This window comes from Paracoccus sanguinis (assembly GCF_900106665.1).
GTDB lineage: Bacteria > Pseudomonadota > Alphaproteobacteria > Rhodobacterales > Rhodobacteraceae > Paracoccus > Paracoccus panacisoli.
In genome coordinates, this window is the sequence record NZ_FNNA01000008.1 from 1 (window position 1) to 54815 (window position 54815).

At 67.2% G+C, this 54815-nt stretch carries 57 protein-coding genes, 1 tRNA gene, 1 pseudogene and 1 other annotated feature; of the genes and pseudogenes, 19 read left to right on the forward strand and 40 right to left on the reverse strand.

The genetic code is table 11. The features are described from left to right. The 6 genes and pseudogenes from BLW17_RS15635 to BLW17_RS15655 form a co-directional block, all read right to left on the reverse strand. Positions 1-266: pseudogene (locus BLW17_RS15635) on the reverse strand (phage tail tape measure protein); the annotation flags it as partial. Next, positions 247-387 carry a DUF7697 family protein gene (locus BLW17_RS18730; RefSeq protein WP_023851451.1) on the reverse strand — a complete coding sequence of 47 codons (141 nt, stop codon included), beginning with the start codon at positions 385-387 and terminating at the stop codon, positions 247-249. The gene BLW17_RS18730 and the pseudogene BLW17_RS15635, both read right to left, overlap by 20 nt. Positions 388-485: 98 nt before the next feature. After that, the gene (locus tag BLW17_RS15640; protein WP_036731864.1) at positions 486-923 is read right to left on the reverse strand and encodes a hypothetical protein; all 438 of its coding nucleotides are present in this window, start codon (positions 921-923) and stop codon (positions 486-488) included. Beyond that, on the reverse strand, positions 923-1861 hold the full coding sequence (locus BLW17_RS15645) for a phage tail tube protein (protein ID WP_036731866.1): 939 nt from the start codon (positions 1859-1861) through the stop codon (positions 923-925). Before BLW17_RS15645 ends, BLW17_RS15640 begins: the two co-directional genes overlap by 1 nt. Positions 1862-1885: 24 nt before the next feature. Beyond that, positions 1886-2305, reverse strand: coding sequence for a hypothetical protein (locus tag BLW17_RS15650; protein WP_036731868.1), 420 nt, complete (start codon positions 2303-2305; stop codon positions 1886-1888). Positions 2306-2396: 91 nt separating this feature from the next. Next, positions 2397-2759 carry an ArsR/SmtB family transcription factor gene (locus BLW17_RS15655; RefSeq protein WP_036731870.1) on the reverse strand — a complete coding sequence of 121 codons (363 nt, stop codon included), beginning with the start codon at positions 2757-2759 and terminating at the stop codon, positions 2397-2399. Between the two features lie 47 nt (positions 2760-2806). Between BLW17_RS15655 and BLW17_RS15660 the strand changes: the two genes are divergently transcribed. Next, a complete protein-coding gene (locus BLW17_RS15660; protein WP_013654509.1) occupies positions 2807-3676 on the forward strand; it encodes a cation efflux transmembrane domain-containing protein in 870 nt (289 codons plus the stop codon). Positions 3677-3804: 128 nt separating this feature from the next. Here the strand turns inward: BLW17_RS15660 and BLW17_RS15665 are convergent, their stop codons facing one another. The 9 genes from BLW17_RS15665 to BLW17_RS15705 are packed head-to-tail and all read right to left on the reverse strand — an operon-like array spanning position 3805 to position 11450. Beyond that, positions 3805-4434 (reverse strand): DUF6441 family protein, encoded by a 630-nt coding sequence (locus BLW17_RS15665; protein ID WP_036731875.1) that lies wholly within the window; start codon positions 4432-4434, stop codon positions 3805-3807. Continuing rightward, entirely contained in the window at positions 4431-4742 is a 312-nt protein-coding gene (locus BLW17_RS15670) for a head-tail joining protein (RefSeq protein ID WP_036731877.1), read from the reverse strand. The genes BLW17_RS15665 and BLW17_RS15670 overlap by 4 nt, the downstream gene beginning before the upstream one ends. After that, a complete protein-coding gene (locus BLW17_RS15675; RefSeq protein WP_036731880.1) occupies positions 4742-5755 on the reverse strand; it encodes a major capsid protein in 1014 nt (337 codons plus the stop codon). The genes BLW17_RS15670 and BLW17_RS15675 overlap by 1 nt, the downstream gene beginning before the upstream one ends. A 25-nt stretch (positions 5756-5780) precedes the next feature. Beyond that, positions 5781-6146 carry a head decoration protein gene (locus BLW17_RS15680; RefSeq protein ID WP_036731882.1) on the reverse strand — a complete coding sequence of 122 codons (366 nt, stop codon included), beginning with the start codon at positions 6144-6146 and terminating at the stop codon, positions 5781-5783. 4 nt (positions 6147-6150) lie between these two features. Beyond that, positions 6151-7176 carry a head maturation protease, ClpP-related gene (locus BLW17_RS15685; protein ID WP_052176247.1) on the reverse strand — a complete coding sequence of 342 codons (1026 nt, stop codon included), beginning with the start codon at positions 7174-7176 and terminating at the stop codon, positions 6151-6153. 4 nt (positions 7177-7180) lie between these two features. After that, entirely contained in the window at positions 7181-8701 is a 1521-nt protein-coding gene (locus BLW17_RS15690; RefSeq protein WP_074827009.1) for a phage portal protein, read from the reverse strand. Between the two features lie 3 nt (positions 8702-8704). After that, positions 8705-8920 carry a phage head-tail joining protein gene (locus tag BLW17_RS15695; RefSeq protein ID WP_036731884.1) on the reverse strand — a complete coding sequence of 72 codons (216 nt, stop codon included), beginning with the start codon at positions 8918-8920 and terminating at the stop codon, positions 8705-8707. Positions 8921-8923: 3 nt separating this feature from the next. Then, positions 8924-10918, reverse strand: coding sequence for a phage terminase large subunit family protein (locus BLW17_RS15700; protein ID WP_139306048.1), 1995 nt, complete (start codon positions 10916-10918; stop codon positions 8924-8926). Continuing rightward, a complete protein-coding gene (locus BLW17_RS15705) occupies positions 10866-11450 on the reverse strand; it encodes a hypothetical protein (RefSeq protein WP_036731886.1) in 585 nt (194 codons plus the stop codon). Before BLW17_RS15705 ends, BLW17_RS15700 begins: the two co-directional genes overlap by 53 nt. A 111-nt stretch (positions 11451-11561) precedes the next feature. On the opposite strand from BLW17_RS15705, the gene BLW17_RS15710 reads away from it, so the two are divergent. Continuing rightward, a complete protein-coding gene (locus tag BLW17_RS15710) occupies positions 11562-11834 on the forward strand; it encodes a hypothetical protein (RefSeq protein WP_007426709.1) in 273 nt (90 codons plus the stop codon). Between the two features lie 95 nt (positions 11835-11929). Beyond that, positions 11930-12514 carry a DUF3489 domain-containing protein gene (locus tag BLW17_RS15715; RefSeq protein ID WP_036731891.1) on the forward strand — a complete coding sequence of 195 codons (585 nt, stop codon included), beginning with the start codon at positions 11930-11932 and terminating at the stop codon, positions 12512-12514. Here BLW17_RS15715 and BLW17_RS15720 read toward each other — a convergent pair. From BLW17_RS15720 to BLW17_RS15745, 6 genes are all read right to left on the reverse strand, one after another. After that, positions 12496-12816, reverse strand: a complete 321-nt coding sequence (locus BLW17_RS15720) for a DUF7220 family protein (RefSeq protein WP_425287090.1) — start codon at positions 12814-12816, stop codon at positions 12496-12498. The two genes, BLW17_RS15715 and BLW17_RS15720, sit on opposite strands and share 19 nt — an antisense overlap. Positions 12817-12825: 9 nt before the next feature. After that, positions 12826-13734, reverse strand: a complete 909-nt coding sequence (locus tag BLW17_RS15725) for a DNA cytosine methyltransferase (RefSeq protein WP_074827012.1) — start codon at positions 13732-13734, stop codon at positions 12826-12828. Between the two features lie 4 nt (positions 13735-13738). Further along, on the reverse strand, positions 13739-15076 hold the full coding sequence (locus tag BLW17_RS15730; RefSeq protein WP_036731896.1) for a site-specific DNA-methyltransferase: 1338 nt from the start codon (positions 15074-15076) through the stop codon (positions 13739-13741). 425 nt (positions 15077-15501) lie between these two features. Continuing rightward, positions 15502-15954 carry a DUF6362 family protein gene (locus BLW17_RS15735; RefSeq protein WP_036731898.1) on the reverse strand — a complete coding sequence of 151 codons (453 nt, stop codon included), beginning with the start codon at positions 15952-15954 and terminating at the stop codon, positions 15502-15504. Continuing rightward, positions 15947-16096: a hypothetical protein gene (locus tag BLW17_RS15740; protein WP_414811498.1), complete on the reverse strand. Its 150-nt coding sequence runs from the start codon at positions 16094-16096 to the stop codon at positions 15947-15949. Before BLW17_RS15740 ends, BLW17_RS15735 begins: the two co-directional genes overlap by 8 nt. Before the next feature lie 47 nt (positions 16097-16143). Beyond that, entirely contained in the window at positions 16144-16665 is a 522-nt protein-coding gene (locus tag BLW17_RS15745; RefSeq protein ID WP_036731902.1) for a crossover junction endodeoxyribonuclease RuvC, read from the reverse strand. A 771-nt stretch (positions 16666-17436) separates the two neighbouring features. On the opposite strand from BLW17_RS15745, the gene BLW17_RS15750 reads away from it, so the two are divergent. The 3 genes from BLW17_RS15750 (at position 17437) to BLW17_RS15760 (ending at position 21911) form a co-directional block, all read left to right on the forward strand. Next, the gene (locus BLW17_RS15750) at positions 17437-18048 is read left to right on the forward strand and encodes a hypothetical protein (RefSeq protein ID WP_231572733.1); all 612 of its coding nucleotides are present in this window, start codon (positions 17437-17439) and stop codon (positions 18046-18048) included. Between the two features lie 11 nt (positions 18049-18059). After that, positions 18060-19976, forward strand: a complete 1917-nt coding sequence (locus BLW17_RS15755) for a coiled-coil domain-containing protein (protein ID WP_197055253.1) — start codon at positions 18060-18062, stop codon at positions 19974-19976. A 126-nt stretch (positions 19977-20102) separates the two neighbouring features. Next, positions 20103-21911 carry a hypothetical protein gene (locus BLW17_RS15760; RefSeq protein ID WP_139306049.1) on the forward strand — a complete coding sequence of 603 codons (1809 nt, stop codon included), beginning with the start codon at positions 20103-20105 and terminating at the stop codon, positions 21909-21911. 102 nt (positions 21912-22013) lie between these two features. Here BLW17_RS15760 and BLW17_RS15765 read toward each other — a convergent pair. From BLW17_RS15765 to BLW17_RS15835, 14 genes are all read right to left on the reverse strand, one after another. Next, positions 22014-23242 (reverse strand): IS3 family transposase gene (locus BLW17_RS15765; RefSeq protein WP_139306050.1). Its coding sequence is split into 2 segments (ribosomal slippage): positions 22014-22954 and positions 22954-23242, totalling 1230 coding nucleotides; the frame shifts between segments, so codons are not numbered across the junction. After that, positions 22845-22961 (reverse strand) — a sequence feature (AL1L pseudoknot). (Overlaps the previous gene by 117 nt.) Before the next feature lie 210 nt (positions 23243-23452). Further along, on the reverse strand, positions 23453-26044 hold the full coding sequence (locus BLW17_RS15775; protein WP_036731909.1) for a VapE domain-containing protein: 2592 nt from the start codon (positions 26042-26044) through the stop codon (positions 23453-23455). Positions 26045-26052: 8 nt separating this feature from the next. Beyond that, a complete protein-coding gene (locus tag BLW17_RS15780; protein WP_036731911.1) occupies positions 26053-27372 on the reverse strand; it encodes an ATP-dependent DNA helicase in 1320 nt (439 codons plus the stop codon). Then, entirely contained in the window at positions 27369-28118 is a 750-nt protein-coding gene (locus tag BLW17_RS15785; protein ID WP_036731913.1) for a hypothetical protein, read from the reverse strand. Before BLW17_RS15785 ends, BLW17_RS15780 begins: the two co-directional genes overlap by 4 nt. Further along, the gene (locus BLW17_RS18735) at positions 28115-28912 is read right to left on the reverse strand and encodes a hypothetical protein (protein ID WP_036731915.1); all 798 of its coding nucleotides are present in this window, start codon (positions 28910-28912) and stop codon (positions 28115-28117) included. Before BLW17_RS18735 ends, BLW17_RS15785 begins: the two co-directional genes overlap by 4 nt. Beyond that, positions 28909-29124: a hypothetical protein gene (locus BLW17_RS15795; protein ID WP_036731917.1), complete on the reverse strand. Its 216-nt coding sequence runs from the start codon at positions 29122-29124 to the stop codon at positions 28909-28911. Before BLW17_RS15795 ends, BLW17_RS18735 begins: the two co-directional genes overlap by 4 nt. A gap of 10 nt (positions 29125-29134) precedes the next feature. After that, positions 29135-29362: a DUF6511 domain-containing protein gene (locus tag BLW17_RS17490; protein WP_036731919.1), complete on the reverse strand. Its 228-nt coding sequence runs from the start codon at positions 29360-29362 to the stop codon at positions 29135-29137. Positions 29363-29502: 140 nt separating this feature from the next. Next, positions 29503-29733: a hypothetical protein gene (locus tag BLW17_RS15805; protein ID WP_036731921.1), complete on the reverse strand. Its 231-nt coding sequence runs from the start codon at positions 29731-29733 to the stop codon at positions 29503-29505. 79 nt (positions 29734-29812) lie between these two features. Continuing rightward, on the reverse strand, positions 29813-30589 hold the full coding sequence (locus BLW17_RS15810; RefSeq protein WP_036731923.1) for a hypothetical protein: 777 nt from the start codon (positions 30587-30589) through the stop codon (positions 29813-29815). A 22-nt stretch (positions 30590-30611) separates the two neighbouring features. After that, positions 30612-31469 carry an ATP-binding protein gene (locus BLW17_RS15815; RefSeq protein ID WP_036731924.1) on the reverse strand — a complete coding sequence of 286 codons (858 nt, stop codon included), beginning with the start codon at positions 31467-31469 and terminating at the stop codon, positions 30612-30614. Between the two features lie 104 nt (positions 31470-31573). Then, positions 31574-32056, reverse strand: coding sequence for a hypothetical protein (locus BLW17_RS15820; protein WP_036731926.1), 483 nt, complete (start codon positions 32054-32056; stop codon positions 31574-31576). A gap of 35 nt (positions 32057-32091) precedes the next feature. Continuing rightward, a complete protein-coding gene (locus BLW17_RS15825; protein ID WP_231572734.1) occupies positions 32092-32439 on the reverse strand; it encodes a hypothetical protein in 348 nt (115 codons plus the stop codon). After that, positions 32439-32705, reverse strand: coding sequence for a helix-turn-helix transcriptional regulator (locus BLW17_RS15830; protein ID WP_052176252.1), 267 nt, complete (start codon positions 32703-32705; stop codon positions 32439-32441). Before BLW17_RS15830 ends, BLW17_RS15825 begins: the two co-directional genes overlap by 1 nt. A 202-nt stretch (positions 32706-32907) precedes the next feature. Then, positions 32908-33591: a hypothetical protein gene (locus tag BLW17_RS15835; protein WP_036731929.1), complete on the reverse strand. Its 684-nt coding sequence runs from the start codon at positions 33589-33591 to the stop codon at positions 32908-32910. Between the two features lie 116 nt (positions 33592-33707). Here BLW17_RS15835 and BLW17_RS15840 point away from each other — a divergent pair, with 116 nt between their 5' ends. The 9 genes from BLW17_RS15840 to BLW17_RS15885 all read left to right on the forward strand — a co-directional run bounded on the left by BLW17_RS15840 (position 33708) and on the right by BLW17_RS15885 (position 45069). After that, a complete protein-coding gene (locus tag BLW17_RS15840; protein WP_036731931.1) occupies positions 33708-34385 on the forward strand; it encodes a LexA family transcriptional regulator in 678 nt (225 codons plus the stop codon). Between the two features lie 20 nt (positions 34386-34405). Beyond that, complete coding sequence (locus tag BLW17_RS15845) at positions 34406-35734, forward strand: AbiJ-related protein (RefSeq protein ID WP_139306051.1); 1329 nt, start codon at positions 34406-34408, stop codon at positions 35732-35734. Between the two features lie 314 nt (positions 35735-36048). Next, positions 36049-36501, forward strand: coding sequence for a DUF2924 domain-containing protein (locus BLW17_RS15855; RefSeq protein WP_036731934.1), 453 nt, complete (start codon positions 36049-36051; stop codon positions 36499-36501). Then, positions 36498-37808 (forward strand): recombinase family protein, encoded by a 1311-nt coding sequence (locus BLW17_RS15860; RefSeq protein ID WP_036731936.1) that lies wholly within the window; start codon positions 36498-36500, stop codon positions 37806-37808. The genes BLW17_RS15855 and BLW17_RS15860 overlap by 4 nt, the downstream gene beginning before the upstream one ends. Continuing rightward, positions 37805-38194: a bacteriophage-like protein gene (locus BLW17_RS15865; RefSeq protein WP_036731937.1), complete on the forward strand. Its 390-nt coding sequence runs from the start codon at positions 37805-37807 to the stop codon at positions 38192-38194. Before BLW17_RS15860 ends, BLW17_RS15865 begins: the two co-directional genes overlap by 4 nt. A 90-nt stretch (positions 38195-38284) precedes the next feature. Next, positions 38285-41035 carry a type I restriction endonuclease subunit R gene (locus BLW17_RS15870; protein WP_036731939.1) on the forward strand — a complete coding sequence of 917 codons (2751 nt, stop codon included), beginning with the start codon at positions 38285-38287 and terminating at the stop codon, positions 41033-41035. Then, complete coding sequence (locus BLW17_RS15875; protein ID WP_074827017.1) at positions 41032-42609, forward strand: restriction endonuclease subunit S; 1578 nt, start codon at positions 41032-41034, stop codon at positions 42607-42609. The genes BLW17_RS15870 and BLW17_RS15875 overlap by 4 nt, the downstream gene beginning before the upstream one ends. Further along, on the forward strand, positions 42602-43600 hold the full coding sequence (locus tag BLW17_RS15880; RefSeq protein WP_036731940.1) for a DUF4917 family protein: 999 nt from the start codon (positions 42602-42604) through the stop codon (positions 43598-43600). Before BLW17_RS15875 ends, BLW17_RS15880 begins: the two co-directional genes overlap by 8 nt. Next, positions 43597-45069, forward strand: coding sequence for a class I SAM-dependent DNA methyltransferase (locus tag BLW17_RS15885; RefSeq protein WP_036731942.1), 1473 nt, complete (start codon positions 43597-43599; stop codon positions 45067-45069). The genes BLW17_RS15880 and BLW17_RS15885 overlap by 4 nt, the downstream gene beginning before the upstream one ends. Before the next feature lie 296 nt (positions 45070-45365). On the opposite strand, the gene BLW17_RS15890 is transcribed toward BLW17_RS15885, so the two are convergent. Together BLW17_RS15890 and BLW17_RS15895 are read right to left on the reverse strand one after the other, a co-directional pair. After that, positions 45366-45455: transfer RNA gene (locus BLW17_RS15890), tRNA-Ser, on the reverse strand. 62 nt (positions 45456-45517) lie between these two features. After that, positions 45518-46663: an aminotransferase class V-fold PLP-dependent enzyme gene (locus BLW17_RS15895; RefSeq protein WP_074827019.1), complete on the reverse strand. Its 1146-nt coding sequence runs from the start codon at positions 46661-46663 to the stop codon at positions 45518-45520. Positions 46664-46829: 166 nt separating this feature from the next. Here BLW17_RS15895 and BLW17_RS15900 point away from each other — a divergent pair, with 166 nt between their 5' ends. The 4 genes from BLW17_RS15900 to BLW17_RS15915 all read left to right on the forward strand — a co-directional run bounded on the left by BLW17_RS15900 (position 46830) and on the right by BLW17_RS15915 (position 50325). Next, positions 46830-47567, forward strand: a complete 738-nt coding sequence (locus BLW17_RS15900) for a type 1 glutamine amidotransferase (RefSeq protein ID WP_052176631.1) — start codon at positions 46830-46832, stop codon at positions 47565-47567. Next, the gene (locus tag BLW17_RS15905; protein WP_036736368.1) at positions 47567-48187 is read left to right on the forward strand and encodes an FMN-binding negative transcriptional regulator; all 621 of its coding nucleotides are present in this window, start codon (positions 47567-47569) and stop codon (positions 48185-48187) included. Before BLW17_RS15900 ends, BLW17_RS15905 begins: the two co-directional genes overlap by 1 nt. 37 nt (positions 48188-48224) lie before the next feature. Further along, positions 48225-49580 (forward strand): glutamine synthetase family protein, encoded by a 1356-nt coding sequence (locus BLW17_RS15910; protein WP_036736370.1) that lies wholly within the window; start codon positions 48225-48227, stop codon positions 49578-49580. Positions 49581-49662: 82 nt separating this feature from the next. Then, positions 49663-50325: an SDR family NAD(P)-dependent oxidoreductase gene (locus BLW17_RS15915; RefSeq protein WP_394320942.1), complete on the forward strand. Its 663-nt coding sequence runs from the start codon at positions 49663-49665 to the stop codon at positions 50323-50325. Between the two features lie 103 nt (positions 50326-50428). Here the strand turns inward: BLW17_RS15915 and BLW17_RS15920 are convergent, their stop codons facing one another. The 3 genes from BLW17_RS15920 to BLW17_RS15930 all read right to left on the reverse strand — a co-directional run bounded on the left by BLW17_RS15920 (position 50429) and on the right by BLW17_RS15930 (position 54545). Further along, complete coding sequence (locus BLW17_RS15920; protein WP_036736374.1) at positions 50429-51925, reverse strand: carboxypeptidase M32; 1497 nt, start codon at positions 51923-51925, stop codon at positions 50429-50431. Beyond that, complete coding sequence (ctaA, locus tag BLW17_RS15925; RefSeq protein WP_036736377.1) at positions 51922-53067, reverse strand: heme A synthase; 1146 nt, start codon at positions 53065-53067, stop codon at positions 51922-51924. The genes BLW17_RS15920 and ctaA overlap by 4 nt, the downstream gene beginning before the upstream one ends. A gap of 710 nt (positions 53068-53777) precedes the next feature. After that, on the reverse strand, positions 53778-54545 hold the full coding sequence (locus BLW17_RS15930) for an RNA methyltransferase (RefSeq protein ID WP_036736999.1): 768 nt from the start codon (positions 54543-54545) through the stop codon (positions 53778-53780). Positions 54546-54815 lie beyond the last annotated feature (270 nt).

Consider the following 54815-nt stretch of genomic DNA (forward strand, 5'->3'; position numbering starts at 1 on the left):
GACTGCGCAAGCTTGGCCTGCGCGTCGACCGTCTGCAGCCCGGACCGGATCATCGCCACGCCAGCGGCAGCGGCCGCTGCCACGGCGGCGGCGGCAGCCACAGCGACACGGCGGGAGAAGGCTGCCAGCCGGGCGTTGGCCGACTCCATCTCGCGGCTCAGCCGTCCGAAGCCGCGCGACCCGGCCTCGCCGACACCTTCCAGTTCGGCGCGCACCTGCCGTCCGCCCACGGCCGCGAGGCGGACGCTAACCCGTTTTTCCGCCATGGGAGTGATCCATCTGTTCGTTGAGCTTGGCCACCATCACCGCTTCGATGACGGGGAGCAGTTCGGCCATGGCGAGCGGCGGCACGCCGAGCGCATCACCGAGCGCCAGCGCCGCCGACATGTCCCATCCGACGACGGCGCCGGGCAGGACGCGCAGCTGGCCGCCGAGACGGCCGACGAGGTCCCAGACCTGCCAGCCCTCGAGGGTGAGCGGCCGGTTCAGCCGCGCCGGGCAGTCCGGGCACGTCGTTTGGCAGGCTTCGCAGTAGCGCTCGCCCCCGCCGAAGGACCATTCGGCGAGGGCGCGGAGGCGTTTTTTTCCTGTTCCAGCAGCAGGCCCTTGGAGACGTAGGTCAGCTGGAAGGCCTCGAAGATCGGCCAGACGTCGAGCAGCGCGTCGATGGCCTCGGGGCTGGGATCGATGGGGTTGCCGTCAGCGTCGCCGATACCCTCCCAGGCGAGAATTGCGCGGCGCGCGAGAGCCTTGGCGAAGGCAACCGCGCGCTCCTCGTCGGACGCCTCCTCGGGCACCGCCTCGACGGCCGGGTCGCTGCGCGTCGCCACCATCAGGGCGGTGGTCAGCGGGCGCAGCTGCACCCGGACGCCGGGCGCGAGGTCATGCCAGCGCGGAGCGTTGGTCAGGTCGAGCGTCAGCATCAGTAGTTCTCCACGTCGTTCACGAGGGTTGCGGTGCACATCCGCCCGACCACGCTGTCGCGGGCGGCCTGCCAGTCGAAGGTCGCCTGCACGCCCTGCGGCCCGGAAATCTCGATGCGTGGGCGCGGCAGGTAGACGGCGTGCACGGTGAAGGTGAAGCTCTCGCCCGAGGGCAGAACATAGGCGAATTCCAACTCGCAGGGATCGCCGTTGATCGCCTGCGTCACCAGCGTGCTGTCGGCGAACCGAACCTCGATGGATCCCGTCAACGCGGCGATGGACGGGTCCGCGCCGTCGATGCGGCCGTCCGAACGGATGGTCTCGATGCGGTCGAGGTTGTTGGCGTAGGTGATGTCGGCCGAGACCACATTGCCGAGGGCAGAGCCGTTCCGAATGATCGACCCGTTGAAATGGCCGAAGCGCTTCAGCTCCAGCGCGGCGGGTGTGCCGGCGCTGGTCATCGTGCCCACCGTCTCTCCTTGCGCCACCAGACGCGCGGTCGCGGTCAGTAGCCCCGAGCGCTGCATCTGCCAGGTGATTTGGTCGAGAACGCAGCCGGAATACATGGCGTAGCGCGGCACCTCGGGCATGCCGGTCTCGATGGAGAGACTCGGCAGCGTCCAGGCGCCCGACTGGAACTCGTGCGTCCAGGGGCCGGTGCCGCTGGTCGTCGGTGCCCCGAAGGCTGCCTTCAGCCAGAAGCCGAAGGCTTCGGCGTCGAGCGGCACCACGACATCGCCGTCCGCCGTCACCGCATCCTTGATCGGTGCCAGCGGATCGCGGCCGTAGCCGAGAAGCTCCGAGTTCAGCAGCGGCTGCTCCGCGCCGAGCGTGGTGCTGGCAAACGGCATCTTCGTGAAGCCGCCTGTCGGCGGCGTGCCATAGGTCGTTTCGAACGCAAGCGCCATCTGCGCCCGCGCCCCTTGGGCTCGTGCCATGGTGTTCTCCTGTTGTAGGTGGGATCAGGCCAGCGGGTCGGCCGTGGAATAGTGCAGCACGACCGGAACCACCGCGGCCTTCAGGCTGGCCGCGCCCTCGACCGGCAGATCGACCGGGCGCGGCGCTTCCGCCTCGACCCAGTCGCAGAGCCCGCCCAACGTGCGGTCGGCTGCGATGGCCGCGCCGACGCTGGCGATCAGCGTGTCGAAGGCGGCGTCACGGTCGGCGCCCTGCACAACGGCCTCGATCTCGGCTCGGTGCTGGTAGTGGTAGCGCAGAGGCGAGAGCGTCACCTCCGGCTCGCCCGGTTCGCCGTCCCGCAGGATCAGGAGCCCGGCGGCGGGCACGCGCTCGGGCAGAACCTCGCCGCGCAGGGTTGTGGCAGGCACCGTCAAAAGACGTGCGTGCAGCGCCGCCAGCGTGGCCTCGCGTGTACTGGGCATGATGTCACCGAAGAAAATCCGAATGGCACAGCACCGGGCGTCGTCGCCCGGTCTTGATCGTAGGCCAACGACGGCGGACGTCCGCCGTCGATCAGACCGTGCCCGCTCCTTTGAAATTCTCGCACGAGTCAACGCCCCGAGCGGTCCCGGCCAGGAGGTCGTCGGCCAGCCTCATCAGTTCGTCCAAGCGCGGATCGCTCAACCGATACCGGACGAACCGACCGTCCGGTTCTCCGACAACCAGCCCGCATTCGCTCAGGCACCGCAGGTGGTTTGAGGCGTTCGACTGCGACAGGCCGGTGGCGCCAACGATCTCCCCAACCGAAAGCGGGCCGTCACGCAGAGCGGCCAAAATCGACATGCGCGAGAAGTCAGCCAAGCCGCGGAAAAGCTTCGCCCGCAACTCGACGACTTGAGCATCAGCCTGCTGAAGGATTCCGGTCTCGCTCGACATATCAGTCTGCAATGATATATAGCCTCGTCTGTCCACGGAAGATCGTAATGAGCGAAACGGCCACAATGAGCAACGCTGAGCACGCGCGCTACAGAGTCACCGGCATGGACTGCCCGTCATGCGCCGCGAAGATCGAGAAGGCGGTGCGGTCGGCCGGGGTCGAGGACGTGAAGGTCTCGACTGCCACGCAGATCATGACGGTGCATGTATCCGACCTGAGTTTGCAGCTGCCCGAAGTGGAGCGTGCGGTGTCGGGCATCGGCTACCGACTGGATCGGCTGGGCGGACCCGAAGCTGATCACGAGGGAGACATCGACGATCTTCCGAAGGACTTGAGCCATATCACCCCGGCCTACCGGCGTGCGCTGTGGATCGTGATCGTGCTGAACGTGGGCTACGGCCTCATCGAGATGGTTGGCGGCTTCATTTCCGGATCGCAGGCCCTGAAAGCCGATGCGCTCGATTTCCTCGGCGATGGCCTGATCACCTTCCTTGGGGTTCTGGCGATCGGCTGGAGCCTGGTCTGGCGAGCCCGTTCCGCTCTGATCCAAGGCTTGTTTCTCGGGGCGCTCGGTCTCGGGGTCCTCGCCAACACGGCCTACCGCGTACTGGTTCAGCAGCAGCCTGAAGCTGAACTGATGGGCCTGTTCGCCGTGATCGCGCTCGTGGTCAACGTGGTTGCCGTTCTGCCGTTGCTGCCCCACCGGGCCGGAGATGCCAACGTTCGGGCCGTCTGGCTGTTCTCGCGCAACGACGCCATCGGCAATGCAGCGGTCGTCGTGGCAGCGGGTCTGGTCGCCTGGACTAACACGGCATGGCCCGACCTCGTTGTAGCGGCAGTGATCGCCGGGCTGTTTCTGCAATCCTCGTGGTCGATCATCCGCGACGCGCGGGCCGATTTGCGGGTGGCCACGTGAGGCCACGCCGGTCACCGGGCTTCGGGCGCCGGATCGTGCAGGCGGCATCAGGACCAGAATACGATCTCTCGGCCGCCGAGATAGACGGGGCCTGTCAGGGCTCCAGATCCTTTTTCCGGCGCGTCCGACTATAGTTTCGCCTCCACCCAATTCGCCACGATCAGTCCCGGCACCGCGTCGTGCGCCCGCTCGGCATCCCTCGCCAGATCAAGCCGCTTCGGCAACTTGACCTGCGGTACCAGCAGGAAGATCGGCGCGGTGACCTTTCCGCGCCCGGTCTTCGAGCGCGACACCACCGCTTGGCCCTTCGTGTTCAACCGGCCCTCCGCCACCAGCAGGCTCGGTCCGGTGCGACGATAGACGAAGCGGAGGCGCAGGCCACGGCGGCGCTCCCATTCGCCGGGCGTGATCCGGCCGCCGCGTAGGGACTTGCCTGCGGCAGGCAGCGGGATCGCCAGCCAGAACCCGTTCTTCGAGCGGATCAGCGGACCGGTGTCATGGGCACCGACGATCACCGGCGCCTTGGACCAGACCAGCGCCGCGGCGTCGAGGCTCTCGCCCGACCTCGGGAAGGTCTGGCTCCGGATCGAGTTGGCGAGCCGGGTGCCAAGGCCCGCGCCGGTGATCTGCAACCGCCACGCGGTCTTCAGCCCGGTCCCGGCCTCGCGCATGGCGGCCGTGACAGCGCGCTCCCCGGCCGTGATCTCCGCCTGCATCATCGCGACGATGTCGGGATCGATGTCGAGATTCAGCTTCATGCAGGTATCAGATACACAGTCCAGGCTAGCCGCTCGCGGTCGCGGACGGGCTCGCCCTGGACCAGGAAGGCGTCGCCGTCGATCTCGAGCCTGTCGCCCGGGCGCGGGTTCGCCACCTCTGCGACCAGCAGATCGATGCGGGTCGTCTCGGACCAGAGCCGGGCATCGCCGAACTCGGTGACGGCGTCAGCACGCCGGGCGACGACGCGCACCAGTACGGGCGCGCCGCCGTCAGCGATGTAGACGGCATCCCTTCCGATGTTCGGATCGGCGAAGAGGGCACTGAGGGCGACCGCGAAGGCGGACATCAGGTCCGCCGCGCGCTGCGCAGCACCTGCGGGCGGGTGCAGATCGGCAGCGGATTGCTCTCGATCTCCAGCCGCACCCACTCGTCGCGATCACGATCGGGGATGGTACGTGCGTAGAGCGGCTGGCCGAGGGTGTTGACCGTCTCGAAGGTGTCGGCGGGCGCGTAATAGATCTCGAACAGCCCCTCGATGCCTTCCGGATAGAAGTACGCCTTGTCGGTCGGCACGCCGAAGCCGACGCCGCCCCTGTAGCGGCGGAAGGTGATGCCGCCGAAGCTGACCTCGTCGGCGACCCGGCCCCGCAGGTCGGCCGCCGCGGCGGTGTTGAGATAGGTCTCGCGCACCTCCTTGTGGGCCACGAGATCGGCGAAGAAGGCCGAGCCGCATTCGGCCCGGACCTGCACGGCGCCGGCCGAGAGCCCGCCCATCGAGTCCTCGACGCTCTCGATCAGCGCCTGGCAGCGCTTGCGGAGCGCCCCCGAGGCCGGGCTTGCGTTGTCGAGGTCAAAGTCGATCTCGGCCGCCGGAGAGATGCCGAACTCGGTGAAGTAGTTCACCACCGTGGCGTGGTCCTTCGGGTCCTTCACCAGCCCCTGGATGCCGTTCAGGAGGTGGTACTCGAAGGTCGTCTCGGCGTCCTGGCGGAGCTTGCGCAGCCGATACGCGACCTCGGTCTGCACCTGCTGGGTGGCGCTCTCCGAGCCGAAGTCGCGGACGGACTGGATCTCGGAGGCCCAGAGCACGTCCTGCTTCTTGAACTGCCGGCAGACGAAGGCGCGCATCTCGCGCCGGTCGGGGACCTGCTGCTCGTAGGCCGAGCCGCGCTCGGAGAACGGGATCAGCGAGAGCGTGCCGTCGCGGCTCTCGATCACGACGGTGCGGGAGCGCACGCCGCGCGGGCTGAAGAGGTTCGAGCCTGACAGCAACGCGGGCTTGTAGGGGATGTTCTCGAGCGCGCGGGTGAGCTCGACGATGGTGAAGGCATCGCCTTCGAAGATGTCCATGGTGGCCATTTGGATGCCTCCTGTCGGGATTGGATCAGCGGACGAGGATGCCCGCGGCGAGGAGCGCCGTGTGGGCGGCCGCGATCTCGCCCTCGCTGGGGGTGCCCGCGAAGAAGAGGTCGTGGCGGTTGACGATGGCGGGTCCGCGAACGACGGCGACGGCGGGCGCATCGCCGGCGCTCGCATCCGCATTGCCCCAGAGCACCGCGACGGCTGTCTCGGTGCCGTCGACGGCGGCCGGGTCGTGGGCGGCGTATTTGCCCGAGGCGGTGATTTGGCCCAGCACCGTGCCGGGCTCGAGCGTGCCCGCGGCGACGGTGATCGTCTCGCGGGTGTAGTCGCGGAAGGCTTCCCAGACGAGGAAGCCGCCGGGGTGCGTGCCTTCGACCAGCGTGGTCATGGTGTCATCCTTTCAGCTTGAAGGTGCGGGCGACGATCTCGCCCCAGGGGCGCGCGGCCGAGGAACGGCCGGGCTGCGGGTGATGGGGCGCGATCTCGGGCTCGGCCTCGGCCTTGGCAGCGAGGAGCGCGGCGCGCACCTCGTCAAGGCTCGCGTCCTCTTCGAGGAAGCGGCCCGCCATCTGCGGCTGGCCCGCGAGGCGGCAGAGGTCGACCACGGCCCGGGCATGCCCGATGGCCTCCGCCCGGATCGCGGCAGGATCGGGCGGCGCGCCGCTGCGCGGTGGCGTCTCGGCAGGCGGCTGAGGAGCGTCGGAGGCGGCGGCCTGCTCGTCGTCGACATCAGACAGTTGATCGCCTTTGGAGGCGTCGTCGGTATCCTCGTCCGCTTCGACTGCGGCGCCGTCGGCCGCGTCGTCGGAGTCCTGATCCGCTTCGACCTGCTCTACCAACACCGGCGGCGCATTGCGGAAGCGCCCGATGTCGAAGTTCGCGGCGATGCGGACGGGCTCGATCAGCCGGTCGGCGAAGCCCTGCGCCACGGCGTCCGACGCGTCGAACCATGTCTCGGCGGCCATGAGCGCGGAGACCTCTTCCGGCGTCCGGCCGGATTTCGCGGCATAGCCGGAGACGAGGCTGCCCTTCACCTTGTCGAGCGCCTCGGCCATGGCGCGCATGTCCTCGGCCGTGCCCATGACGAGGCCGGCGGGGTCGTGGATCATCAGGAAGGCGTTCTCCGGCATGACGATCTCGTCGCCCGCCATCGCGATGTAGGAGGCAGCCGAGGCGGCGATGCCGTCGATCCAGACCGTGACCGGGCCCGCGTGCCGTTTCAGCGCGTTGTGGATAGCGACTGCGTCGAAGACCGACCCGCCGGGGCTGTTGAGCCGCAGATCGACGGGCGTGCCCTCGCGCAGCGCGCCGAGTTCCGCCAGGAACCCCTTCGCCGAGACCCCGTAGGCGCCGATCTCGTCATAGATCGCCACTTCCGCGCCGGTCCCCCGGGCGCGGATCGCATACCAGCTTGCCATGTCGTCACTCCTGTTCGGTGGCCGGATCGGTCGCCGCGGCGCCGTCGTCCGTATCGTTGCCGGCGCCATTGCCGGGCTCGGCCCGCGTTGCAGGCGTCGCGCGGGCGCCCTGCGTCTCGCCGGGGCTCGTGCGGTAGCGCAGGCCGAGACCTGTCGCGCGCGCGGCGTCGGCGGCGTTCTCGCGGTCGACTTCCTCGACGTCGTAGCCGGTGGCCTCGACCACCTTGCGCCGCGAGGTGATGCCCGCCTCCATCGCCAGCACCTGCGCCTGGATGTCCTTCAGCGGATCGACCCAGTCCCAGCGCGGCGGGATCCATTGCACCGGTCGCACCTTCGCGGGAGCGGCATCGAGCGCGCCCGACAGCACCGCAGTTTCGAGCCAGCGCATCCAGACCGCGCGGCAGAGCTGGTGCACGATCACGCCATGCTGCAGCTGGCCGATGCGCCTGCGGAACTCGACGAGTTCGGCGCGCAGGGACGAGTAGTTCGCCTGCCGCACATCCCCGGTGACGAGGTGATACGGCAGCCCCAGCGAGGCTGAGACCGCCAGCAGCGTGCGGTACTGGAACGCCTCGTAGCCGCCGCCGACATCCGCCGGCGACGAGAACTTCACATCCTCGCCCGGCAGCAGCACCTGCATCGTGCCGGGCTCGAGGCTCGCAATGGCGGCGCCGTCGAGATCCGCCTCGGCCTCGCCCATCATGGGCTCTTCGGGCGCGGTCTTGGTGATGAAGCCCGCGAACATCGCCGCGGTCTTCTTCCGGTCGAGTTCGGCGTCGTCGTACTGATCGAGCAGGAACAGCCGCACCATCGCGGGTGCGATATGCGGCAGTCCCCGGATCTGGCCCGCGTCGATGGGCCGGTAGATGTGCAGCACGTCGGCCGCCGGCACGCGCACCGTCTCCGGAATGTCCGCCCCCTGGTCGGTGCTGTCGCCCGGATGGCGGCGGCGGAAGTGGTAGGCCACGCGCCGGCCGATCCCGTCGAACTCGATCCCGCATCGGATGCGGTTGCCGTTTCCCGCCGTCTCCGTCTTCTCGAAGGGCAGCATCTCCGACTGTAGAAGCTGCAGCTGCACCGGGACCAGCAGCCCATCCTCTGCGCGACGGGGACGCAGCCGGACGAAGCATTCGCCCGCGACGAACATCTCGCGCGCGACCATGGCCTGCAGGCCGTAGAAGTCGGTCAACGCGTCCGCATCGGCCTCGTCGGTCCAGGCGAGCCAGAGCCGCTGCACCCTGTCGCGGAGATCCGCGTCCCCGATCAACGAGGACGGCTTGATCCCGTCGCCGACGAGGTTCGCGGCGAAGGCCTCGCAGGCGTTGGTGGCATAGCCGTTCGTGACCACCAATTCGCGAGACCGAGCCAGCAGCCGCGGGCCGCCCGAGGCGACCAGCGCGTTGATGTTCTCGAGCGGCGGGTTCCAGCCGCGCAGCCGCCGCTTCGCCATGGCGCCTTCGAGACGGGCGCGCACGGCAGCGGGACCGCCGGGGGCGCGGCGGCGGAAACGGTCGAAGAGGCCCATGGCTCAGAGCCCCTTTGCTGTCGTCACGCGCAGCTGCCGGACAATCCGACGCCCCTCGGCCGCGGCGATCTCGCGATCCAGCGCCTCGATGGCCCGGTCGATCTCGGCCACGCTCCGATAGTCCACGGTCTTGCCGTCATAGCTCACCCGAGCCACCCCCGAGGACCGCTGCGCGGTCAGCGCGTCGCGGCGGGCGCGGAGCTCTGCGGCCGTGGCCATGGATCACCTCATGTAGCTCGAGCGCACCGTGCGCCGGCGCGGCGTCTTTCGTGTCGGGCCGGACGGCACCGTTGCCGCACCGTCCGTTGGCCCGTCCTGCTTCGCCACACCGAGCTGGGCCTCCAGATCGGCCCACCGCGCCTCCGGCCAGCGATCCGCCCCGAGGATCCACGCGGCCGCGCGGGCATAGACCCGGGTGTCCAGCGCCTCGTTGCGCTCGCGGAGCTTCTGCCATTCGAGCCGCGTGAAGCCACGCTTGCCCTTCACCGTCACCAGCTGCTCGGCGGTCAGCTGCTTGAGCCATTCGCCGTCCGCCCAGTCCGGCAGGTGGATCGTGCCGGGCGGGCACAGAGCGCCCACCGCCTGTTCCTCCCTCGTCGGCCGGTCCTGCCGCAGGAAGCGATAGGTCTCGGCCTTGAAGGTCGAGGTGGCCACGGTCCAGAGCCGGGCCCCGCGCCGGAGCCGCTTGCCGGCGACGGTGGCATCGACATAGGTCGGCCCGGTCACCGGGCTCGTCCGGGTGAACCCCTCGACACCCTTCACCGGCGCAACCTGCGCGAACCCGACCTGGCGCGACCAGGCATAGACCGCGCTGGTCTCGTAGCCCGTGTCGATCGCGAGCCGGGCGAGCGACAGCAGCTGCCCCGAGGCGTGCGTCCAAGTCCGTCCGAGCAGATCCGTCAGCTGCTGCCAGCAGGCCGGATCACCGGGGCCGCCCTCGAGCACAAGGTGATCGACGAGCCAGCTTTCCAGCCCGCGGCCCCAGGCCCAGACGTCGACCTCGATCCGGTCCTTCTGGACGTCGGCGCCCGCGGTCAGGAACAAGCCGCGCTCAGGGACCGTGCCCGGGGACCACGCTTCGCGCCGGTCGGCCAGCCGCTGCCAGTCGGGCGCCTCGCCGGTCTCCATCCAGGTCTCGCCGAGGATGGTGTTCCGGAACGCCCGCATCGCCTCGTCGCTGCCCCGTGCCGCCTCGTGCGCCCGCGCGATCCGCTGCCAGCTGAGCCACCCGACCGGCGAATAGAGCGCCGACAGGTGATAGCCGACGGTCGTCGGATCGGCGGTCGTCACCGTCGCGCGCCACTCGCCGCGCTCGAGCATCCGCGTCTTGTGGTGCTCGGCGATGGGCCGCTCGCAGCCCTCGCAGAGATACTCGGCCGTCTCCGGCCGCCCCTTTTCCCAGCGCAGCCGCTCGAACTTCAGCCACTGCATCGCGTCACAATGCGGGCACGGCACGAAGTAGCGCCGCTGGTCGGACGCCTCGAACTCCCGCTCGATGCGCGACAGCCCCCGGATCGTCGGGGTCGAGACAAGGAACACCTTGCGCCTGTGGGCGAAGGTCAGCGAGCGCGCTTCGGCCAGCGTCACCGGATCGCCTTCCTCGTCGGCCGAGGCCGGATAGGCATCGACCTCGTCGAGGAAGATGTAACGCGCCGGGGTGGACCGCAGCCCCACCGCCGAGTTCGCCCCGGTCATGATCAGGATGCCGCCCGCGAACTCCTTCGAAAGCATCGTGTTGCCCGCGTCGCGGGACCGGGCCGGTTTGACCCGCTCCCGCAGCTCGGGGCTCTCGTCGATCAGCGGGTCGATGCGCTGGCGCGAGTTCCGCTTGGCCAGTTCCACCGTCGGCTGGACCGCGAGCATCGGCCCCGGCGCCTGGTGGATGACGAAGCCGATCCAGTTGTTGCCGGCCTCGGTCGCGCCAACCTGCGCGGCCTTCATGAAAACGATGCGCTGGGTCGGATCGCCGGGCGAGAGCCGGTCCATGATCTCGCGCATGTAGGGCGTGCGCGCGGTCCGGTACTGCCCGGGCTCGGCCGAGGCGCGCGAAGCGAGTTTCCGGTGGCGGTCGGCCCAGCTCGAGACGGTCAGGTCCGGGTCGGGCCGCAGGCCCCGCGACCAGGCACGGATCAGCGCGGCGGACCCGTCGAATCCGACAAGATCGTCATCCAAGCCCGGGTCGGATCTCCGCGAGGCTGTCGAGCTGGGCGCGGACATGGGCCTCCAGAACCTTCTGCATCAGCGCCGCCTCCACCTCGCACGCGTCCCCCAGCGCCGCGGTGAGCTCCGAGGCCATAAGCGCCGCGACGCGCGCCGGCCAGGTCACCCACGCATCGCGTTCGTCGCGCGCGAGCCGGAACATCAGCGTCTCCGCCCGGGCGCGGTCGACCAGTTCCCCCTTCAGCTTCTGCAGCCGGATGCGCCGCTCCTGTGCCTTCAGCACCTCGTTCGCGGTCTTGGCCTGCAGGAAGGTCGTACCGCCGCCGACGGCCGGGGCGGCCAGCCCCTGTTCCCGTAGCGTGTCGCCGACGGCGGCGACGGCGGCCTCGGGCACGGGTTTCAGCTTCGGCGCGGGCGGCTCGCGGGTCTTCGACGGGTCGGTCGTCTCGGCTCGTCGCTTGTCCGAAGCCGCGGCGTCGATGCTGCCATCCTCGTGCAGGACGAGCCGCCCCGCCGTCTTCGCCTTCTGGATCGCGCCGCGCGACAGCCCGACATGGGCGGCATACTGGCGCTCGCTCATGCCCTGCATCGCCAGCCCCGATTATCATTCAAAGTCAGGCGCTTATGTCGTTGATAAGCCTCGCGGACAGAGCGAACGTCCATCCCACGAGGACGATGCAACTCACCCGGAGCCACAACGATGACCACGCGCCTGAACCCGATCACCACCCCGCGCTTTGAGGCCCGCGCCGACAAGGCCCGGCGCAACAAGGAAGCGGCGCTCGCCGCCTTCATCGGCAAGAAGGCCGAGATCGACGAGATGCTCGCCCGCCTGCAGGCGCTCAGCGACGACCATTTCAACTGCCACCCCGACGAGGTGGGCTGGGCCATGGTCGGCACTCTCGAACACTACGCCAGCCTGCTGAAGCGCATCACCGACAGCGCCTTTGGCGAGGGCGAGCACGCCCGCTGACCTCCGGCACTGCCGGAACTCCCGCCGCGCCCCATGCGCGGCTCGGGGTCGTAGAAGGTGCCGCATGACGCGGGCCTCGAACACGGAGACCCCAGATGACCAAGCTTTCCGACACCCAGCTCGTGATCCTCAGCGCCGCCGCGCAGCGCGACGACCGCAACGTCCTGCCGCTTCCCGGCTCGCTCCGCGGCGGCGCCGCCGCCAAGGTGGTCGGCGCGCTCCTGAAGCGCGCGCTGATCGCAGAGAAAGCGACCGACAGCGAGACCAAGGCGGACGCCGCCCTCAACCGCATCTGGCGCAACGACGAGGACGGCCGCGCCATCCTCCTGCACATCACCGATGCAGGCCTCGCCGCCATCGGCGTCGAACCGGAAGGCGGCGCCAGTGCGCCCACGGGCGTCGACGCAGCGCCGAGCGCGGAAGCCCCGCGGGACGCCCCCGCCGAGGGCGAGCCCGCGCCCAAGGCGCGCACACCGCGCACGGGCACCAAGCAGGCGAAACTGATCGAGATGCTTCGCGCCAAGGGCGGCGCGACCATCGACGAAATCGTCGAAGCCACGGGATGGCAGCCTCACACCGTTCGCGGGGCATTCGCCGGGGCGCTGAAGAAGAAACTCGGGCTCGAAGTCACCTCCGAGAAGGTCGAGGGCCGCGGGCGGGTCTATCGCTTGGAGGGCTGATCTCGTCTGATCGCAGGACCGAAATCGCGCCGATAAGGCAGCCGACGACGAACATGGCCGCCGCTCGCATCGAGCGGCGGTCTTGTCGTTCTGACACGGATCGCCTCAAAGAGCCGCCGCAGGACGTAGGATCGCGCGATGCTCACCACCGTGAACACCGCCCCCATCTTCAGGTTCTGCGCGAGCGTCGTGTGCAGCCCGAAGACCGGGAAGATCAGGATCTGCGTCACGACGGCGACCCCGTAGCCCACCCCCACGTTGACGATGGCCTCGACCAGCGACATGGCCCGGCTCTGCTTCATTGCGCCCCCTCATCCATCGGCCAGCAATTGAGCCGCGAGAGTTCGGAGCGCATGCGCCGCGACCAGCGGGACCACTCCGTTGCCACAGAGCCGAAGCCGGTCCACCCGGTGGGCCAGCCCATCAGCGCCTCGACGAAAGCTGGGTTCAAGGTCCGGGGCGTGTCGCAGGAATGCGCGCCAGCCATCGGTGTCACCAGGACCTGGCGGCCAAGCAGGCCGTTCACCGGCGTATTCGTCAAGCTCGTCGCCCCGTCCTTGTGATCCCGCGCCGTCGGCGTCATCCAGAGGCGCATCAACTCCGTCCGATTCCCGCCGCTCGACCGCGTCCCCGAGCAGGCGCGCGGGGTGGGCCACGTGGTCGCGTTCGCGGATGGCGAGGATGAAGAGCCGCTCGCGCCGATGCGGCGCACCGACTTCCGCCGCCGTGAAGAGGCCTGCCGCAAGCCTGTAGCCCATGCCGACCAGTCCTCCGGCGACATCGGGGAAGCCGAGGCGGAGATGATGGGCGACATTCTCGAGGAACACGAAGGGCGGCTCGATCTCGCCGACAATCCGGGCGACATGCGGCCAGAGGTGCCGCGGGTCGTCCGCGCCCCGGCGCTTGCCCGCGACGGAGAACGGCTGGCACGGATAACCCGCAGTGACGATGTCCACCGCGCCGCGCCACGGGCGACCGTCGAATGTTCCAACGTCGTCCCAGACAGGCGCCGGATCCAAGGCCGCGTCTTCCATCCGCGCCACAAGGATGGCCGCGGCGTAGGCGTCCCGCTCGACGTGACCCACAGTGCGATATCCGGGTAGTGCGAGGTGCAGCCCGAGGTCGAGCCCGCCGACGCCGGAGCAGAGCGAGAGGCCGAACAGGCACGCGTCGCCGGCTCCGGCAGGCAGGCCGGAGGAAGGTAGAGCCACGCCATCCACGTCGTCAGGCCGCGTGGGCCCCCTCGGCCGCGGCCGGGGTCTCGCCCAGCCGCTCGGCCTTCACCTCGGCGAAGGTCCGTCCGTCGCCGTCGAGAATGGCCTCCTTGCCGGTCTCGGCCTGCCAGCGTTCGACGGCGACATCGACATAGGCGGGGCTGATCTCCATCGCGAAGACGCGGCGGCCGTTGGCCTCGCCCGCCATGATCTGAGAGCCGGAGCCCGAGAAGGGCTCGTAGCAGAGACCGCCGCGGGCGACGTGCTGGCGCATCGGGATGCCGAAGGCGTCGAGCGGCTTCGGGGTCGGATGGTCGGGCCGCTCGTCCTTCGCGAAGCCGGGCATCTCCCATGTCGAGGGAAGCGTCTGCTCGGCCACCTTCGGCGGCCGATTGGGACGGCGCCAGCCCATGAAGCAGGGCTCGTGCTTCCAGAGATAATGCGAGCGGGTGAGCACCCCGCGATCCTTCACCCAGATGATCTGCTGATGGACGAAGGCGCCCGCTTTATCCCAGCAGGCCTCCAGCATCGCCTGGCGGCGTGAGGCGTGCCAGCAGTACCAGGCGGCGTCCTCGGCGATGGCCTCGGCGACGGCCGCCGAGATGAACCCGTCGTAGAGTTCGGCGCCCTGCGAACTGTCGTCCCAGGTCGTGCCGTAGGACGCCGACCAGTCCTTGTTCCGGGTCGGGTGGTTCGAGCCGTCGTAGTCGACGAGGTACGGCGGGTCGGTTGCGAACAGGATCGCCCGCTCGCCATTCATCAGGCGGCGCACATCGTCGTGGTTCGTGCTGTCGCCACAGAGCAGCCGGTGGTCGCCGAGGATCCAGAGATCGCCCGTGTGCGACGCCGGATTGCGCGGCGGTTCGGGGATGGTCACCGGCGGCACGGAGCCCCCGGCGCCATCCTCTTCTTCACCGCCCCCGTCCGGATCGAGGGCCAGGAGCTTGTCCAGTTCGCCGTCCGAGAAGCCGACCAGCGACAGGTCGTAGTCGTCGGCCAGTAGCTCCTGCAGTTCCGCCGAGAGTAGCGCCTCGTCCCACGTCCCGAGTTCGGTCAGCTTGTTGTCAGCCAGACGATAGGCCCGCCGCTGCGCCTCGGTCAGGTGGCCCAGCACGATCACCGGCGCTTCAGTCAGACCTAGCTGCGTGGCGGCCAGCACGCGGCCGTGGCCCGCGATCAACTCGCCGTCCTCGCCGACGAGGCAGGGCACGGTCCAGCCGAACTCGGCCATGCTGGCGGCGATCTTTGCGACCTGGTCGGGCCCGTGCACCTTCGCGTTCTTCGCGTAGGGTTGGAGGCGCGCAAGCGGCCACATCTCGATCCGCTCGGGGGCGAAGGCGAGGTTCATGCAGGTTCCTGTCGATGATAGGTCGGCATCCGCCTGGCTGGACTCCGGCGCGATGGGGTCCGCCGGCTTCCGGCTGGACTCCGGCATCCGCGGGGAATCCACCACGCGCGGCCGGTCAGATGCTTGAATTCACGAGGGTTTCGTGGCGTCGCGGGTGGACGCTAGATTCCGGTGGCTTCCCAAAAAACCGGCCCTGACGCTGGCGAAATGCCGAGCCAAGCCCGCCAGCATACGTTTCGGCCCGGAAAGGAACCGAAAAACAATGGCTTGGCGGGCTGGACCCCGGCTGGACCCCGGAAGCCAGCCCCGGTGTCCACCGCGGGATCAGCGCCGGTCCGTCCGAGCGCACGACCCCGAGTATATCGCCATGGATACCGTCAGAAGGGCGATCCGTCTCGCCGTCCGGTGTCTCGCCGAAAAGTGTCTCACGCGCCCGTCGTGCCTTGACAGGCTCGGTGCGCCGCCTGCGCCACGACGAATTCCATCGACCGCTTCTGCGGCACGCGCCTCCCGTTCAACCGCCAGACGATGACCGCGATCCCGTATTGCCAGCGCCGGTTCGCAGTGGCGCGGCTGATGCCGAGTTCCCAGCAAATCGGCTTCCACGGCTTTCGGTTCGCCCGGAGCCAGAGCAGGCGCGCGTCGGCAGGGTCGAGCCAGCGCAGCCAGAGCAGAGCATCCTCGGCCTGCGTGAGGTCACGCGGCCCAGGCTTGGGTCGTCGCATCCGAGGCTCCTGGCCCACTTGGTCCGCGAAGCTGTGGAAGTACTCGGGCCAGGCGTTGAAGTAGCCCTGCGGCTTCACCTCGGGCAGCGATCGGAACACGTCGGCGGCGCTCTCGAGCCGATCCTCGACCATGGTGGGCGTCCACTCAGCCATTGGCGGCCTCCCGGTCGCCCGCACGTGGCCCGTAGAGCTTCTCCGCGAGCTGACGCACCAGCTCGCGCTCCGGCCAGGTCAGCCGGTCGTCGTCGACGGAGACGGCGAGCACACCCTCGTCGTGCCAGCCATCGCGCTTCACCTGGTCGGGATCCCTTCGCGTGCCGCCATATCCTTTCGGGTACCACCTCATCCCAGGCCCCCATTCGTCTCGATGGCCCAGTGGAGGATGGCGATGGCGTCGGCCTCGTTGTCGTCGGCGGGTGAGAACCCGAGGGCGCGGGCCGCGGCAATCATCGCCTCCTTGGGAGCGTTGCCCTTGCCAGTGGCGTGCCGCTTGATGGTTCCGACCGGAACGCCCTCGTAAGGAACGCCGCGCAGTTCGGCCCACGATGTGAGCGTCGCCATCAGACCGCCGTAAATGTGGGCCGCGTCGGTCCCGGCGTGCCGGCGGACCTCTTCGAACCAGATCACGGCGATGGGCCCCGACAGCCGGTCGAGTTCGGTCAGCCAGTTGGTGAACCGCAGGTAGCGCATGCCACCGCCGTCGAATCGTCCGGGCCGGAAGCTGACCGTGCCGCTGGTGATCAGTCCGTCATGGCTGCGCATCGCCCAGCCGGTCGTGGTGCCGAGGTCGAGGGCGAGGATGCAGGACCGGCTGATCGCGCCCGGTTCGGGGCGGACGTCCTGCGCGGGGATCGGTGTGTTCATCGTGAAGGCTCACAAGCTGTGGGCCTTCGGCTTCGGTCACCGCAAGATGTAGCATCCGGCGGTCCTCGGCCAAAGCGAAAACGACCAGGGACGACGCGGCCGGCGAAGATCGACGCGCTGCCCGTCCCGGTCCCAACCTCCAAACGCGTGGTCCCAACCTTCGAGGGGGTTGGGACAGCCTTTTATCGTTTCACTCCAATGGCTTGAACGGATGTGGTCCCAACCTCGGTGTCCCCAACGGGGGTCCTTCTCTTTTCGTATAGAAAAACATGTTCCCGACCTTTTCCGTTCTCCCACATGAATGTGTAGCAAAAGGTTGGGACCACAGGGTGAGGTTGGGGACACCTTTGTTTTTGAACGACTTTTCGTGTCCCCGACCCCCTCGGGAGGTTGGGACAGGGTTGGGACCACGGGGGAGGTTGGGACAGAGCGTCGTTCCGAGGACGGTGCGAAAGCTCGAACGCTCAAGCGACGGCTAGGGGCGTAATTCCGTCGTTCGTTGTAGCTGCGACGGATAGGGCTCTACGTTCGGCTGTTGAACGCATGTTTGGTTGCAGGGGCTGGGGACATCGGGGAACAGAGAAGATTGTGGAATCGATTGAGAGCTAAGCAGGCGAATGTCGATCAGAGGGCCGGATCGTATAGCGTCCTCCCGCTGGCGCCTCGTCGGAGATTTCTGTTTTGCAAACAGTAGCTTTGCGATGCATACTCCCGTTTCAGGAGGCAAGTAAGCTGAAGACGTCTGCAGGTTCCAAAGATCGTCAAAGCGCCGTGAGACTTCTCGCATGCATCGTCGCAGGTGGCCGCCCGGCGAACCGCGACGAGTGGGGCGAGGAGGTCATTTCGGTTCTTGAGGGTCAGGCTCGTCTTCAAGCTCTCGACTTCTGGATGCGCTACCCGGACTACCTCGCGAACGAGTTGCTAAACACCTACGAGGCAGGAGGCGCGGGCCATCTTCTCACGACGGCGAGGCGCATCTTCGACGACCGGGAGCCAGACCTGCGGCACCTTCCAATGATCCGCTATCACTTCGGCGCCTACGAGCCCCTCGACAATGCGTTGTCGATCTTGAGGGCCACAGATCTTATCCGGATCGAAAGAACGGGCCAGCCGGGGAAGGTCAAGCAGCACGCCTACCTGCTTACGCGCCACGGTCGCGATGCGCTGGAGACCTTGGCTGCAGAGGCGCCCGAGCTCGCTTGGTACCGCGATCGCGCGCTGCTCGTCGCAGAAGTCGCGGGCGTTCAGGGCGGCAGTAAGCTGAAGGATCGTCAGTACCTCCAAGAGGAATATGCCGATACCGATCTGTCCCAGCCTATACGACCGATCACCGCCCGTGTGTTGGAACGATTGCAGAAACTGGAAGGCGGGTGCGAGCCATGAGCGGGAATTGGTTGGAGACGATAGCCGAGAAGTCGGACCTGCCGCCGCACGAGGCCAGCCAACGGCTCCGCAGGTGGGGGGTCGTTCCGGATCGCGCGGCGCGGCCTGCACCATCGTTCATCATCAAGCGTCTTGCGTTCTCTGGCGAGAAGAAGGGCAAGATACTGGGTCGCATCGATTTCGAATGGGGAGGGCTTGGGCCGGGGGTCTGGGCGGTCACTAGCGAGACCAACCTGCGGGGTAAGTCGACCGTTCTTGAGGTGATGCTCTGGTGTTTGCGGGGAAAGCCAAAGGGTTTGCAGGACGACGTTCGCAGTTGGCTTTCGCGCGTCGTCCTGGAGTTCGGCGTGGAAGCGGAGCGATACCGGGTTGCCTTTGATTTGGTCGATAACATGCCGAATGGCCGCCTTGAGCGGCTTGATCTGGACGGTGCATATCATGAGCTCGACCACTTCACGTCCGACGAGGGCTTCGCCCTGGTGATGGCGCAGTTCATGATGGATGCTCTCGACCTCGAAGTTCTCCGGGCGATGCAGGGACCCACAGGAGAAAAGAAGGAAGTCGAGCACGGATGGCTCGCTCTCTCGAACGTCTTCTACCTAGGCGGTGAGCACATGGTGCTGTTGGGAGGAGATGTGCAGGCGGCCGGCCTGCCGGCGCGGCTCTTCCAAATGTATGTCGGGCTTCCTTGGGCGCACACCAAGGCAATGGTCACAACCGCGAAGAAAGAGCTCGATCAGAGGCGGACGAACGCGGACCGAGCGACGCAACGATCTGAGGCCGAATCCAAGGAGGCCCGCGAGCGCCTCGAGCGGGAAATCGACATCGCGCGTAAGCAGTTGAATGCACTGCCCTCGGAGACGACGACGGCCGAGGCGTTGGCTCAAGCAGGTCATGCGGTCACGTCGGCGACGACCAAAATGGCCGACCTGCAGGCGCGCGCGACCAAGTCCGATGCGGATGCGGAGCAAATCATAGCGGAGGCTCTGGCAGACGAACGCGCCGTCAGAGATCTCCGTGAGTCGATCGTGGCATCGCGGTTCTTCAACGGCCTGAAGCCCAAATGCTGTCCGCGATGCGAGACCGAGGTACCGACAACCCGAGTCAAGGCGGAGGTCACTGACCTGGCCTGTTCGCTCTGTGCTGAAGCTATTACCGAGGATCGTTTGGAAGACGTCAGCGAAGAGCTCGAAGCGGCGGAAGCCCGGGCCAGCGCATCAAAGGCCGCGGCAGATCGCGCGAAGTCGGCCCGATCAGCGGCGCAATCGGCTTTGAAGGCAGCCAAGGAAGCGCTTGGCGCCGCGCAGGCCGAGCTTGCCGAGCTCGCAAAGGGGTCAGACTTTACGGCCAAGCGAAACGCTGAATTGGAGCTGGCCCGCCTCGAGGGTGCGCTGGAGGAACGGAGCACAGCGCCGAAGGAGACCGCGCCGGACCCCGACGCAGAACTGATCGCGGTTGCAGAGAAGGAGACGGCCAAAGCCTACGACGCGGGCCGGACGGACATCATCGACGCTCTGAATGCAGAGATCCTGCCACTCGCGCGCAGGCTCGGCATCGAAGCGCTTGAAAGCGTCACGCTCGATAGCGGCGGCAAGATGAAAGTGGAGAAAGGTGGGACGACCACGTCCTTCACCAAGGTAACGGCCGGGGAACGGCTGAGGCTCCGCCTCGCGACCGCGGTCGCGCTCCTCCGGGTTGGCCGTCGGCTTGGGATTGGGCGTCACCCGGGCCTGCTTATCATCGACTCGCCCAGCAAGGAGGAGGTGACCAAGGTTAACCTCGAAGCCCTTCTCGTCGAGTTGCGGACTATCGCTGAAGAAATCGAAGATATGCAAGTCATCGTCGCAGGCACCGACGCAGACGAGATCGTCCGCGCCCTCGGCGAAGAGCACTGCCGCACCGCGCGTGGTGAAGAGTATGTCTGGTAGGGGCAGATTGCGGGGTCAGGCGTGAATGCGCGAACGACCCTTGAGAGGAGCGTATCCGAAGGCAAGCCCCCTACGGTCAATGAGCTCGGCGGGGTCGGTGCAATCTTGGCTGAGCGAGACGCCATCTTGGCGAGCCCGTTCCTTGATGTCCTGGTCGAGAGTATCGGGAGCGGATCGAAGGACGAACAGACGGCCCTCGCCGAACTCGTAGTGGACGGGTTTCGCATGGCCGATAGGCCTACGGTCTTCCGGGATGCGACTGAAGCGCTTCTGTCGCATCCCGACTTTCGAGCGCTGTCACGCGGCCATCTGGTAAAGGTTCTGATCGACCGGGTCAGCGGACGACGGAATGGAAACGACGCGCTCATCGCGGCCTATGCGTTGGAGGCAATGTTCCGCCTTGGTCTAGAGGATCGCCGAGCACGACTGGAGACTCTCCTGCTTTTTGAAGACCTTGACGCGGAAGACAACGGGCTGTTCCTACAGCACGCCGTCAGGATTGTCGGCGTGGCCTATCATCATTGGGGAGAGCCGGACTTGAGGGAAATCCTGATCCGGCTTCAAGCAAATGGCGAGGCGGCGGACGAGGCGGCGTTCGAACTTGCAATGATCGCCTTTGCGGACGCGCTGAACGCCGACGACATGGCACACGTCGAGTCGATGATGCGCGACGCACGAGCACTGTTTCAGAGCGTCCTGAGGTACGACAGGGAGCGCCTCGACGCGGCCCTGCACGTGGCGGTGATAGATATCGTCTCGTCCTTTGCCGGAGACGACGTCGATGGGCTCGCCGATCGTATCGAAGAGCTCGGCCGGCTCTTGGCCGAGCGGCATGATCAGTTGGGGATCGGCGTTATGCCGAGCTGGCTCGCGCCGCGCATGGGCCGCGAGATTGAATGGTGGGCGCTGCTTCGGCTACTACGCTCAGTCGACAGTGACCTTCGCCGAGAGAGCTGGCTCGACGCCGGCAGGATCATGGAGCAGGTCCTTGCCGTCTACGATGCCGAGCGAACGGTCTCGATTGGCGGTGCCTTGCACACGCTCTTCGCGCCCCGGATTGAGGCAGCATTCATCCGGAGCCAAGGACTCGCGGCTCACCTCCAGGATCTTCTAGAAATTGAGGATTGGACGCCCGAGGAGCGACCGGTCGCGGAGGCTCTGCAAGAGCAAATCACGAAGCGGGCGAAGGATAAATTTCCTTCGCGAATAGACGGGGAGGATGGCGCACTTTCTGAGCTCGGCGCCCTCCTCCAAGACCCTGCACTACTGAGCCAGATCCCCGAGCAGATGGCCCGCAAGCTGGAAGGCATGCTCGCAGATAAGATTCGCGGCAAAAGAAGACGTTTGCGCCGCGATGTTCAGCGCGTTTGCCATTCGATCTCAGCAGGGCTGATCGATGCCGCTGACTATGGCGGCGAGGTTCGCACTGCGTTCGATGAATTGGTCCAGCAGGTCGTCGCCTTCTGCGATGATCGCCAGAACGCCGATCTGTCCCAGATGCCGGAGCGGGGCGCTTATCTAAGGAAAGCCGACGCGATCGAGAACGATCTCCAGCAGGACCTTCGGGAATGGTTGCGTGGCAACATGCCGGGTGTAGGGATCTTCCCGGAGGTGCCGGGCATGGCTGCTGGTCGGTCGGACCTATACATTGATTTCAGCGACACTCAGTTCGTAATCGAGCTGAAGCGGCATCATGGTGTCGTAAGCCAAGATGTCGCCCGCAGGTACCGTGCTCAGGCAGTTGCCTACCAGGCTACTGGGCCAAAGCTCGGGCTACTTGGCATACTCGAACTGGCCGATCGACCGGGGCCGCCCCCAAGTCTAGTCGAGTGCATCTGGAGCGACTCCCATGTGCCCGAGGGGAGTACCCTGATGAGGCACCTCGTCGTGTTCAAGGTTCCGGGCATGCTGAAGCCGCCATCAAAGATGACTTAGCGGCTTGGTCTCGCTCAGTTCGATGGTTGGAGACGCACTGCAACCTGCGCGCATATGGCCACATGAACCGCGCCGGGTTTTCCGGAGGCTGATTGGGATTAGTTACGCGGCCATGTCTTCAGCTTCCAGAGCGGCGTAGAAGTTTGCCTCCGCTTCGGCCGGCGGGATGTTCCCGATCGGCTCGAGCAGGCGGCGGTTGTTGAACCAGTCTACCCATTCGAGGGTGGCATATTCGACAGCCTCGAAGTTGCGCCACGGCCCACGACGGTGGATGACCTCGGCCTTGAACAGGCCATTGATCGTCTCCGCCAAGGCATTGTCGTAGCTATCGCCGACACTGCCGACGGAAGGTTCGATGCCGGCCTCGCCCAGCCTCTCGGTGTATTTGATCGACAGGTATTGCGACCCGCGGTCGGAATGGTGGACGAGCCCCGCGCCCTTGGCTGGGCGGCGATCGTGGACAGCCTGTTCGAGGGCATCGAGAACGAAGCCTGCGTGGGCTGTTTGGCTCGCCCGCCAGCCGACGATCTTGCGGGCATAGGCATCGATGACGAAGGCGACATACACAAACCCCTTCCAGGTGGCGACGTAAGTGAAATCGCTGACCCAGAGCATGTTCGGCGCAGGCGCGCGGAACTGCCGGTTCACCTTGTCCAGCGGGCACGAGGCCTTCTTGTCGGGGATCGTAGTCTTGTGCGGCTTGCCCCGGATGATGCCTTGAATACCCATGTCCTTCATCAGTCTGGCGACTGTGCAACGGGCGACATCGAAGCCTTCCCGATCCAGCTGACGCCAGACCTTACGCACGCCGTAGACGCGCCAGTTCTTTTCGAAGACACGCTCGATCTCGGGCCGCAGCGCTGCGTCGCGCCGGGTGCGATCCGACAATCGGGCCGGATCGGCCCGCTTCGCCAGGTGATCGTAGTAGGTTGATGGGGCGATCGGCATAACCTTGCAGATCGGCTCGACCCCATGCTCACCGCGATGTTCGTCGATGAACCCGACCATCACTTCGACCGGCGGTCGAGCTCCGCCATCGCAAAATACGCACTCGCCTTACGCAGGATCTCGTTTGCCTGGCGCAGTTCCCGGTTCTCCCGCTCCAGCGCCTTCATCTTCTCGGCCATGTCTGCCGGGATACCAGCGCGCTTTCCGCTATCGACCTCGGCCTTCTTGACCCACTCGTTCAGGGTCTGGGGCGCACAGCCGATCTTCGCGGAAATCGACATGACTGCCTGCCAGCGCGATCCATGCTGACCCTCATTGTCGAGAACCAGGCGCACTGCACGCTCGCGCACTTCGGGGGAAAACTTGTTCGTCGTCTTGCTCATGATGCTCCATCCTACTCAGGAGTTGGAGCCTCCGGCAAACCCGGAGCGGTTCAACATGACCTTCACTGAAGCGCGATTATAGAGTGTTCCGGACGATCCGGATCAGAAGATTCTGTAGAGTGCTTCAGGGCGCCAACGGCTCGCTGCTAAGCAGCAACAGAGATGATCCCCACGGTCCGTTTTGGGCCGTTTTGCAGTCTCAACACGAGCCTACCTGACACCCTTCCGATACCGCCACTCCCGTGGCGCCTCGCGCCCGCCCTCGTCGCGCCGTCGGTACCGCTCCCAGCCGTTGGCCTTGAGGTAGGCCGAGACGCGCATCTGGTCTCCGCGGGTCCATCGGGCCGGTTCGAGCCCGATGGCCTCCTCGAGGATTTCGCCGACCGACACATCCTTCAGCGGCTCCGGGCGCGGCACGCTCTCGGTGCGGGAGTTGCCGTAGTCGGGGAAGCCGTCCGAGACGGTGCGGGTCTCGTGGGTCAGCCAGTGCTCGATCAGGTCGTCCCAGGCGTCGGACTGGTAGCGGCGGTCCTGCTCCTCGCGGGCTTCGGCCAGCAGCGCCGGGTCGTCGATCCACCAGATCGCGCCGGCGCGGAAGTGGTGGACGGCTTCGGCCCAGAGCTGGTCCCGGTCCCGGGCGAGCGCCGCAATGTCGATGGTGCCGCAGCGGAGCGGCCAGAAGCGGCGGTTGCCGGTCTCGTCCCGCAGATAGGTGTCAGGGTTCACGGTGCCGGCGAACACGCACTGGCGCGGCACCTCGACGGTGTACCGACCGTAGGGCGGGCGGAAGCGGTCGGTGGTGCGGGTCAGGAACGCCTTGATGCGCGAAACCTCTGCGCGGCCGATGGCGTCGAGTTCGGCGATCTCCACGATCCAGACGCCCTGCATGTGCAGCGCTGCGTCCTTCGAGCCGAGTTCCGGCAGCTCGTCGGTGAACCATTCCTCACCGGCGAGCACCTTGATCGCGGTGGACTTGCGCGCGCCCTGCGGCCCCTCAAGGATCAGCATGTGGTCGGCCTTGACGCCGGGGCGATAGATGCGGGCGACGGCCGAGATCAGCCAGAGCGCGCCGATGGTGTGGTTGAACGCTGTGGGCTCGGCGCCGAGATAGGTGCTCGTCCACGTCTCGATCCGGGGCGTGCCATCCCATGTCAGGGCGTCGAGCCAGTCGCGGACGGGATGAATGCGCAGCTCGCGGGCGACGGCGCCGACAGCGCGGCTGACGACGACCGGGGCCACGTTGATGCCGCGGAGTTGCAGCCATTCGGCGGTGCGGATGTCGTCGGCGTCTTCCCAGGGGCGCGGCAGGGAGGCGGTTCCGGCGTCCCACGGCAGCGGCTGACGCACCACGATCTCCTGTCCGAACTCGTCGAAGGCGAGCACGCCTGCGAAGCCCGGATCGGAGGTCAGGGCGACGATGACGTTGGCCTCGTTGCGCTCGGGTGCGCCCGCGAGGTCGAGCCGGAGACGTCTGAACCAGGCGGGTTTCGGGATCGGCGCGTGCGGGTCGCCGGTGGCGTTCACGCGGCGGCGGAGCTCCGCCAGCTGCTGGGTCAGCACCGACATGCCGATCCCGGTCGCGGACTTGATCCGCGCGACGACTTGCCGCTCGGGCAGCGGGTCGAGCCTTGCAAGCGCGATGCGCCCGAGCAGCGTGGACAGGGCTTCGAACTCGGGCGGGTTGGTCAGCGCCTCGGCCGCGGCGATCAGCGTTGCGGGATCGTCGGCGGACGCAACGACAGGTGTTGCCGTCTCGGGCTGTGCCGGATCCCCGTCCTGCGGCTCCACTGTGGTGTCAGCCGGTCGCGCGTAATCCTCGGCGCCAGCGCCGCGCAGAAGGTCGTCGTTGAAGTCGTCGCCATGCAGCGGCGCAACGATCTCGTTCGGGATGTCCGCCCGGTTCAGGCGGTCCGAGAGCGTCGCGGCCGCCTGGCGGCCAGCGTCTCCGGCATCGGCATAGATTGTGACGCGCCGGGTGCCCTCGGGCCACTGGAACCGCGCCAGACCGTCGGCCGACAGCGCCGCCCAGACCGGTGTGCCGAAGAGCGCGTGCGCGGCGAGCGCCGTCTCGATGCCCTCGGCGATGCCGATGTGTCCGTCCTCCGGCATCGGGAACAGGCGAACCACGGCATCCTTCACGCTGCCGAGCATCTTCTTGCCCGGGGGCGCCTTCGCGCTGCCGTCATCGAGCAGGAAGGTGCGGTGGATGCCCGGCGCGCGCTCCCCGTCCGGCAACCGGAGGATCGCGATCGGGCCGGGCCAGCCGCGGCAGCTGTCGAAGTCCGGAAGATCGGGATGGAACAGAAGGTCGGACGAGCCGGGATCCGACAGGCCGCGGGCGCGCAGATAGGTCTCGCCAGGCGTACCCGCGATCGGCACGGCCCCGCCGACCAGCCGCGCGATCTCGGCCGAGTGGTCGGGGCGTGGGCGCACGGCCGACGCCAGAACAGGCCGCGGCGCAGGATGGTCCATACCTGCCAGCCGCGCCGCCTCGTCGAAGAGCGCGCCATCGCAGAGGCCGGTCGCCTGCGCGATCAGGTCAATGGGACCGGCCCGCTCACCGGTGGCGTAATCGAAGCCCCAACCGGCATAGGGCCCGTCGAGATGGATGGTGCAGGAGCCCTCCTTGCGCGGCTGGCGCCCGGAGAGGTCTGCGCAGCGCAAAGATCGACGGTCCCGCGCAAGCCGGGCCTCGGGAAAGAGCGCCGGCAACCAGTCGGCGGCCGTACTGGCGAGCCGCTCCTTCACCGCCGCCAGATCGTGCCGGGTCTTCGGGACCGCGATGTCGTTGAGATCGATCATCGCGCCCCTCAGGCCAGAAGGACGAGACCGCGCTCGGCCCGGGTGATCGCAGTGTAGAGCCAGCGGCGCCGGTCGATCTCGGTGCGACCGAGTCCGTCGTCCCAGACGATCACGTTCTCCCACTGCGACCCCTGCGCCTTGTGCGCGGTGATCGCCCAGCCAAAGGTCGCCTCGGTCAGCAGGCGCTTCTCCTTGTAGTCGCGGTCGTGGCGCTTGTCGTCGTAGGCGACGTGGTCCTCGAAATGCCCCTTGTAGATCCGCAACCGGCCCGGACGCCCGTCCTCATAGGGCTCGCCGATGTGGCGCCCGTCCTCGTCGTGGACGACGGCGGAGAAGTAGAGACTGCCCTCGTCGACGATGTCCTCGAGCGTCACGAACATCCCGTTGATCAGCCCCAGATCGTTCTGGTTCTTCAGGCAGATGATCTTCTCGGCCGGCCCCGTGGGCAGCCAGGTCCCGCCGAGACCGGCCGCCGCGCGCATGGCGTTGTTGATCTGCAGCCGCGTGGCGTTCAGCCCGCAGATCAGCTGGCCGCCGCGCAGCGCCTGTTCCGGCGTGATGTCGCCCTTGCGGAGCTTGGCGACGTGATCGTCGTAGACGCCGAAGCCGATGGGCCGTCCCTCGCGCGCCATGGTGGCGAGGCGGATGATCGCGCTTTCCGCCGCCTGGCGGTGGATCTCGGTCAGCATCACGTCCGGCTCGTCGCGGGTGAAGGCGCCTTCGCCCCGGATCGGCGGCAGCTGGCCCGGATCGCCGAGCACGAGGATCGGTTTTCCGAAGCTCATCAGGTCGCGCGCCATCTCCTCGCCGACCATCGACACCTCGTCGAGCACGATGAGCTGCGCGTCGGCGGCGTCGCTCTGCGGGTTCAGCGCGAAGCGCGGGTGCTTCATCGCGGAAACACCCTGGCGCATCGCCTCGATCGCGGCATCGGCCGTGGTGCGCGCGAACCCGGTGAGATGGAGCGCGTCGCGCTCGGCCACCGCGATCTTCCGGGTGGCTTCCTCGATCTCCTCCTCGGTCGCCTCGATCACCGTGTAGATCAGGCTGTGGATGGTACGCGCAGGCGTGCCCTTGCGGGTCAGCACCAGCGCGGCCTTGCCGGTGAAGGTGGCGGTGACAACGCCTGGCACGCAGCGGCCGTCCTTCGCGCTGCGGTGGGGCGAGAGACCGAGTTCGTCGAGCGCGAACTTCAGCACGGTGGTCTTGCCGGACCCGGCATAGCCAAACAGGCGGAACACCTGCTGCTGATCGGTTCGGGTCTCGAACCACTCCTTGATCTCGCGGATCGCGGCGGCCTGCGTGGCGGATGGGGTGAACTCGGTCATGGCTGGCGCGCCTCCACTGCGTAATCCTTGACGATCCCGCCGCGGGTCGGATCGCCCACCTCGCACTGGCGCACGAAGACCCGGCGCCCGTCGGCGAGCTGTCGCCAGTGACCGCGACGGATGTGCCAGCGCGGGCTGGCGTGACTGCCGCCCTGCGGCGGCGTCGCCGCGCGCAAGCGCGCCGGATCGATGGCGACCTGGCGCCAGACCCATCCCTGGACCCCGGCGCGCGCGAAAGGCTTGCGCCGCGTCGAGGGCACCTGGCGCTCCCGGAAGTCGGCAGCCTGAGAAAGTATCGCGAGGCCGCGCCAGACGATGGCAGCTGCGGCTTGACCGCACTGCTCCGCCATCTCCACGTCTTCAAGCGCCGGATTGGCGGCGAATTCGGCGACACCGCCGTCGGCAATCCACACATAGGCATGGACGTCCGTCCATCGCCGCGGGGAGCGCCAAAGGGAAAGCCAGAGAGCCTCTATGCCGTCAGGGCGCTGCCTCGCGTACACGATCTGGCTGCGGATCTTTGGTCCACGGTCGCGCAGCTCGAATATCGTATCGGGGTGCGGAAGGCGCTGCGGTCCTGCCGCCAGGCGACGTGCAAGCGCATCGACCTCGTCGGAGTCGAACCGCTCCTGATCGGCAAAGCGCCAGACTGGCGCAAACTCGAACCCGTCGAGCAGATCGGGCATCCAGAACCTGTCGCGATGCGCACGCACGATCCGCTTGAGTTCGTAGGCGTCGGGGATCATGGCCGCTCACCCCAGCACCGTTTCGCCCAGGCGCAGGGGGCGTGCCATTTGCCGGCCGCCATGCCGCCGCGGCAGAGGACTGCGCTGGGCTCGGCAGCGGCCCGCGGCAGCCATTCCCCGGCCTCGGAGGCCCGGACAACGGCGACGGCGCGGTCCGACATCTCCTGCGCGAGATGTGCATCGAAGGGCACGAGTTCAGCGTGCAACTCCATCGTGTCGCGGTTCAGCGCGGTGAAGAGGGCCGGGTGCGGCAGCTCCATGTAGGCCTGATAGAGGGCGATCTGTGCGGCATAGACCGGCCGCGCGAGGCTGACACCGCGCTTGACCACGTCCTTCCAGCTGGCCGCGCCGAGCGCCTTGTTCTCCCAGAGCGCGGGATAGTCCATCGCGACCGGGCCTGAGACGAAGCAGCCGTCGATATGGCCCTTGAAGCGCCCGCCGAGGGCTTCAAAGCCGAACTGACGGCCGTCCGGACGCTCGGTGCGCAGGTCGAACCCGGCGATCCGGAACCAGCCCGCGACGATGTCCTCGGCCCGGTGGCCCGCCTCGAAGATGCGCAGCGTGCGTGGTGCGAACTCCTGGCCTTCGTCCTTGGGCACCGCGAGGAAGTCGTACTGGATCTGGCGCAGGCAGTCGCGGCCGAGACCCGAGGAGCTGACATAGGTGCGCGGACGCTCTGCGCGGTTGCGCGCGGACAGCGCCGTGTCGATGGCCGTGGACACGGCTTCCGCGATGGGCGGGCGCGGCGCGTCGGCGCCGTAGAGGCAGCCCGAGCCATGGTTCAGGTCGATCATCGCTCGCGCTCCCAGAACCCGCCGGCCTGCGCGATGCAGGTCAGCTTGTGGAACTGCGCGTCCGTCAGCCGGGTGCTGTCGCCGAACCGCGCGAGCTTCTCGCGGAGGCTGTCGCAGAACTCGATCTCGAAATCGGTGACGGCGTTCTCGGTGGCAGCCTCGAGCAGGTGCTTCCAGCTGCAGGACGGGGTGTCGTCGTTCAGGTCGATCATCGCCGCGCTCCTAAAATGGGATCGGGTCGTCGAGGACCGTGCCGGTGCGCTCCTTGCGCGCGGCCTGCTCCTGCATGCTGTCGATGTAGCCGGTGACCGCCGCCTCGATCAGGCGGTCGATGTCCTCGGCGCTGCGGTGGAAGAAGGGCTCCATAAGCCCGAGGTCGGTGAGCGCTTCGGCGAAGAGCGTCCGCGCGTCGCGGATCGCACGGGCCTCGCGCGCGGTCTTGTCGATCATGCCGTTATTCCTTTGGGTGATGGAGCTGCCCACGTCCTGACAGCGGCGCGAGCAGAAGCGGTGGTAAGGGTGGCGATCCCAGCGGAGGCCGTGGCAGTAGCCGAAGCCGCGCGCCTCGCGGGCGCAGACGGCGCAGATCGCTACCCGAGCAAGAAGGTCGCGATCGGGTCCTCGGGCGGCCAACCCGCCCTCTGGAGCTTTTCGGACTGGAGCACGATCCAGCGCGAGATCGCGTTGCTGGCCATGGCTTCGAGGTCTCCGAGGCCGAGGCTTGCGATGGGGGCGTGCAGTTTTCCTCGGGCCTCGAGCCATCGTCCGATCTCCAGCGCCGCCTCGCGCGTCACATGCGCCTGCCATTCATCCGGGGTCATCGGCCCGGCAGGATCGCGCCGGGCCTCGGGCGGCGGCGAAGGCCGGGTTGACCTCCGCCGCCGTGCTGCCGACCGCGCCTCACCCATTGAGCCACGCGGGCATGCCGGTCGCCGGCGCTCCGCCCGGCGCGGACGGCGAGGACGCGGGCGGCTGCTGGGCGGGTGGTTGCTGCTGGGCCTGCTGCGGAGCCGGCGCCTGCGCACCCCAGGCCGGGGCCGCGGACGGCGCTTGCGGTTGCGCGCCCCATGCCGGCGTGGGCGCCTGCCAGCCCGGTGCCGGCGCGCTCGCGGCCTTGCGCGGCGGGGCGTTGACGGGCTCCGGGGGAACGGTTTCGCCACGCATGATCGGAGCGTGCTGCGGTTCGTCGGGCAGAACGACGTTCGCGATCCGGTTCTGGTCGCGGTATTGGGGGTTGGACGCGGGCTCCACCATGATCCGGGCGGCGAACACGATGCCGTCGAGATGCTTGAGCCCGGGCAGCACCCGCTTCGCCTTTGCGTCGGGGCTTTCGTCCCTGGGATCGAGCCCGAGAGCGCTGTCGAGCATCGCCCGAAAGGTGGATTTCGAGATCTTCCAGCCGATCGACTGGCCCTTCTCGTCGAGCTTGCCGCCCGCCACGGTGAAGCTTTGCCAGAACTTCCGCCGGGCATGCGGGCCCTCGAGGATGGTGAACTCGCAGTCCAGCATCTTCGCGTCGCTCGACTGCGAGGCCTTCAGAAGCTTCGCGTCCATCGGCGTGGCGCCGTCGACGCCGCCGGGGCGCACGGTCAGGCGGACCTTGGCGAAAGTGCCGTCGGGGATCAGCTCGCCGATGGGGGCCATCTGCGGCTGGGCGTCGTTGAGATCGTAGCTCATGGATCTGTCCTTTGCGTCTGGATCAGGAAGTGGTGGCGGGGTGTGCGGGGGCGCGGCCGTCGATCTTCGCGATCAGCGCGCCGAGATGGGGCGCCTCGGTCACATCGAGCCGGCCGGAGCGGTCCTTGGCGGGAAGGCCCCAGGGGTTGCCGGAGCGACAGACGAGGCGGCGCTCGGCGGAGGTCTCCTCCAGGGTCCATTCGCCCTTGGCGTCGCGGCCGAAGAGCTGCATCGAGACCACCTGATCGACGATGCCCGGCAGCTCGCGCCCGGCCTTCGTGCCCTCCATCTGCGGCTGCCACGTCGTCGCGCCGAACTCGTCGGTCACCTTCTCGAGCACGCCCACGAAGATCACCGTCTTGCCGCGGGCATGCTGGAGGTGCTTCAGCGCCTGGATCACCTCGCGGCCGAGCAGCCCGTAGGCGCCCCGGACATCCGGTTTGCCGGTCCGCTCGGAAAAGGCCTCCGGCTGCTGGCGGGCATAGGCCATGGCCTGCCGCGTCAGGTCGGTGATCGAGTCGACGAAGACGATCCGCTTCCTGGCGAGGAAGTCCTCGACGCCGGTGCCGAGATACTGCTGCTGCAGCCACGCGTGATACTCGGCGCCGTACCAGGACTTCGGATGCTGGGCCGGGTCGTGCCCGCCGATCAGCACGGCGAGGTCGCGGAAATCGGTGAAGCTGCGCACCGGGATCGAGTCCCCGCGCCAGTCCTGCACCGACTTCATGCCGGCCTCGAGATCGAGGCAGACGGTCTCCTCGGCGGGCAGCGTCTTCAGGAGGGTGGTCTTGCCGACGCCGGGCGGGCCGAAGATGGCGAGCGAGGTCTTGTTCTCGGCGGCCGAGAGCCGTTCGTCGGCGGTGATGATGCGGAAGGCCATGGGGTTCTCCGGGAGTTGCGTTCAGGGTGCGCGGCGGCGGGGATGACCGGGTGCCGAAGGGGAACCTGCCCGGCGTTGCCGCGCGGGCGTCCCGCCGCCGCGCGTCACCGGTCTCGAGCCTCGAGCCGGAAGACGGGTTTGCCGGTGGTCTCGCTGCGCGCGTCCGCGAAGCCCTCGCGCATCGCCGCGGGCCAAGCGCCGTAGCGCCGCTCGGACACGCGGTAGGCGATCTCGAGATACTCGGTCGGGTCGTCGCCGGCGGCGCGGATGCGCTCAGCCATGGCTGCGAGCCGGTCCTGATCCCACGTGACCTTTTTCGGCAGGTCCGCGACGATCACGACGCTTTCGTCCTCGACGCGCACGGTGCCGCTGGTCTTGCCCTGTGCAGCCCGCTCGGCCGTGGCGGCGGCCTCGTAACGCTGCGCGATCCCGGCCTCGAGCCTGTCCCGCAGCCGCTTCACGCGGGCGGTCTCGGCGAGCGCCGTCGTCTGCAGATCCAGCAGCAGCTCGGGTGGCAACGCCGCGATGTCGCCGAAGGCGAGACCTTCGAGATCGTCGAAGCGGGGAGCATTGTCGGGGTGCGGCATGGTGGGATCTCCGTTGGAAGGGAATGGCAGGGCCATCACGCGGCGCGCTCTTCGAGGAGCAGCGCCGAAAGCGAGGTGGCGGCGGCCTTGGGTCTGGGGCGCGCGACAGCGATGTAGGCGAAGCGGTCGGGGCCCACGCGCTCCTGCACGAGGTGGACGAGGCCTTTCTCGAAGGCGCCCAGCGCAGCCTGACCGAGATCGGCGAGATGGCGGCGTTCCGGCTCCGGCAATGTCGAAATCACTGGCGTGACGTCGATCCCCAGAAAGCCGCGGTGATACTCGATCCGGGCGCCAGCCTCGGCCTGTGCGATCCAGGCATAGAGTTCGACGTCGGTGAGCTTCGGCATCGCCACGCGGGCGCCGACAGGGATCGCGGCGACCATCAGCATACCCGTGCGGCCCGCGCGGGATCCGCGGTCAGACGGCGGGACGCGTGGCCAGCGCGCGCGACGGCGTCGCTGATCTTCAGGGCGCGCTGCAGCTGGCTCTGCTCGAAGGCTTCGATGTCGGCGAGCCGGTAGAGCACGCGCCCGCCGAGCTTGAGGAAGGCCGGCCCCAGGCCGGTGTAGCGCCAGCGCTCCAGCGTCCGGTGGGAGATCCCCCAGCGCCGGGCCAGCTCCTTCTGGTTCAGGCAATGCCTCTGCAGCATCGGTGTCTCCTCTCGTGTCGTCGTTGAGGAGACAGTGCGAAATTACGGTGTGGGATGTCGTGGGGACTGGCGGGGGATGCAGCGGGGGATCAGACGGCCCTTGCGGGACAAGGTTCTGACCGCGGGTGGGGCACCATCATCCCCCACCATCCCTCACCCATCCCCCTCCCGATCCCACAGGAATAGGGCGGAAGGGGATCGCTCAGTCGAGATTCAGACGGTAGCCGCCGCGCCGGTCGGAGCGGATCAGATGCCGCCAGTCCTTCTGCGACTTGAAGACGTCGGCCATGCGCAGGCTCTTCGAGCCGGCGCGCGACAGGATCGCCTTGCCGTTCTGCCACGGCGCGCCGGCCTGCGCTGCCTCGTGCAGCGCGCGCACGACCTCCGCCTGGATCGGGCCCAGCTTGAACCGGCAGCCGTTGCAGCGAACCTCGAGATAGTCGGCCGAGTGGATGAAGGTGGCCTCCTCCATCGGCTGCCCGCCCGGCGAGAATCCGGTCTCGATCTCGAAACGGTCGCGTTCATCGCGCCTTAGAAGGAGGTCGCCGATCATGACGAGGACGGGCTTCGCATCGCCCCAGGTCGTCGCGTAGTCGGCCTTCGGCGTCCGGAAGCTTTCGAGATGGACTTCGCCACACCGGAAGAGCTGGAACACGTCGCGGGCGTGGAGATCGAGCAGGCCGCTGTGGTAGCTTTGCTCCCACGGCACCCTGTACGGCTCGCCTCTCTCGTCCTCCTCAATGTCGCCGAACTCCATGGGCACGCCGAACACGCGCACCGAAAGTCGGAGCTTGTCGTTCTCCGCGAGGTAGATCAGGTCGGCCTCGGTGATCTGCCAGCGCTCGAGGATCTCGGGGAGCGTGAAGTACGATTTGTCGATATGCATTCACTGCCCTCCGCGCCGATTCCCATGTAAGATGTTTACCTTCTGTTCTTATTCGCTTGACGGACCTCGATCAATCCGATTTTATCCTATTTCATCCACAGTTGGGTGGGGATGACATGACCGAGCACCACACGCTTTCCGACCGCCTCAGGGCCCGGGCCAACCAGCTTGGCATCAGCCCCGCCCATGTCGCCGAGATGGCCGGCGTGAACCGCTCCTTCGTCTACGACATCCTCCGCGGACGCTCGACCCGCCCCGGCATCGACAAGCTGGCAGAGGTCGCGCGCGTCCTGAAGGTCGATCGCGACTGGCTGATCCACGGGATCGGCGATGTCGAAGGCACGCCCCCCTTCATCGAGAACCCGGACGAGGCCTTCGTCTCGATCGCGCATGCGAGCCCCCGCCCGTCGATGGGCGGCGGGGCCGTGGTGGAAGACCATGGCGACACCGCCGGCCGCGCCTACCACTTCCGGCGCTCCTGGATTCGGAACAGCCTGAAGGCCAGCCCGTCGCAGCTCCGCATCATGCATGTCGAAGGCGACAGCATGGCGCCGACGCTGCTCGACGGCGACACGGTCCTCGTCGACATGACCCGCCGCGCCCCGAACCCTCCGGGCATCTTCGTTCTCGACGACGGCATGGGCCTCGTGGCCAAGCGGCTCGAGCACATCGCAAACAGCGAGCCGCCAGCGGTTCGCGTGATCTCCGACAACAAGCACTATCCCGAATATGAAAGAACGGCCGACGAGATCCACATCGTCGGCCGGATCCGATGGTTCGCGCGGGAGATATAGCAGTGGCGGCTGATGAGGAGTTGGATGATCTTCTCGAGCTGGCGGGCTGCTGCTTTCGGGATGCCATGAGGGCCGTCGATATCGAGGCATTCTTCTCCAGACGCGACATCCCCCTTGCAGAAGGGACCAGCAAGAAGACGGTTGCCCAGAATACGCTCGCAAGCCTTCCACGAGCAAAGGCGCTGGATCTGGTCCTCGAGTTTGCGCGGGAACGGCGGGATATTGGCCTGCAGGACAGGGTGTACATCCTACAAGACAAGGACCAGCCGGAAATCTCCGCGATCACTCGCGACCGAGTAGCCGATCACCTTGGTGCGGGGATCCATGGACAAGGCATTCGTCCGGACGTCATCGAGGGGCTCTTTGATCTGAGTTCGCCCGCCGACTACTTCGAGCACCCCACCAAGACCGAGGAACTCAGACAACACGCGACTGGCGAGGCTCCGTTTTGGAACGCTAAGGAGGTCTTCGAATTCATCGGGGCAATAACATGTCCTTCGAGGAGGTTTGCGCAGCTGATCGAGACCGCTCTGGATCCCCGGTTTCGTGATGCCGACGACCAGGCTGCGCTGGCAGCGGACTTGACCCGCATCCTGCAGCTCGATGGTTACGAGGTTGCTCAGACAGGAGAGGTCTCGGGCCTCGCAACATTCTCGGTACGCCCCGTTCGCCGCGGCGTCGACGGGCGGCCGAAGAACCTGATCTTCGCTTCCAACGGACCAAAGCCGAGGCTCGGGTTCTCGGATGCGATCGACAACGAAGTCGTCGTGCTCGAGCATGCCGACAGCTGCCTCATTTACGAGCGCCCCATAGGCAATGGATTGTCATGGCTCGATCTGGCCCGTTGGTGGATGGAGAAAAACGGGATAGCCGACCTCGCCGAAGCGCGCATCAGCCTCGGACGGCGTCTACTTGAGTCGCTTGACGACGGTCCCGAGCGGGCGTTCTTCGGGGCATATTTCAACAATTTTGCTGAGCGACTTGGAGACCGGCTTCCGGCGCTCATCCCGCAGGTCTACCTGCACTATGATCCGGAGATCGCGAGTCGTCTCGCTGACAAACGCGTTCTGTTCCGGCAACGCATGGACTTCCTCATGCTGTTGCCGGGCCGACAGAGGATCGTCCTCGAGATTGACGGCAAGCACCACTATGCGAAAGGCGAGCGCGCCGATCCCGGCCGGTACGCCGAAATGGTTGCGGCTGACCGCAACCTGCGGCTTCGCGGCTACGAGGTGTTTCGGTTCGGGGGCTCGGAATTCTCTCAGCCGAAGGGATCGATGCAGGAATCTGTCGACGAGCTTGTGAAGTCATTCTTCGAGGAGCTGTTCGTCGTCCATCGGCTAGGATAGCACATCCCAAGAACACCGCAGAGTTACGCAGCACTCCCCTAAGCATCTGAAAGTAATTGTTTTCGGGGGATGGGCGGATAGCGTTTCCCCATGCGAAACGCACCGACATACCCGCGGCTGGGCTCGAACCCGCTGTCGCCCGACCAGATGACTCCCGCCGAGCGCCGCGCCGAGCTGTGCGGCCTGCTGGCGCTCGGGCTGGTCCGGTTGCGGCTGCGGGAGCGCAGCGAACCTTCTGACGAGACTGGAGAAATTCGCCTACACTCTCCGGCGAGCGCATGCCGTCATGCAACTCCAACTTACCGGAGACCCGCATGACGACCCACGATCCAATTCCCGCGCGCCTGGCTGCGCTGAAAACCGCCACGACGCCGGAACTGAAGGCGCAGTGGCGCGAGCTGTTCGACAGCGAGCCGCCGCCGTTCAACCGACGCTACCTGGAGAGCCGGCTGGCCTATCGCATCCAGGAGCTCGCCTATGGTGGCCTGAAGCCGGAGACCATTCGGCGGCTGGAGCGATTGGGCGAGGAACTGGATGGTGGCGACCGGAAGAAGAGCCGCGTCCGCGCCGACGCCATGCCCATCGCCGGCACGCGGCTGATCCGCGAGTGGCAGGGTGTCGAGCATGTCGTCACTGTCACCGCGGATGGATTCGAATGGCAGGGCCGGCCCTACAAGTCGTTGTCCGCCATCGCCCGCGCCATCACCAGCACGCGCTGGAATGGCTGGGTCTTCTTTGGGTTGCGCAACCGGAGGGCGCGGACATGACCAAGCCCATAGTCCGGAAACAGCGCTGCGCCATCTACACGCGCAAGTCCTCCGAGGAAGGGCTGGAGCAGGAGTTCAATTCCCTCCACGCCCAGCGGGAGGCGTGCGAGGCGTTCATCGCCAGCCAGCGCTCCGAAGGCTGGGTGCTGGTCCGCGATCAGTATGACGATGGCGGCATCTCCGGCGGTACGCTGGACCGGCCCGGCCTGCAGCGGCTGCTGGAGGACATCGAGGACGGGCTGGTCGACGTGGTCGTGGTCTACAAGATCGACCGCCTGTCGCGCTCGCTCGCCGACTTCGCCAAGCTGGTCGAGGTGTTCGACCGGAACGGCGTGACCTTCGTCTCGGTGACGCAGTCCTTCAACACCACCACGTCGATGGGGCGGCTGACGCTGAACATCCTGCTCTCCTTCGCCCAGTTCGAGCGCGAGGTCACCGCCGAGCGCATCCGCGACAAGGTCGCCGCCAGCCGCAAGAAGGGCATGTGGATGGGTGGCGTGCCGCCCTACGGATACCGGGTCGAGAACCGGAAACTGGTCGTAGACGATGAAGCTGCGGAGCATGTCCGCTGGATCTTCGCGCGCTTCCTCGAGATCGGCTCGGGCACGGAACTGGCGCGAGAGGTGGTGAAGCGCGGCATCCGCACGCCGCGCGGCAACCGGATCGACAAGAAGTACCTGTACCGGATGCTGAACAACCGCGCCTATATCGGCGAGGCGGTGCACAAGGGCGAGAGCTATCCCGGCGAGCACGACGCGATCATCGACCGCGAGACATGGGACCGGGTCCACGCCATCCTGCAGGAGAGCCCGCGCAAGCGCGCGGCACGCACCCGCGCTGAAACACCGGCGCTACTGAAGGGTCTGCTGTTTGGTCCCGATGGCGCAGCCTTCTCGCCGACCCATACCCGCAAGGGCGGCCGACTCTACCGGTACTATGTCAGCCAGACCGTGCTGAAGCACGGCGCCGGATCCTGCCCCGTCGGCCGCGTGCCGGCGGGCGAGGTCGAAGCGGCCGTCATCGATCAGGTGCGCGCCGTATTCCGCCAGCCGGAGATCGTGGCGGGGACATGGAAGGCCGCGCGCGCCCACGCCGACGACATCACCGAGGCCGACGCACGGGCAGCGCTTCAGCAACTCGACCCGCTGTGGGACGAACTCTTCCCCGCCGAGCAGGCGCGCATCGTGGCACTGCTGGTCGCACGCGTCGATGTTGGCACTGACGGGCTCAACGTTCGCCTGCGCGTCGATGGCCTCGGTGACCTCGCGCGCGAGATGCTGGCCGGCGGCATCGGAGAAGCTGCGTGAAACGCGGCGCACCGATCCCGGAAACCGTCACGCTCCACGTCCCGTACCGGGTCGTGAAGCGCGGCGGGAGGAAGGAGATGCAGATGCCTAAAGGCGCGACGCAACCGCGCCGGACCGACAACGCGCTCGTTAAGGCGATGGCCCGTGCGTTCCGATGGAAGCGGATGCTCGAATCCGGGGAGTTCGCCACCATCGCCGAACTGGCCGAGCGCGAGGGCATCGCGCCCTCCTACATGACCCGTGTCCTGCGCCTGACGCTGCTCGCGCCGGACATCGTCGAGGCGATCCTGGACGGGAAGCAGGGGCCGGAGGTGACACTGGCGCGGCTGCTGGAGCCATTTCCGGTGGAGTGGTCGTCTCAAGTCGCCCGCGGCATGCCAGCGTAGGACTACTCCTCTCTACAAACGAGAGGTGTTTGCATTTCTTTTGCGCTAGAAGCATTCTCGCAGAAGATGAGATTTTTCAAGGCTTAGTGCGTGCCACCGGCTGTCAACCAAACCCCCGAGCAGCTCGCCCGGGACCGGATCGATGAACGCCTGCGGGCGTCCGGTTGGCGTGTTCAGGACAAGGACGCGCTCGATTTCAACGCCGGTCTTGGCGTGGCCGTGCGCGAGTACCAGACAGACATCGGACCCGCCGACTACGTCCTCTTCGCTGACAGGCGGGCGGTCGGCGTGGTCGAAGCCAAACCCGACAACTGGGGAGTCCGTCTAACCTCTGTCGAGGAGCAGTCCGAGGGTTACGCGAACGCCAAGCTGAAATGGGTCACCAATGCCGAACCCCTCCCGTTCCTTTACGAGTGTACAGGCCAGGTCACCCGTTTCACCAATGCCCGCGATCCCAACCCGAGGTCGCGTGAGGTATTCACGTTTCACCGGCCCGAAACCCTGAAATCGTGGGGACAGGCGTCAAAGAGCCTACGAGCCGGCATTGCGGAGTTGCCTTCTCTCAACCCGGATGGCCTCCGCGATTGCCAGGTCAAGGCGATCACAAACCTCGAAGCCTCACTCAAGGGCGACAAGCCTCGCGCCCTCGTCCAGATGGCGACCGGGTCGGGTAAGACATTCACTGCGATCACGCAGGTCTACCGCCTGCTCAAACACGCAGGCGCGCGCCGCATCCTGTTCCTCGTCGATACCAAGAACCTCGGCGAGCAGGCAGAACAGGAGTTCATGGCCTTCATCCCGAACGACGACAACCGCAAGTTTACCGAACTCTACAACGTCCAGCGCCTCACTTCGCCTTCCATCGCGAACGACAGCCAGGTCGTCATCTCTACGATCCAGCGCATGTACGCCACGCTCAAGGGTGAGGAACTGAACGAGGGTGCCGAAGACGAAAACCCGGCCGAGCAGAAATGGCGCCGCAAGGAACCTCTGCCGGTCGTCTACAATGCCAAGCTGCCGCCGGAATACTTCGACGTGGTGGTCATCGATGAATGTCACCGCTCCATCTACAATCTCTGGCGCCAGGTCATCGAATACTTCGACGCTTACCTGATCGGGCTCACCGCCACGCCCGACACCCGCACCTATGGCTTCTTCCAGAAGAACGTCGTCAGCGAGTACACCCACGAGAAGGCCGTAGCCGACAAGGTCAACGTCGGCAACGAGATCTACCTCATCGAGACGAAGGTCACCCAGGGCGGCGAGACGCTCAAGGCCGAGCAGCTGATCGAGAAACGCGAACGGGAAACCCGGGCCCGGCGCTGGGAGACACAGGACGAAGACGAAGCCTACGCAGCCACACAGCTCGACCGATCCGTCGTCAACCCCGACCAGATCCGTACCGTCATCCGCACCTTCCACGACAAGTGGCCCGAAATCTTCCCCGGCCGCAAGGAACTGCCCAAAACCCTGATCTTCGCCAAGACCGATAGCCACGCTGACGACATCATCCAGACCGTCCGGCAGGAATTCGGCGAGGGCAACGATTTCTGCCGCAAAATCACCAACGGCGCGAAGAACCCGAAATCTTCGCTCTCCGCCTTCCGCAACGACTACTACCCGCGCATCGCCGTGACCGTGGACATGATCGCCACGGGTACCGACGTGAAACCCCTCGAATGCCTGATCTTCATGCGCGACGTGAAGTCGAAGAACTACTTCGAGCAGATGAAGGGCCGCGGCACCCGCGTCCTGAAACCTGACGATCTGAAAAAGGTCTCTCCCTCCGCGCAGGCCAAGACCCATTACGTCATCGTCGATGCCGTCGGCGTCACCAAATCGCTCAAGACCGCCAGCCAGCCGCTCGACACCAAGCCCTCGATCCCCTTCAAGGACCTCGCCATGGGGCTGATGATGGGCGACCGGTCCGAGGAAACGGTCAGCTCCCTCGCCGCGCGCCTGTCGCGGCTCGACAATAAGCTCGGGGCCGAGGATCAGGAAAAGATCACGACTGAGGCCGGCAAGCCCCTCACCGCCATCGTCCGCGACCTCTTCGACGCTATCGACCCCGACAAGGTGGAGGCAGATGCCAAGGCCGCCGGGAACCCCGAGCCCGACGACATCGCCATGCAGGCCGCGCGCGAGGAACGGATCAAGCACGCCGCCAACGTCTTCACCGGCCCGCTCATCAACCTGATCGACACGATCCGCCGCGACAACGAACAGACCATCGACCATGACAACCTCGACACGCTCCTGCGCGCCGAATGGGCGGGCGATGTGGCCGAGAACGCCAAGCAGATCGCGCAGGAGTTCGAGGCGTACCTGACCGAGAACCGCGATGAGATCGAAGCCCTGTCTATCTACTTCAACACCCCCGCCCGCCGGGCGCAGGTCACCTACGCGATGATCAAGGACGTGCTGAAGAAGCTGACAGAGGATCGCCCGCGCCTCGCTCCGCTCACCGTCTGGCGCGCCTATGCGCATCTCGATGACTACAAGGGCAGCAACCCCGCCAGTGACCTGACCGCACTGGTGGCGCTGATCCGCAGGGTGACCGGGCTCGACGACACGCTGACCCGCCATTCCGAGCGGGTGCGGCGCAACTTCCAGAACTGGGTGCTGAACCGCCACTCGGGCGCAGGCGAGAAGTTCACCGAGGAGCAGATGGACTGGCTGCGCATGATCCGCGACCACCTCGCCACCTCCTTCACCATCGAGCGCGACGATCTGGAAATGGCCCCCTTCGACGGCAAGGGCGGCATGGGGCAGATGTACGCGCTCTTTGGGGATGGGATGGACGAGGTCATGACCGAGATGAATGAGGCGCTTTCGGCATGACGGATTTTCCGCGCGGATGGGCCAAGGCGCCCCTTAGTGACTTAATCGCGCATGACGGCATCTTCACCGATGGCGACTGGGTCGAAAGTAAGGACCAAGATCCGAATGGTTCGGTTCGCCTAATTCAGTTGGCAGACATTGCTGATAGTCATTTCATTAATAAGTCATCGCGCTTTCTGACGCGCGAGAAGGCCGATGAACTGAACTGCACCTTTCTCAAGAAAGGTGATCTACTAGTTGCTCGGATGCCTGACCCATTGGGCCGATGCTGTATCTTTCCACTTGATGGCGAAGAACGCTTCGTAACCGTAGTTGATGTCTGCGCCATCAGATTGGGCAGCGCCGCAATCGAGCGGCGCTACCTCATGCGGGCAATCAACTCACCGGAAGTTCGCGGCAAAATTTCTGCCCTGCAGTCAGGGTCGACGCGTAAGCGCATTTCACGGGGCAACCTTGCGACAGTTCCAATTCCGATCCCGCCCCTCAACGAACAACGCCGAATCGTGGAGAAGATCGAGGCGATGTTCGACGAGATCGACAAGGGGGTGGAGAGCCTGCAAACGGCGCGCACCACCCTCGGCCTCCACCGCCAGTCTCTGCTGAAATCCGCCTTCGAAGGCCGCCTCACTGCCGACTGGCGCGCGAAGAACGCTGACATACTGGAAGCCCCCGAAAACCTCCTCGCCCGCATCCAAGCCGAACGCGACACCCGCTACAAAGCCGCCCTCGACGCCTGGCAGGACGCACTCGCCAAATGGCGCGCCGATGGCGAGAAGGGAAAGAAACCCGCGAAGCCGAAGCGGCCGAAGGATTTCATTGGCTCAGCCAAGATCCCTTCGGGGGCGACAGTTCCCGTCCCAGCGGAATGGCTCATCCCTGCAATGTCTGATCTCGGACAAACGACGGGTGGCCTGACAAAGAACCAAAAGCGCAATGCCCTTCCACTCAAGGCCAAATACCTGCGCGTCGCCAACGTCTATTCAAATCGGCTCGAACTCGATGAGATCATGGAGATCGGCGTCACGGAAGAAGAGCTCTTGAAAACCAGCCTTATCGCCGGAGACCTGCTGTTTGTGGAAGGCAATGGGTCCATCGAGCAGATTGGGCGCGTCGCCATCTGGGATGGCAGTATCCCGAACATGACCCACCAAAACCATCTCATCCGTTTCAGTTCAGATGGTATCTTGTCATCGCGGTTCGCGCTTTACTTCATGATGTCGCCGGTTGGACGAAAGCTCATCGAAGCGCAGGCAAGCTCGACCTCCGGTCTCCACACCCTGAGCATCTCCAAGATCGAAGGGCTACCCGTCCCAGTCTGTTCCCCTGCCGAACAAACCGAAATCGTCCGCATCCTCGACGAAAAACTCGAAGCCGCCGATGCGCTCGAAGCCGAGATCGACGCCGCTCTCACTCGCGCCAACGCCCTGCGCCAATCCATCCTGAAAAAAGCCTTCTCCGGCCAGCTCGTCCCTCAGGACCCGGACGACGAGCCGGCCCCGGCCCTGCTCGAGCGCATCAAGACCGACCGCGCCAAGGCTCCCTGTGCCAAGAAACGGAAGACCGCCCATGCCTGACGTCATCAATTTTCAGGATGCCATCAAGGCGACGGAGGGCGAGGACAAGGCGCTCCTGATCGGCAACGGCTTCTCCGCGCAATACTTCAACTATGCAAACCTTCTGGCGGAGGCTCAGCTGGAAGAAGGTAGCCCGATCAAAGCGCTGTTTGAAGAACTTGGCACCGTGGACTTCGAAGCCGTGATCCGCGCGCTCGAGGATGCAACCATCGTCGAGCGAGCCTACGGCAACGCCGCCCATGCAGTTGAACTTGAGGCCGATGCCCAAAGAGTGAGAGAGGCCCTCGTCGCCGCCGTCAACGCCACCCATCCCGCCCATCGGGATGACCTCGTATTTCAGTACGAAAGCGCGGCAGCCTTCTTGAAGCACTTCGGCAAGGTCTTCTCTCTGAACTATGACTTGCTTCTTTACTGGGTGAACCTGGAAAAACGGCTGCTCAAGGACGGTTTCGGCCTAGGAAAAGACGTGGCGGAAGGGCGGTTCAAAGGACCCTTTCTTGAGCATGCCTACTGTCACATTTTCAATCTCCACGGCGGATTGCACCTCTTCCAGAACGAAATTGGAGAGGTCTACAAAGCCCTGAACCATGGAGACGGCGTCATCGCGAATATCACACACGAGATCGCAAACAACGGCCGCCTGCCTCTCTATGTCGCCGAGGGCACATCAAAGTCGAAGCTGCGCAAGATCAACTCCGTCGAATATCTCCGACATTGCTATCGTACATTGCAAGAAACCACCGCCGCAGTTTTCGTGTTCGGGCATAGCGCAGACCCAAACGACGCCCACATCTATCATGCAATTTTCGGCTCGAAGGCCAAGCACGTCTATTTCGGCGTCTTCCAGCCGAGCGCCGAAAAGGTGACGGCCTTGGATGCGGAACTCGCAAAATATAAGAAGCTCGGAGGGGATGACGTCCCATACAGCTTCTTCGACTCGGAGACCGCGCACGTCTGGGACGGACCGCCAGTGGGAGAAGAAACCGAATGAACACCGCCCCCATAGTTTCAAGGGTCTGGAGCTTCTGCACGACGCTGCGCGACGACGGTGTCGGCTATGGCGATTACCTGGAGCAGCTGACCTACTTGATCTTCCTCAAGATGGCGGACGAATACGCCAAGCCTCCCTACAGCCGCGATGTGGGGATTCCGGAGGGGTACGACTGGACCAGCCTGACCTCGCGCCGCGGAGCGGAGCTGGAAGCGCATTACGTCATGCTGCTGCGGAAGTTGGGCGAGCAGAAAGGCATGCTCGGTCAGATCTTCACCAAGGCTCAGAACAAGATTACCGATCCGGCGAAGCTGTTCCGTTTGATTGACATGGTGGACGGCACGAAGTGGGTGACGCTCGGTGCCGACGTCAAAGGGGACATCTACGAAGGGCTGCTCGAACGCAACGCCGAGGATACGAAATCGGGCGCCGGCCAGTATTTCACGCCGCGTGCCCTGATCCGTGCAATGGTCGAATGCGTCCGCCCCGAGCCCGGCAAGACCATCGCCGACCCGGCCTGCGGGACAGGCGGCTTCTTCCTCGCCGCGCATGATTTCCTGACCGACCCGGAGAACTATCCGCTCGACAAAGATCAGAAGGCGTTCCTGAAGCACTCGACCTTCTTCGGCAACGAGATCGTCGCCGGGACCCGGCGCCTCTGTCTGATGAACATGTTCCTGCACGGGATCGGCGAGATGACCGGGGATACGCTGGTGTCGCCGGCCGACGCGCTGATCTCGCCGCCGTCGGAGACCTTCGACTACGTTCTGGCGAACCCGCCATTCGGCAAGAAGAGCTCGATGAGCTTCACCAACGCTGAAGGTGAGCAGGAAACCGACGACCTGACCTACAATCGCCAGGACTTCTGGGCGACCACGTCGAACAAACAGCTGAACTTCGTCCAGCACATCCGGACCATGCTGAAGACAACGGGGCGGGCTGCCGTGGTCGTGCCCGACAACGTCCTGTTTGAGGGCGGCGCGGGAGAGACCATCCGGCGCAAACTGCTACAGACGACGGATCTCCACACCATTCTACGCCTACCCACGGGCATCTTCTATGCGCAGGGCGTAAAAGCGAACGTGATCTTCTTCGACAACCGCGCGGCCAGCCCCGATCCGCAGACCTCCAAGGTCTGGTACTACGATTACCGGACGAACGTGCATCACACGTTGAAGCAGAAGTCCCTGACCTACGCGCATCTCGAGGATTTTGTGTCCTGCTACAATCCATGGAACAGGCATCAGCGCAGCCCGACGTGGAGCGAGGACAGCCCCGACGGACGCTGGCGCCCGTTCGACCGGGAAGAACTTCTGGCCCGCGACAAGGCGAGCCTCGACCTGTTCTGGCTGCGGGATGCGTCGATGACCGACCTCGAGAACCTGCCGGAACCAGAGGTCTTGGCAGAGGAAATCATGGAGAACCTTCGGTCTGCACTGGCGAGCTTTGAAGCAGTTTCTGCTGGGTGAGAGCCGCGTCCTGTGCGACATGGCTTGGAGAGCTTTGGGCTTCGGTTCCATCTCAGGCGCGAGCGACTGGAATATAAGTGTTCAGCTGCAGCCTCGGAAAATCGCTACTTTACAGATGCTTACAAGCTATTCACCAAATAGGCGCAGTCATGAGGTCCGGAGAATATCGGCCATGAGAGACCGCTCGCGGGCCGCTTGGCACGAAGGCCAGTGCTCAGCCCCACCCGCATAACCCTCGAAAACAATGATAAAATCCGGCCGCAGCGGGATTTGGAGAACGCTTTCGCTGGGGCAAGTGGCGGAGGCGGTGGGATTCGAACCCACGGTGGGGTTGCCCCCACGTCGGTTTTCAAGACCGGTGCATTCAACCACTCTGCCACGCCTCCCGCGGCCCGGCTGCGTAACCCGCCGCGGGGCGCGGGGCAAGGGCCCCAGCCCCCGCCTCGGGCTACCCCTCGCCCAGCCGGTCCAGCACCCCCGTCAGCCGGGCCAGCGTGCCCTCCACGTCCTTCAGCTTGTCGAGCCCGAAGAGCCCCAGCCGGAAGGTGCGGAAATCCGGCCCCTCGCCGACCTGCAGGGGCACCCCCGCGGCGATCTGCATCCCCAGCGCGGCGAAGCGGCGGCCGCTCTGGATCTCGGGGTCGGTCGTGTGGCTCACCACCACCCCGGGCGCCGCAAAGCCCGGCGCTGCGACCGAGGCGAAGCCGCGCTCGGCCAGCGCCGCGCGCACCCGCTCCCCCAGGTCCCACTGGGCCGCGCGGGCCGCCTCGAACCCCAACTCGCGGGTCTCGACCATCGCGTCGCGCAAGACCAGCAGCGAGTCGGTCGGCAGCGTCGCGTGATAGGCGTGGCCGCCGTCCTCATAGGCCTTCATGATTGCGCGCCACTTCTTCAGGTCCAGCGCGAAGCTGTCGCTCGTCGTCGCCTCGAGCCGTGCGAGGCCTTCGGGCGAGAACATCACCAGCCCCGCGGCGGGCGGCGCGCTCCACCCCTTCTGCGGGGCCGAGATCAGCACGTCGACGCCCGTGGCGCGCATGTCGACCCAGATCGCCCCCGAGGCGATGCAGTCGAGCACCATGAGCGCGCCGACCTCGTGCGCCGCGGCCGCCAGCGCGGTGATGTAGTCGTCGGGCAGGATCAGCCCGGCCGAGGTCTCGACATGGGGGGCGAACACCACCGCCGGGCGGCTGTCGCGGATCTCGGCCACCACGTCCTCGATCGGCGGGGGGGCGAAGGCCGGCTGGGGGTCGTTGCCGGCGGGGCGGGCCATCTCGACGGCGGCTTCGCCCTCCATCGCGGCGGCCTCGTGGATCTGGGTCCAGCGGAAGCTGAACCAGCCGTTGCGCACGATCAGCGCGTCGGCGTGGCGGGCGAACTGGCGGGCCACCGCCTCCATCGCGAAGGTGCCGCCGCCGGGGACCACGGCCACCGCCTCGGCGCCGTAGGCCTCGCGCGCGATGGCCGAGATGTCGCGCATCACGGCCTGGAACTTCTGCGACATGTGGTTGAGGCTGCGGTCGGTGAAGACGACCGAGAACTCCATCAGACCGTCGGGGTCCACCACGCTCTTGCCGTCGGGGCGCAATCCGTCCATCGCCTGCTCCTCTGCTCGCCTGTGGGGCGAGACTAGCCCCCCCGGCCCGGCAAGGCCAGCCGCCGCGAGACCCCCGGCCACCACCCCGCGGCCCCCTTGCGGCACCCCCTGCCCCGTGCCTAGGTTGGCGGTAACGGCAGACACCCCCATGCAGAGGCAATCTCCGATGCGGATCGGCATCCTCAAGACCGGCCAGTCGCCCGAGGTCATCCGCGGCGCGCTCGGCGACTATGACCAGATGTTCGAGCGGCTGCTCGGCGGGCGCGGCTTCGACTTCGACAGCTATCACGTCGAGGCGATGCAGTTCCCCCCCGACGTCCACGCCGCCGACGGCTGGCTGATCACCGGCTCGCGCCACGGCGTCTATGAGGACCACCCGTTCATCCCCCCGCTCGAGGATTTCATCCGCGCGGCCTATGCCGCCGGGGTGCCGGTGGTGGGCATCTGCTTCGGCCACCAGATCATCGCCCAGGCCCTCGGCGGCCGGGTCGAGAAGCACAAGGGCGGCTGGGCCGTGGGGGCGCGGGACTACGACTTCGCCGGCCAGACGGTGACGCTGAACGCCTGGCACCAGGACCAGGTCGTGACCGCGCCCGAGGGGGCCGAGGTGGTCGCCACCAGCCCCTTCTGCGCCAACGCCGCGCTGCTCTACGGCAACCGCGCCTATTCGGTGCAGGCCCACCCCGAGTTTCCCGACGCCTTCATCGACGGGCTGATCGAGCATCGCGGCGGCAGCGTCCCCGAGCCGCTGATCAAGGCCGCCCGCGCCCGCCGCGGCAGCGCCGACGCGCGGCTCGTGGCCGACCGGATCGAGGCGTTCTTCCGCACCCCCCGCGCGCGGGCGCCGGTCCCGGCCGCCGAACCGGACGCGACCGCCCGTCCCGACCGCGAGACGGCCGCCTGATGTACACGCCCCCCGCCTTCGACGAGACGCGCCCCGAGGTGCTGTCGGCGCTGATCGCCGCGCATCCGCTGGCGCTGCTGGTCACGACGGGGGACGACACCGGGCCGACCGCGAACCTCATCCCGATGACCGCCGAGGGCGGCGTCCTGCGCGCCCATCTGGCCCGCGCCAACCCCCAGCTGGCCGAGCTGCGGGCGGCGCAGGCCGCGGGTCGTCCGGTCCTCGCCGTCTTTCAGGGGCCGCAGGCCTATGTCTCGCCCGGCTGGTATGCCAGCAAGGCCGAACATGGCCGGGTGGTGCCGACCTGGAACTTCCTCATGGTGCAGGTCCGGGGCGTGCCGCGGGTGATCGACGAACCCGACTGGCTCGCGGCCCAGGTCACCGATCTGACCGACCGGCTCGAGGCCGAGCGCCCCGACCCGTGGTCGGTCGCCGACGCGCCCGCCCCCTTCGTCGCGGCGCAGTTGCGCGGGATCGTCGGGCTGGAAGTCCCGATGACCGCGCTGGCCGGCAAGTGGAAGGCCAGCCAGAACCGCAGCGCCGCGGACCGCGCGGGGGTGGCGCACGGCCTCGCCCGCGCCGGCCACGCGATGGCCGACCACATCCCCCTGACACCCTGAACCCGATCAAGCCGGCAGCCCCGGCGGAAAGTCCCCGATGTCAGACTGGCTGACCCGATTGCCCCGCGCCGCACAGACCTATATCGACGGCCGCCGCCTCGATGAGGTCGAGTGCATCGTCTCGGACATCGCCGGCGTCGCCCGCGGCAAGGCCATGCCCGCGTCCAAGTTCGCGCGACAGGAAAGCTTCTACCTGCCGAACTCGATCTTCCTGCAGACCATCACCGGGGAATGGGCCGACAACCCCTCGGGCGCCTTCACCGAGCCCGACATGATCCTCGTCCCCGACTTCGAGACAGCGACCGCGGCGCCGTGGACGGCGGACGTGACGCTGCAGGTGATCCACGACGCCTATGACCAGCAGGGCAACCCGGTGCCGGTGGCGCCCCGCAACGTCCTGCGGCGCGTGGTCCAGCTTTACGCCGACAAGGGCTGGAAGCCGCTGGTGGCGCCCGAGATGGAGTTCTTCCTCGTCGCCCGCAACATCGACCCGAACCAGCCGATCCAGCCGCCGATGGGCCGCTCGGGGCGGCGGGCGGCCGCCAAGCAGGCCTATTCGCTGTCGGCGGTGGACGAATACGGCCGGGTGATCGACGACATCTACGACTTCGCCGAGGCGCAGGGGTTCGAGATCGACGGCATCCTGCAAGAGGGCGGCGCCGGTCAGGTCGAGATCAACCTCGCCCACGGCGACCCGGTCAAGCTGGCCGACGAGATCTTCTTCTTCAAGCGCCTGATCCGCGAGGCGGCGCTGCGCCACGACTGTTTCGCCACCTTCATGGCCAAGCCCATCGAAGGCGAGCCGGGCAGCGCCATGCACATCCACCACTCGGTGGTCGAGGCCGAAACGGGCCGGAACATCTTCTCGGACGAGAAGGGCCGCGAGACCCCCGCCTTCCTGCATTTCATCGCCGGGATGCAGCGTCACCTGCCGGCCGCGGTCGCGCTGCTCGCGCCCTACGTCAACAGCTACCGCCGCTACGTCCCCGACTTCGCGGCGCCGATCAACCTTGAGTGGGGCCGCGACAACCGCACCACCGGGCTCAGGGTGCCGATCTCGGGCCCCGACGCGCGGCGGGTGGAAAACCGCCTCGCCGGGATGGACTGCAACCCCTATCTCGGGATCGCGGCGTCGCTCGCCACCGGCTATCTGGGGCTGGTCGAGTCCGACAACCCGCGCGCCGAATGCCTGGGCGACGCCTACATGGGCGACGACGAGCTGCCCACGAACCTGGGCGATGCGCTCGACGAGATGGTCGAGAGCGCGCCCATGCGCGAGGTGCTGGGGTCCGAGTTCATGGCCGTCTACGAATCGGTCAAGCGCAACGAATACAAGGAGTTCCTGCAGGTCATCAGCCCGTGGGAACGTGAGCACCTGTTGCTGAACGTCTGACCCGGCGGCGCCGGGCGCGGCCCGTGCGGGCGGGGTCTTGCGGCGCGGGCCGCGCGGTGGCAAGCCCCGCGGGCAAAGAGGGGTGCCCGCCATGTCCGACCAGAAGCTTGCCATCGTCACCGGCGCCTCGCGCGGCCTCGGGGCTGCCCTTGCCGAGCGGCTCGGCGGGCGCGGCCACCACGTCGTCGCCGTCGCCCGCACCACCGGCGCGCTCGAGGAGCTCGACGACCGCATCCGCGCCCGCGGCGGCGAGGCGACGCTCGCGCCGATGGACGTGGCCAGCCCCGAGGCGATGATCCAGCTGACCCGCGCCGTGCTCGACCGCTGGGGCGGCATCGACCTGTGGGTGCACGCGGCGATCCACGCGGCCCCGCTCGCCCCCGCCCCCCATGTCGATCCGAAGGACATGGAGAAATCCATCGCCGTCAACCTTGCCGCGACCCACGGGCTGATCGCGCTGTTCGAGCCGCTGCTGCGCGCCCGCGGCGGCACCGCGCTGTTCTTCGAGGACGCCCGCGGCGGCCAGCCGTTCTTCGGCGCCTACGGCGCCACCAAGGCCGCGCAGATGGCGCTGGCGCGCAGCTGGCAGGCGGAGACCGCGCGGCTCGGCCCGCGCGTGGTCATCGCCGCGCCCGCGCCGATGCCGACCGGGGTGCGCGCCCGCTTCTACCCCGGCGAGGACCGCGCCGCGCTGACCCCCTGCGGCACCGAGGCCGACCGCATCCTCGGCGAACTCGGTCTCTGACCCCACCCCCCGCGCGGGGTGGCGGGCTGGGGAGCCTCCGGCGGGGATATTTAAGTCCAGCCCGAGGGGGGGGCGCTGCGTGCCGCCCCCGCCTCGGTGGCGTTTACAGGCCGTAGATGGCCCCGAACTTCTCTTCCAGATAGTCGAGCAGCGGCTCGGGGCTGACCGCGGCGCCGGTCGCCGTCTCGACCAGCTCGCGCGGCGGCAGCAGGCCGCCGTGGCGCTGCAGGTTCTCGCGCAGCCACTCGACCCCTGGCCCCGCCTCGCCCCGGGCCAGGCTCTCGTCGAGGTCCGGCACCGCCGCCCGCATCGCCTCGTTCAGACAGCCGGCGTAGACGTTCCCCAGCGCATAGGTCGGGAAATAGCCGAAGAGCCCGACCGACCAGTGCACGTCCTGCAGCATCCCGTTCGCCGGCCGGTCCACCGCCACGCCGAAATCCTTGAGGAAGCGCGCGTTCCACGCCTCGGGCAGGTCATCGACCGCCAGCCGCCCCGAGATCAGGTCGCGCTCGAGGTCGAAGCGCATCATGATGTGCAGGTTGTACTGCACCTCGTCGGCCTCGGTGCGGATGTAGCCCGGCTGGACCCGGTTGACGGTGCGGTAGAACGCATCCGCATCCGCCACCGACAGCCCCCCCATCATGTCCGACATCCGCTGGTAGAGCCAGCCGGTGAACGCCCGGCCCCGCCCCATCTGGTTCTCGTAGATGCGCGACTGGCTTTCGTGCACCCCCATCGACACCCCCCGCCCGAGCGGCGTGAAGGCGTGATCTGGGTCGATCCCCAGCTCGTAGCTCGAATGGCCGACCTCGTGGATGGTCGAGTAGATGCAGTTGAAGGGGTCCGCCTCGACCACCCGGGTCGAGATCCGGCTGTCCTGCCAGCGCCCCGACGAGAACGGATGCACCGCCATGTCCAGCCGGCCGCGGTTCCAGTCGTAGCCGAAGGCCGTGGCGCAGGCCCGCGCGAGCCTCAGCTGCATCTCCTGCGGGAACCGCCCCTCGAGCGCCGCGGGCGGGTTTTCGGCCCCCAGCACGTCCTCGCGCAGGCTGACCAGCCGCGGCCGCATCTCGGCGTAAAGCGCTTCCAGCTCGGCCTGCGTCATGCCCGGTTCGTAGTCGTCCAGCAGCGCGTCATAGGCGTCGCCGCCGCCGAACCCCGCCGCGACCAGCGCCGCCGCCTCGTCCTGCTTCAGCACCACGATCTGGTCGAGCGTCGGCAGGAAATCCCCCGGCGCGTCATTGGCCCGCGCCTGCGCCCAGATCCCCTGCGCGAGGCTCGTCAGCCGCGCCATCTCGGTGGCGAGATCGGCCGGGATCGCGCTCGCCCGGGCGAACTCGCGCCCGATCAGTTCGAGGATGCGCGCCTCGCGGTCGCTCTCGGGGGTGGCGGCGTCCAGCCATTCGCCCAGCCGCGGGTCGGTGCGCCGCTCGTGCAGCACCGCCTCCATCGCCGCCATCTCTTCGGAGCGCTGCTCGGCGGCGCCGCGCGGCATTACCGTCTCCTGGTCCCAGGCGAGCCGTCCGGCCACCGCCGACAGCGCCTCGGTCTGGCGCTGGAACGCCATCAGCTCGACCATCGCAGAGGTGGAGTTGCTCATCGGATGGTCCCCCGGACACTGGTTTCAAATGGATAGCGCGCATGGTGGCGGGCGCGGATGATCAGCACGAACAGCGCCACCGCACCAAGCTGGTGGGCCAGCGCCTCGGGCAGGGGCGCGCCATGCATGATGGTGACGATGCCCAGCACCACCTGGAACGCCACCGCGGCGAGCATCACCGTGAACGCCCCCCGCGTCACCGGATGCGGCGAGCGGCGGGCGCGCAGCCACACCACCACCGCGAAGATCGTCAGCAGATAGGCCACCATCCGGTGGGTGAATTGCACCGTGGCCGCGTTCTCGAAGACATTGCGCCAGCCGAGCGCGCTGTCCCAGATCGCCGCCGGCACCCACTCGCCGCCCATCTTCGGCCAGCCGGTGTACTGCCGCCCCGCGTCGATCCCCGCCACCAGCGCCCCGAGCAGGATCTGCACGAAAGCGAGGTGCATGAGCCCGGTGGACATCGAAAACAGCTTCGGCTCGCCCGCCCGCCGCGCCCGCATCAGCGCCGCCTCGGGCCGCGACAGCTGCAGCACGTACCAAGCGATCAGGCCGAGGATGGCGAAGGCGAGCCCCAGATGCACCGCCAGCCGGTACGAGGCGACCGAGGTCATCCCCGCCACCAGCCCCGAGCTGACCATCCACCAGCCCACCAGCCCCTGCAGCCCGCCGAGCGCCCCCAGCGTCAGCAGCCGCGGGGTCCAGCCCGGCGGGATGCGCTTCGTGAGCCAGAACCCGAGGAACCCCAGCGCCCAGACCGCGCCGACTGCGCGCCCGAGCAGCCGGTGCGCCCACTCCCACCAGTAGATGCGCTTGAACCCGGCGAGGTCCATCGTCGGGTTCTCCTGATGGAACTGCGGGATCTGCTGGTATTTCTCGAACTCGGCGGTCCAGGCGGCCTCGCCCTGCGGCGGCAGGACGCCGGTCACGGGTTTCCATTCGGTGATCGACAGGCCCGAGCCGGTCAGCCGCGTCGCGCCGCCGAGGGCGATCATCGCCGCGACCATGACGAAGAGCACCACGAGCCACGCCCGGATGGCGCCGCGCGCGCCCTTGGGGGCGGCGTCGATCATCCCGCCTTGGGGAAGCTGCGCCGCCGGGGCGAGGTCCGAGACCTCCTGAAAGATCGGGCGCTTGGCCATGTCGAGGATGTTCCTGGGCAGGTGTGGGGGGTCGAATTGCGGGCGCACAGTGGCCTTGGCGGGGGGAAAGGTCAATCGGACGGGGTGAGGGCGGCTGCCGGGGCGGTATGCGAGCGCTGCGGTGCTGAGTGGGTGCGGGCCGGGGTGGCGCGGCGAGTGACGCCGGGCGGCGCGGGCGGGCGCGCTAGGTGGCGCTTAGTCGGCGCCGCGGCGGCGCATGGCTGGCGCTGGGGTGGTCAGTGTGCGGGCGGCCTCGCTTAGCGCGTCGTTTGCGTCGGGGTGGCGCGGGCGAGCCGAGGTGGCACGTGCGAAGGTGGCACGGGTGCGGCGCGCGGGGGTAACGCGGTCGCCGCCGGGCTGGCGGGTGTGCGGGCGGCCCGTGGTGGGCTCCGGGGCGACGCGGGTGCGGGCGGGCTGGGGTAGCGCGCGGTTGGCGCCGGGGCGGCAATGGAGCCCCGCAGGCTGAAGGGATGGGTGCGCCGGCCAGCACTGACGCCCCTTCCCGACCAAATGCAGCGCCTCCGGCAGACCGAAGGGTTCGGCTTCTTTCTGGCCCAGATACCCCGGTGACGCTGCGGCCGCATCATCCGGCCGCCTCTCGTCAGCCTCGGCAGCCGGCGCACACGAACCTTGGGACATTCCGCTTACACCGTGCGGCCCCGGCCACTCGAGCCGAGCCCCGGCTTCCCGTCAGCCGCCCCGCACGGCCCTCACGCGCCCGGCCCGTCCCCGTCCCGCCCGCGCCAGGTCAGTTGCCGGATCATCCCGTGGAAGATCTGCACGTCGGCCCGGGTCAGCGGCAGCCGCGACCACAGGTTGCGCAGCGTCAGCCGCATCGAGGCCGCCTTGTCCTCGGGAAAGAAGAACCGCGCCGCGGTCAGCCGCTCCTCCCAGTGATCGGCCAGCCGCTCGATCTCGAGCCGCGTCGCCGGCACCTCGCCCGCCGGGCGCCGCCCCGCCGGCGCAGGCTCGGGCGGCAGCGCCTCGCGGCCCCACTCGTAGCCCATCAGCAGCACCGCCTGCGCGAGGTTGAGCGAGGGGAACGCGGGGTTCACCGGCACCGTCACGATGGCGCTGGCGCGCGCGATGTCGTCGTTGTCGAGCCCCGCCCGCTCGGGCCCGAAGACCAGCGCCACCCGCCGCCCTTCGGCGGTCAGCGCCCGCGCCTCGGCCATGGCGGTGGCGGGGGTGTGGACGGGCTTGGTCAGCTCGCGCCCCCGCGCGGTGGTGGCATAGGCGGTGTCGACGTCCGCCATCGCCTCGGCGAGCGTCGGGAACACCCGCGCCCGGTCGAGCACCTGCCCCGCCGCGCCCGAGGCCATGGCGACCGCCCGCGGGTTCGGCCACCCGTCCCGCGGCGCGACGAGCCTGAGGTCGGTCAGGGCAAAGTTCAGCATCGCGCGTGCGGCCGCGCCGATGTTCTCGCCCATCTGCGGGCGCACGAGGATGACGACGGGTTGAACGGGGCTGATGGACATGGGCGCGCGGTAGCGAAACCGGGACGTGCGGGCAAGGGTGAGCGGCGGGTTCCGACGGCCGTTGCGGTTCACTCCGCCCGAAAACTGGCCCCGGTCCAAGGCGCTGCACCCCCTGCTGGCACGCGTCCCCTTCCGCCGCACGTGGCGGGCCAGCGGCGGCGAGCGTCAGATCGGCGTGTTGGCCGCGGTTCGGCGTAGCACCTCAACGTGGCGGACCCGGCTCCCCGCGGCATCTCGGGGTGGCGCCTCGGCGCGTGCAACGGCCCCGGG

Coding starts and splice junctions, on each gene's coding strand:
- BLW17_RS18730 (WP_023851451.1), bottom strand. CDS start 387: ATGTCGGCGGCGCTGGCGCTCGGTGATGCGCTCGGCGTGCCGCCGCTC.
- BLW17_RS15640 (WP_036731864.1), bottom strand. CDS start 923: ATGCTGACGCTCGACCTGACCAACGCTCCGCGCTGGCATGACCTCGCG.
- BLW17_RS15645 (WP_036731866.1), bottom strand. CDS start 1,861: ATGGCACGAGCCCAAGGGGCGCGGGCGCAGATGGCGCTTGCGTTCGAA.
- BLW17_RS15650 (WP_036731868.1), bottom strand. CDS start 2,305: ATGCCCAGTACACGCGAGGCCACGCTGGCGGCGCTGCACGCACGTCTT.
- BLW17_RS15655 (WP_036731870.1), bottom strand. CDS start 2,759: ATGTCGAGCGAGACCGGAATCCTTCAGCAGGCTGATGCTCAAGTCGTC.
- BLW17_RS15660 (WP_013654509.1), top strand. CDS start 2,807: ATGAGCGAAACGGCCACAATGAGCAACGCTGAGCACGCGCGCTACAGA.
- BLW17_RS15665 (WP_036731875.1), bottom strand. CDS start 4,434: ATGAAGCTGAATCTCGACATCGATCCCGACATCGTCGCGATGATGCAG.
- BLW17_RS15670 (WP_036731877.1), bottom strand. CDS start 4,742: ATGTCCGCCTTCGCGGTCGCCCTCAGTGCCCTCTTCGCCGATCCGAAC.
- BLW17_RS15675 (WP_036731880.1), bottom strand. CDS start 5,755: ATGGCCACCATGGACATCTTCGAAGGCGATGCCTTCACCATCGTCGAG.
- BLW17_RS15680 (WP_036731882.1), bottom strand. CDS start 6,146: ATGACCACGCTGGTCGAAGGCACGCACCCCGGCGGCTTCCTCGTCTGG.
- BLW17_RS15685 (WP_052176247.1), bottom strand. CDS start 7,176: ATGGCAAGCTGGTATGCGATCCGCGCCCGGGGGACCGGCGCGGAAGTG.
- BLW17_RS15690 (WP_074827009.1), bottom strand. CDS start 8,701: ATGGGCCTCTTCGACCGTTTCCGCCGCCGCGCCCCCGGCGGTCCCGCT.
- BLW17_RS15695 (WP_036731884.1), bottom strand. CDS start 8,920: ATGGCCACGGCCGCAGAGCTCCGCGCCCGCCGCGACGCGCTGACCGCG.
- BLW17_RS15700 (WP_139306048.1), bottom strand. CDS start 10,918: ATGTCCGCGCCCAGCTCGACAGCCTCGCGGAGATCCGACCCGGGCTTG.
- BLW17_RS15705 (WP_036731886.1), bottom strand. CDS start 11,450: ATGCAGGGCATGAGCGAGCGCCAGTATGCCGCCCATGTCGGGCTGTCG.
- BLW17_RS15710 (WP_007426709.1), top strand. CDS start 11,562: ATGACCACGCGCCTGAACCCGATCACCACCCCGCGCTTTGAGGCCCGC.
- BLW17_RS15715 (WP_036731891.1), top strand. CDS start 11,930: ATGACCAAGCTTTCCGACACCCAGCTCGTGATCCTCAGCGCCGCCGCG.
- BLW17_RS15720 (WP_425287090.1), bottom strand. CDS start 12,816: ATGAAGCAGAGCCGGGCCATGTCGCTGGTCGAGGCCATCGTCAACGTG.
- BLW17_RS15730 (WP_036731896.1), bottom strand. CDS start 15,076: ATGAACCTCGCCTTCGCCCCCGAGCGGATCGAGATGTGGCCGCTTGCG.
- BLW17_RS15735 (WP_036731898.1), bottom strand. CDS start 15,954: ATGGCTGAGTGGACGCCCACCATGGTCGAGGATCGGCTCGAGAGCGCC.
- BLW17_RS15745 (WP_036731902.1), bottom strand. CDS start 16,665: ATGAACACACCGATCCCCGCGCAGGACGTCCGCCCCGAACCGGGCGCG.
- BLW17_RS15775 (WP_036731909.1), bottom strand. CDS start 26,044: ATGATCGATCTCAACGACATCGCGGTCCCGAAGACCCGGCACGATCTG.
- BLW17_RS15780 (WP_036731911.1), bottom strand. CDS start 27,372: ATGACCGAGTTCACCCCATCCGCCACGCAGGCCGCCGCGATCCGCGAG.
- BLW17_RS15785 (WP_036731913.1), bottom strand. CDS start 28,118: ATGATCCCCGACGCCTACGAACTCAAGCGGATCGTGCGTGCGCATCGC.
- BLW17_RS18735 (WP_036731915.1), bottom strand. CDS start 28,912: ATGATCGACCTGAACCATGGCTCGGGCTGCCTCTACGGCGCCGACGCG.
- BLW17_RS15795 (WP_036731917.1), bottom strand. CDS start 29,124: ATGATCGACCTGAACGACGACACCCCGTCCTGCAGCTGGAAGCACCTG.
- BLW17_RS17490 (WP_036731919.1), bottom strand. CDS start 29,362: ATGATCGACAAGACCGCGCGCGAGGCCCGTGCGATCCGCGACGCGCGG.
- BLW17_RS15805 (WP_036731921.1), bottom strand. CDS start 29,733: ATGACCCCGGATGAATGGCAGGCGCATGTGACGCGCGAGGCGGCGCTG.
- BLW17_RS15810 (WP_036731923.1), bottom strand. CDS start 30,589: ATGAGCTACGATCTCAACGACGCCCAGCCGCAGATGGCCCCCATCGGC.
- BLW17_RS15815 (WP_036731924.1), bottom strand. CDS start 31,469: ATGGCCTTCCGCATCATCACCGCCGACGAACGGCTCTCGGCCGCCGAG.
- BLW17_RS15820 (WP_036731926.1), bottom strand. CDS start 32,056: ATGCCGCACCCCGACAATGCTCCCCGCTTCGACGATCTCGAAGGTCTC.
- BLW17_RS15825 (WP_231572734.1), bottom strand. CDS start 32,439: ATGGTCGCCGCGATCCCTGTCGGCGCCCGCGTGGCGATGCCGAAGCTC.
- BLW17_RS15830 (WP_052176252.1), bottom strand. CDS start 32,705: ATGCTGCAGAGGCATTGCCTGAACCAGAAGGAGCTGGCCCGGCGCTGG.
- BLW17_RS15835 (WP_036731929.1), bottom strand. CDS start 33,591: ATGCATATCGACAAATCGTACTTCACGCTCCCCGAGATCCTCGAGCGC.
- BLW17_RS15840 (WP_036731931.1), top strand. CDS start 33,708: ATGACCGAGCACCACACGCTTTCCGACCGCCTCAGGGCCCGGGCCAAC.
- BLW17_RS15855 (WP_036731934.1), top strand. CDS start 36,049: ATGACGACCCACGATCCAATTCCCGCGCGCCTGGCTGCGCTGAAAACC.
- BLW17_RS15860 (WP_036731936.1), top strand. CDS start 36,498: ATGACCAAGCCCATAGTCCGGAAACAGCGCTGCGCCATCTACACGCGC.
- BLW17_RS15875 (WP_074827017.1), top strand. CDS start 41,032: ATGACGGATTTTCCGCGCGGATGGGCCAAGGCGCCCCTTAGTGACTTA.
- BLW17_RS15880 (WP_036731940.1), top strand. CDS start 42,602: ATGCCTGACGTCATCAATTTTCAGGATGCCATCAAGGCGACGGAGGGC.
- BLW17_RS15885 (WP_036731942.1), top strand. CDS start 43,597: ATGAACACCGCCCCCATAGTTTCAAGGGTCTGGAGCTTCTGCACGACG.
- BLW17_RS15895 (WP_074827019.1), bottom strand. CDS start 46,663: ATGGACGGATTGCGCCCCGACGGCAAGAGCGTGGTGGACCCCGACGGT.
- BLW17_RS15900 (WP_052176631.1), top strand. CDS start 46,830: ATGCGGATCGGCATCCTCAAGACCGGCCAGTCGCCCGAGGTCATCCGC.
- BLW17_RS15905 (WP_036736368.1), top strand. CDS start 47,567: ATGTACACGCCCCCCGCCTTCGACGAGACGCGCCCCGAGGTGCTGTCG.
- BLW17_RS15910 (WP_036736370.1), top strand. CDS start 48,225: ATGTCAGACTGGCTGACCCGATTGCCCCGCGCCGCACAGACCTATATC.
- BLW17_RS15920 (WP_036736374.1), bottom strand. CDS start 51,925: ATGAGCAACTCCACCTCTGCGATGGTCGAGCTGATGGCGTTCCAGCGC.
- ctaA (WP_036736377.1), bottom strand. CDS start 53,067: ATGGCCAAGCGCCCGATCTTTCAGGAGGTCTCGGACCTCGCCCCGGCG.
- BLW17_RS15930 (WP_036736999.1), bottom strand. CDS start 54,545: ATGTCCATCAGCCCCGTTCAACCCGTCGTCATCCTCGTGCGCCCGCAG.